Source organism: Pseudophaeobacter sp. 1A09344 (genome assembly GCF_041008745.1).
GTDB classification, from domain to species: domain Bacteria; phylum Pseudomonadota; class Alphaproteobacteria; order Rhodobacterales; family Rhodobacteraceae; genus Phycobacter; species Phycobacter gallaeciensis_A.
On sequence record NZ_JAXGFS010000015.1, the window covers coordinates 55,390 to 98,811 of the forward strand.

Here is a 43,422-nt window from a genome sequence, read left to right on the forward strand (position 1 = left end):
TCTCAAGCCATTTTTGGTAACAATGGCAAAACCATCATCACTTCCCTCATCCAATAGCTCCATCGCCATCCCAGTCATAACAGATTTAACATTTACATCTTTCCAGTCAGAACCAGGACGAAGGACGAAACGCCCAGAAATTTTCGTCGCTGCTTCGAGCTCAGCCTCGCTCGGCACCTTCTTCCACAGTGACGAGATAACATCCATCAATCCATCTTGCTGAACCGCTCCACCGTTGACTGCATGCTCCAAAGTCTGACGAAAACCACTGATCCCGAGATCTATTTCGCCGATCCCCTCATCCATAACCTCCCTATACCGATCTTCATCCAATGCCGCCTCTAAAAGGAACTGCGGCTCATTTTGTGCACCCGAGAAGGACTTGATCATGGAGTTCAGCAGAAGACTTATTCTACTATCGCGCAGAGGAGAGTTGTGCGTGGAAAAGATAACGTCATTTCCGGAACAAATCAAGAACACCTGTGAGCGGATAAATTCTTTCGCTTCCGGCGCAGGCTCTTCGTCAACGCGTACCTGGCCAAGGGTTTCGACTACAGCAGCGCCAGCACCCTCTTCAAAAACGGCCAGGTGAATTTGCTGTCGGCCATGGATCTGACTATGTGAGGCCACCACACAGTCCAGCCCTCCAACATAAGGAAAGACTGGGTGAGCGCCCGCCGGATATCCATCCACACACAAGCCGACGGCCTGCTCCAACGACATGCTATCGCCATGTACGAGACCAGCGCGACGGTAATGACTGGTTTTAATCATTCAAAAAATTCCAATTTCTTCCTACTGAGGAAATACCCTTAAAGATGATTCCTTTTCCGTCAACACATGCCTGACGTTCTTTTCAATTGACGAGATCGACACCAATCAACGAAAAAGACCCCCGCTTTCGCGAGGGCCTTCGATCTTTTCAAAGGAACAGATCTCAGAGTCCGGTGGACACGTCGATGGTGTTGCCTTCTTCCAGGGTTACATAGGCTTTCTTGACGTCCTTGCGACGGCCGATCTGGCCGCGGAAACGCTTGACCTTACCCTTGGTGATGGTGGTGTTGACCGCTTTGACCTTCACACCAAAGAGGGTTTCAACCGCCTCTTTGATCTGGGGTTTGTTGCTGTCGATCGCCACTTCGAACACCACTGCGCCGTTTTCGGACGCCATGGTGGATTTCTCGGTGATGATCGGCTTGCGGATCACGTCGTAGTGTTCTGCCTTCGCGCTCATTTCAGTCGAGCCTCCAGTGCTTCGACACCCGCCTTGGTGATCACCAGGGTGTCACGCTTCAGGATGTCATAGACGTTTGCACCCATCGTCGGCAGGATATCCAGACCGTCGATGTTACGCGATGCTTTGAGGAACCCTTCGTTCACGGCTGCACCGTCGATGACCAGCGCGCGTTTCCAGCCCAGGTTTTTCACCTGTTTGGCCAGAGCAGCGGTCTTGCCCTCTGCGGTTGCGTCCTCGATCACGACCAGTTCACCGGCTTTCGCCTTGGCGGACAGCGCGTGGCGCAGGCCCAGCTTGCGGAACTTCTTGGTCAGCTCGTGGCCGTGGCTACGCGGGGTCGGGCCCTTGTAGATACCACCCTTGCGGAAGATCGGCGCGTTACGGTCACCGTGGCGTGCGCCGCCGGTGCCCTTCTGGCGATAGATCTTCTTGGTCGAGTAGGACGTTTCCGAGCGGGTCTTGACCTTGTGGGTACCGGCCTGCGCGTTGTTGCGCTGCCAGCGGACCACACGGTGCAGGATGTCCGCACGCGGCTCCAGACCGAACAGGTCTTCGGACAGTTCGATGTCGCCTGCCTTGCCGCCGTCGAGTTTGATCACATCAAGTTTCATGCTTCACCACCTTCCGCGGGAGCTTCCGCCGGTGCTTCGGTTGCTGCTGTCTTCAGAGCCGCCGGGAAGGGCAGACCTTCGGGCGCTTTCTTCTTGACGGCATCCTTGACGGTTACCCAACCGGATTTCGGACCAGGTACGGCACCTTTGATGAACACCAGGCCACGGTCGGCGTCGGTCTTGACGACTTCCAGGTTCTGGGTGGTCACGCGGGCAGCGCCCATGTGGCCGGCCATCTTCTTGCCTTTGAAAACCTTGCCGGGATCCTGACACTGACCGGTCGAACCGTGCGAACGGTGCGAGATCGACACACCGTGCGAGGCACGCAGACCGCCAAAGTTCCAGCGCTTCATGGCGCCTGCGAAACCTTTACCGATCGAGGTGCCGGTCACGTCCACTTTCTGACCTGTCAGGAAGTGTTCGGCCGAGATTTCGGCGCCAACTTCGATCAGGGCATCGGCGGGTACGCGGAATTCAACCAGCTTACGCTTGGGTTCAACCTTTGCAGCGGCAAAGTGGCCACGCATCGCCTTGGAGACGCGCTTCACTTTGGCCGAGCCTGCGCCCAGCTGAACGGCGGTGTAGCCGTCTTTGTCTTCGGTGCGTTGCGACACGACCTGCAGACCATCCAGGTGAAGAACGGTCACAGGGATCTGCTTGCCGTCTTCCATGAACAGCCGGGTCATGCCGACTTTCTTTGCGATAATACCAGAGCGCATATTCATTACCCTCCGATCTTACGACTGCAGCTTGATCTCGACGTCCACGCCAGCGGCGAGGTCGAGCTTCATCAGCGCGTCCACGGTCTGGGGAGTCGGATCAACGATGTCGAGCATGCGCTTGTGGGTGCGGATCTCGAACTGGTCACGGGATTTCTTGTCGACGTGGGGGCCACGCAGAACGGTGAATTTCTCGATCTTGTTCGGAAGCGGGATCGGGCCACGAACCTGCGCGCCGGTGCGCTTTGCAGTGTTCACGATTTCCTGGGTGCTGGCGTCCAGCACGCGGTAATCGAAAGCCTTCAGCCGAATGCGAATGTTTTGACTTTGCATTTCGTCAGCCTTTTATAGGCGTTGGAGTTGAGAGGAGGGCCCACGACCACCGCACACCCTCATCGAACCCAAAAGGCGGGAATCACCCCGCCTTGATATTCTCATTGAGAACTCGCGCGTCTTAAGCCTGCGGCGGCGGTATTGCAAGGGTAAATGAGGCCCGTGCGAATGCTCCCACGCTTTGGGCCCACCTCAGAAGCCGTTACCGCGATCGGGAAAGGTCACGCCCAAGAAATCTTGCCGTCCCGTGTTAAAAACTGACGCAGGGCGGCCAGTGGCCCTAGTGGCGCCCTCCAAGTCCGGTTATTCTTGCGCAAAGCCTCACAACGGACAACCCAATAGTGCCGCCTCACAGCCCCGAAACCGAGCAAGTTCTGCTGATTGCGCGCAGTATCGCTGGTGAAACCGGTCATGCGCTCCTGGCGCGCCTGGTTGAGGCCCTGAGCGAGCATCTGGATGCAGCCTTCGTCGCAGTCACCTATGGAGAAGGCGCGCCCCCCACCCACGCGCGGGCGCTCTACGCTCTGCAGGACCACAAGGTTGCCCGCGGAATACGCTACGAGCTGCAGGGCACCCCCTGCGCCCGGGTATATGCCGGGGAGGTGGTGATCATCCCCTGCGGGATTGCCGACCTTTATCCCCGCGAAGCGAGGTTTGAAGGCTACATAGGTATTCCACTTCGCGACACCACTGGCGAGGTCACCGGTCATCTGGCTGTATTTTCCAACCAGGAGATCAAGGAATCCGAGATCGCCACCGCGATATCGACAATTTTTGCCCTGCGCGCCGAGGCCGAATTGCGCCGTCTCTCCGTCGAAAAGGAACGAAAGAAGCTAATCGCGGATCTCGCGCGGATGAACCGGCGCCTGCAGCAGGGCTATTCCGAGGTGCGGCGCGAAAACGCGGAAAAGATCGCGCTCATGGGTTTGATTGCCCACGATCTGCGCAGCCCGCTGGCCGCAGTCTTGTCGCAGGCGGAACTCGGGCTCGCCAGAACCCGCAGCAACGCGCCGGATCAGGCCCGGATCGGGGCTGCATTTCAGAAGGTCATCGACAATGCGGACCGGATCGCGCAGTTGATCGACGCGACGCTGGACCGGGCCAGGGTCGAAGGCGAAGCGCTGCGCCTGGATCGCAAGCCGGTCGATCTGACCGGGTTGCTGCACATTGCTGCCGAAGCCAACCGGGAAGAGGCTGCACGCAAATCTATCTCCTTGTCCGTCGACCCACCGCAGCGGACCATCGCAGAGGTTGATGAAACACTGGTCATCTCTGCCATCGACAATCTAATTAGCAACGCCGTGAAATATACCTATCCCGGAGGCGAGGTGCGGATTTCGGTCGCGCAGGAAGGTGAAAGCGTCACCGTTGCCGTCTCCGATACCGGTCAGGGCCTAACGCCAGACGACCTGACGCGCGCCTTCGGCCGTTTTCAAAGGCTTTCCGCGCAGCCAACGGATGGTGAAAAGTCCACTGGCCTGGGACTCGCGAATGTACGCGAAATTGCCTGTGCGCATGGCGGCAGCGCTCATGCCGAAAGCGAAGGCCCGGGAAAGGGAAGTCGTTTCGTTCTGACGCTGCCCTGCCATCCGGACATTCAGCCCGCGCCCTGAACCCAAGGCGGTCTGCCGTCTCAACCAAGAATACACCGGTCCGAAAAACCGCACGGACGTCCCGCGTTTGTGCTGCGTCTGGGCCGCGCCGGACCAGACCGCCGGGCTGGGGCCTGATCCGATCAAATCCGTCTGAGGCCAAACGGTTTCATTGCCGAAGCGGCCCCTGCCCTGCTCAGCTTTGTGCACATAGCAAAAGGGCCTCCCAAAGGAGGCCCTTTCCATTAGCAATCAGGAGACCTGGTTGCTCGATGATCTTCGACACAGTCTTTTTGGTGCGTCTCGGGATCATCGCGTTCAAACAAAAAGGGCGCCACTGGGGCGCCCTTTCCGTTTGATCATTCGCGAGTGCGAATTACTCGATGATTTTGGAAACGACGCCAGCGCCGACGGTGCGGCCGCCTTCGCGGATGGCGAAACGCAGACCGTCTTCCATCGCGATCGGGGCGATCAGTTCAACTTCGAACTTCAGGTTGTCGCCCGGCATCACCATCTCGGTGCCTTCCGGCAGGGTCACGGTGCCGGTCACGTCGGTGGTCCGGAAGTAGAACTGCGGACGGTAGTTCGCAAAGAACGGGGTGTGACGGCCACCTTCTTCTTTGGTCAGAATATATGCTTCTGCCTCGAATTTGGTGTGCGGGGTCACGGAGCCCGGCTTACACAGAACCTGACCACGCTCAACGCCGTCACGGTCAACGCCGCGCAGCAGCGCGCCGATGTTGTCGCCGGCTTCGCCGCGGTCCAGCAGCTTGCGGAACATCTCAACACCGGTGCAGGTGGTTTTCTTGGTGTCGTGGATGCCGACGATTTCGATTTCGTCGCCAACGTTGATCACGCCACGCTCAACACGGCCGGTCACAACGGTACCACGACCGGAGATCGAGAACACGTCTTCGATCGGCATCAGGAACGGCAAGTCAACGGCACGCTCGGGGGTCGGGATGTACTCATCCACAGCCGCCATCAGTTCCTTGATTTTGTTTTCGCCGATTTCCGGGTCACGGCCTTCCATCGCCGCCAGAGCGGAACCTGCGATGATCGGGATATCGTCGCCCGGGAAGTCGTAGGAAGACAGCAGTTCGCGGATTTCCATTTCGACGAGCTCGAGCAGCTCTTCGTCGTCGACCTGGTCAACCTTGTTCATGAACACGACCAGCGCCGGAACGCCAACCTGACGCGCCAGCAGGATGTGCTCGCGGGTCTGCGGCATCGGGCCGTCAGCTGCGTTCACAACCAGGATCGCGCCGTCCATCTGCGCCGCACCGGTGATCATGTTTTTCACATAGTCAGCGTGGCCGGGGCAGTCGACGTGGGCGTAGTGGCGGTTCTCGGTCTCGTATTCCACGTGGGCGGTCGAGATGGTGATGCCGCGGGCTTTTTCTTCCGGTGCGCCGTCGATCTGGTCGTAGGCTTTGAAGTCACCGAAGTATTTGGTGATCGCTGCGGTCAGCGTGGTTTTGCCGTGGTCAACGTGGCCAACGGTGCCGATGTTGACGTGCGGTTTATTACGCTCAAACTTTTCCTTAGCCATGGTGGCCTCCTTTTGATTGGAAGAAGGTCCGCGCGGGCCGCGAACCTTCCAATGTCATGACGCTTACGCGTATTTCGCCTGGATCTCGTCCGAGATGTTCTGCGGAACCGGATCGTAGTGACCGAACTGCATGGTGAACTGGGCGCGGCCCGAGCTCATCGAACGCAGGGTGTTGATGTAGCCGAACATGTTCGCCAGCGGCACGTTTGCGTCGATCGCAATCGCGTTGCCGCGGGGCTCCTGGCCGGACACCTGACCACGACGGGAGGTCAGGTCGCCGATGATACCGCCGGTGTATTCTTCCGGGGTGATCACTTCGACCTTCATGATCGGTTCCAGCAGCTTGGCGCCAGCTTTGCGCATGCCTTCACGCATGCACATACGTGCTGCGATTTCGAAGGCCAGAACGCTGGAGTCAACGTCGTGGAACTTACCGTCGATCAGGGCAACCTTGAAGTCGATCACGGGGAAGCCAGCCAGCGGGCCGCTATCCATGACCGAGTTGATGCCTTTTTCAACACCGGGGATGTATTCCTTCGGAACAGCACCACCAACGATGCGGGATTCGAAGGAGTAGCCCTCGCCGGCTTCTGTCGGCGAGATGATCATCTTCACCTCGGCGAACTGACCCGAACCACCCGACTGTTTCTTGTGGGTGTAGGTGTGCTCGACCTCGTGACCGATGGTCTCACGGTAGGCAACCTGCGGGGCACCGATGTTGGCTTCAACCTTGAATTCGCGCTTCAGGCGATCAACCAGGATGTCCAGGTGAAGTTCGCCCATGCCCTTCATGATGGTCTGACCGGATTCCAGGTCAGTTTCCACGCGGAAGGACGGGTCTTCGGCGGCCAGACGGGCCAGACCCTGGGACATTTTTTCCTGGTCAGCCTTGGTTTTCGGCTCAACCGCGATCTCGATCACCGGATCGGGGAAGGTCATGGTTTCCAGAACCACCGGGTCGTTGACGGCGCAGAGCGTGTCACCAGTGGTGGTGTCTTTCAGGCCAGCCAACGCAATGATGTCGCCCGCGAACGCTTCCGTGATTTCCTCACGGTCGTTCGAGTGCATCATCATCATCCGGCCAACGCGCTCTTTCTTACCCTTGGTGGAGTTCAGAAGGGTATCACCCTTGTTCAGAACACCGGAGTAGATGCGGGTAAAGGTCAGCGAACCGACGAAGGGGTCGTTCATGATTTTGAACGCCAGGCCCGAGAACGCCATATCATCATCCGCGCGGCGCGGGATGTTACGGGTTTCGGTTTCGTCACCGGGTTTGAAGCCCATGTAATCAACAACGTCCAGCGGGCTGGGCAGGTAGTCGATCACGGCGTTGAGCAGCGGCTGAACGCCTTTGTTCTTGAACGCGGAACCGCCCAGAACCGGAACGAAGTCCAGCGCCAGAGTGCCCTTGCGCAGCAGAGCGCGCAGTGTTGCAACGTCGGGCTCTTCACCTTCCAGGTAGGCTTCCATGGCGTCGTCGTCTTGCTCGACGGCCGCTTCGACCATCTTGCCACGCCATTCGTCGGCCATGTCCTTCAGGCTGTCACGGATCTCGACCTGCACCCAGGAGGCGCCAAGGTCTTCACCCTGCCACAGCCATTCCTTCATGGTGACCAGATCGATCAGGCCTTCCAGCTCGTTCTCGGCGCCGATCGGAATACCAACCGGAACCGCGCGGGCGCCGGTACGGTCTTCGATCATGTTGACGCAGTTGAAGAAGTCAGCGCCGATCTTGTCCATCTTGTTGACGAAGACGATGCGCGGAACCTTGTAGCGGTCAGCCTGACGCCACACGGTTTCGGTCTGCGGTTCAACGCCAGCGTTGGCGTCCAGAACACAGACTGCACCGTCGAGAACCGCCAGCGAACGCTCAACTTCAATGGTGAAGTCAACGTGGCCGGGGGTGTCGATGATGTTCAGGCGGTGCTTCGGCGTGTCAGCAGTTTCGCCATCTTCGGTGCGTTCCCAGAAAGTGGTGGTCGCAGCCGAGGTGATGGTGATGCCGCGTTCCTGCTCCTGCTCCATCCAGTCCATGGTGGCTGCACCATCGTGCACCTCACCGATGTTGTGGGATTTGCCGGTGTAGTACAGGATACGCTCCGAGCAGGTGGTCTTACCTGCATCGATGTGCGCCATGATACCGAAGTTACGGTAATGGTTGAGTGTATAGTCGCGTGCCATAGGTCTAAGCCCCTTGGGTTACCAGCGGTAATGCGAGAAGGCCTTGTTGGCCTCTGCCATCTTGTGGGTGTCTTCGCGCTTTTTCACCGCGGTACCACGGGACTGGACAGCGTCCAGCAGCTCGCCTGCAAGGCGCTCTTCCATGGTGTTTTCGTTGCGGCTACGGGCGGCTTTGATCAACCAGCGGATTGCGAGTGCTTCGCGGCGCTCCGGGCGAACTTCGACCGGCACCTGGTAGGTTGCACCACCCACGCGGCGCGAACGAACTTCGACGGCGGGTTTCACATTGTCCAGAGCTTCGTGGAAGACTTCCACGGGAGCGCGTTTGATCTTGGCTTCAACGCGATCGAACGCGTTGTAGACGATTTTTTCTGCGACCGATTTCTTACCATCGATCATCAGGTTGTTCATGAATTTGGTCAGAACGCGGTCGCCATATTTGGCGTCGGGCAGAACTTCGCGTTTTTCAGCAGCGTGACGGCGTGACATCTGTGCTTATCCTTCTTCTTACTTAGGACGCTTCGCGCCGTACTTGGAGCGACGCTGCTTACGGTCTTTGACGCCCTGGGTATCCAGAACACCGCGAAGGATGTGGTAACGCACACCGGGAAGGTCTTTTACACGACCGCCGCGGATCAGAACCACAGAGTGTTCCTGAAGGTTGTGGCTTTCACCCGGGATGTAGGAGATGACCTCGAAACCGTTGGTCAGGCGGACCTTCGCAACTTTCCGCATAGCGGAGTTCGGTTTCTTCGGCGTGGTGGTGTAAACGCGCGTGCAAACGCCACGCTTCTGGGGGCACTGCTCCAGATGCATGGATTTGGAGCGTTTAACTTTCGGCTGCCGCGGCTTGCGGATCAGCTGTTGGATCGTTGGCATTCCGGTCTATTCCCCGTTTCGCAACTTTCATGTCATGCACGCGCAAGGGCGTGCGGCTCATATTTCCGGCACTTACGCGTCCGCAAGCGCAAAAACCGCAATCGTTCCCATTCCGAGGTGAACGACGCGGTGGGTCTACAGAGGATCCGGACGATAAAACTGTCCGAACCTTGATCCACTACAATAGTGATATCGGCTTTAGGGGCGGCCCCCGGATGCCGGATAGGCGCGCGTATATGGGGAGTCGCGGGGCTTGTCAACTGTCAGGCAGCCGGAGGCGCCCAAGGTCGGCGAATGGCTGCACGGGAACGGTCGGCTCGCAATAGTGTCCCGACAGCGCCGCGTGTCTTGTCGCGTCGGCGGGGGCGATGCATAGTTTTGCAGGCCGCAGCGTCGATTTGGCCACACGCATAATCAGGACATACCATTCATGCAAGTCATCGGTCTTTGCCGCTTTTCCTATCCCGCGATTGGCGGCTTTCAGGTCGAACACGACAGCCTGGAAGAGCGTATCGCCTATCTCTACGCCGAAGAACGCCTCGAAGAACGGTTCCAGCTGATGGAGACCGTCGCCCTGCCCTGCCTGCGCGAACAGACAGATCAGGATTTCGAGGTGATTATCGTCATTGGCGACAGCCTGCCAAAGCGCCACCGCGACCGGTTGCAGGACATCACCGCCGACATACCGCAGGTCCGTATACTCAGCGAACCGCCCCGCAAACAGCGGCAGGTGATGAAGGAAATCCTCAACAACGCGCGCCGGGACCCAGGCGCACCCTGCCTGCAATTCCGGCACGACGATGACGATGCCGTTTCGGTGGATTTCGTCGAACGTCTCCGGCAGACGGTAGAGGACTGTTCTGGCCTGATCGAAAAGAGCAAAACGGTCGCCGTTGATTTCAACCGTGGTTACGTGGCCGAGGTTGGGGCGTTCGGGATCGCCGCGACCGAGATACACCGGCCCTACTATGTGGCTTCGCTTGGCATGTATGTGCGCGGGGGCTGTAACCTGACGATCATGAACTTCGCGCATGAGAAAATCCTTCGCTTCATGCCGACGGTCACCATCAGCGATCAGCCGATGTTCGTTCGCACCCACAATGGCTATAACGACTCGCGCCAGAAACGGGTCAAACCGGTGCCCGTCACCCCGCTGACGCCGGATCAGGTGGGTGAGTTTGAAGCGCGATTTGCCATCCGGCAGGATGATCTCAAACGGGTCTTCGCGGCTGACTAGCCCCCACGCTTTTGTTTTTATCAGGGATCGCATGTTATGCAGGTTATCGGATTGTGCCGCTTCTCTTATGTAGGGCACGGCGGCTACAAGCAGGAGCACGCCAGCCTAGAGGAACGCCGTGCCTATCTTTATGCGCCCGAACGGCTTGAGGAGCGGTTCCGCCTGTTCGAAACTGTCTGCCTGCCCTCGGTCATCGGTCAGACCGACGCGGATTTCCAGCTGCTGGTCGTGGTCGGTGAGTGCTTTCCCCTCCCCTATCTCGACCGGCTGCTGACCCTCACCGAACCTTTGCCGAATGTGGTCATTTCCGTGCAGCCGCCGGGCCGTCACCGGCGGGTGATGATCCAGATGCTAAACGACGCGCGCGAAAACCCGGATGCGCCCTGCCTGCAGTTTCGTCTAGACGATGACGATGCGATGGCGGTGTCATTCGTGGAACGGCTGAAACAGGCGGCGCAGGACCTAGAACCGGTCTGGCCGCGCTATCCGATGACCACCATCGATTTCAACCGCGGCTATGTCTATCGCGCCAGTGCCGATGGGCTGGCGATCAAACCGGACCGCTACCCCTACACTGCGCTTTCTATGGGAGTCGTAGTGGCGGGCGGGTCCAACCAGACGATCATGCATCACGGCCATCATACCCTTTGGCGGGTCACACCAACGCTGACCATTCCGGATGGCGACATGTATCTGCGTGGTTACAACAGCTTCAACGATTCCCGCTCCAAGGGGCGCGGCAAGGAGATCAGCGTCACCCCTGTCACACCAGAGGAAGCGCACCATCTGAAACAGACCTTCAACGTCGATAGCGCCGCAGTCGCGCGGGCGTTCTCATCCCCCGGTCTGCTGCCGCTCCCGGTAGAAGGTGAATAGGCCGGCCGCCACAACGACGGCCGCGCCGGTCAGAGTAAGCACACCCGGCCAATCACCAAACACTGCCCAGCCGAGGAACAGCGCCCACAACAACCCGCTGTAGCGGAAGGGCGAGACCACGGCGACGTCTCCGACCCGCATGGTCATGACCGAAAACAGGTAGCCGGCAAAGATGAAGCAGGCCGCCCCCATAAGCAGACCCAGATGCCAGCCCTGCATCGGTTGCCAGTCCTGCTGGGTGCTGTAGATCAGGCCAAAAGTCAGCACTGTCAAAGAGGCCATTAGGGTCACAGTCATCGACGGCACCGCCGCCGACATCCGCCGGGTGAACAGATCCCGGGCCGTGACGCAGCCAACCGCACCCAGTGCATACAAAGAGGCGCCATCGAACCCCTCTGGCCCCGGCTGCACGATCAGCAGCATACCGCAGAACCCCGCAAGGATCGCGGCCATGCGCCGCCAGCCGATGCTTTCGCCAAAGAACAGCGCCGCCCCCAGCGTCACGGTCAGCGGCAGCATTTGCAATACGGCAGTCACATTGGCGAGCGGCATTAGCATCAGCGCGCTGAGGAAGAGGTAAGTCGCCCCCGCTTCGGACAGGCAGCGGCCCAGAACCAGCATCCAGTCGCCCCGTGGCAGGTTCATCCGCAAGCTGCCCAGATAGCGCGCCAGCAGGAAAATCAGCAGTGACGCAACCCCGCCGCGGACCACAAGAATCTGCGACAGCGGCAGATCCGCCCCCACAGATTTCACCAGCGTATCATTGAAGGTAAAGGCCGCCATGCTGCCCATCATCAACAGGGCACCGGTCTGATTGGGTTTCATGCGCTAAACCGCCTTCAGCTGCGACAGCGTGAGATCGAAATGGCGTTGCAGCGCGCTGTCGATCTCTTCTTCGGCCATCTGATGAGTGATCCCTTTTTGGGTGGGATCGGATTTATTGTCACCATGGATAGTGCGCAGGAAGGATGGCACCGAAATATCAGAATAAAGGCTGTAGTGCCGCGCCAGTTTGCGGTGGTTGAACTTGTAGGGGTTCGCGGCGCTGCCAACCGGGGTCACCAGCGCGGTGCCTGCCGACAGGGGCGCCTGTTCGACCGCGTCGAAGACCTCCGGCCCATCCAGCGTCGCCCGCATGTAAAAGCCCCGGTTATAGGCAATGACAAAAGCACCGCCTTCGGGTTGCAGCGGCAGGATCCCAGCCGCCAGACGTTTTGTGCGTGCCACAAAATCAATATCAACCGCGTCATCATCATCCAGACGGAACAGGATGCGGTGACTGCCCTCCCCTGCCGGAATGGAATCGTACCCCCGGCGTAACAGCCGGTAATGATTGCGGGTTCCGACCGGACGACAATGCAGATTGCGATGCGGCGCGAGCAGCGCCTTCAGCCTTTGCATATAGCGATCAGGCATCGACGCCGCAGTCAGCACCACGACGTCAAATTCGGGATCGCTTTGCCGAAGCAGCGAAGGCAGGCACAGCTCTTCGAAAACGCGAAAGCGGAGCTCCATCCGGTCCTCGGAAAACAGATGTGCCGCCGTTTCCTCCAGTGTACTGAAGCGTTCGGAATAATAGGTAGGCGTAAGAACCGAGAACCGGACCAGTCCAACCATCTTCAACTGCTCTGACATTTCCCCTCCCCCGGCTGCGCGCACAGAAAACACCGGGGCGCAGCACTTGGGAAGAGGCATTCGCCGGTTGGGGGACGTCAGACAAAAGAAAACCCCCGCGCCATCGGCGCGGGGGCATTCATTTTCAAAAAGTCAGTCGACGGATCAGTCGCGGCTTTCCGGTGTTTCCACCAGATTGTCAAAGTCGCCACCGGACACGTCGTCCTCCATCACCGGAGCGGCCAGAGCAGCTGCGGCCTCGGCTTCTTCGCGGCGCGCTTCCAGAACCACATTGTCGCGGGACTGAGCGATATGGCGCATCTGCTGGGTTGCACCACCGGTACCGGCCGGGATCAGGCGACCAACGATGACGTTTTCCTTCAGGCCAACCAGCTTGTCCTTCTTGCCCTGAACCGAAGCCTCGGTCAGCACGCGGGTGGTCTCCTGGAAGGAGGCCGCCGAGATGAACGAACGGGTCTGCAGCGACGCCTTGGTGATACCAAGCAGGATCGGTGCGCCCTGTGCCGGACGTTTGCCGCGCGACAGTGCCTTCTCGTTGGCAGCGTCGAACTCCTGCTTGTCCACGTGTTCGCCTTTCAGCAGCGTGGTTTCGCCGGAGTCGGAGATCTCCCACTTCTGCAGCATCTGGCGAACGATCACCTCGATGTGCTTGTCGTTGATCTTCACGCCCTGCAGACGATAAACGTCCTGAACTTCGTCGATCATGTAGTTGGCCAGAGCCTCGACACCCATAATTGCAAGGATGTCGTGCGGCGCCGGGTTGCCGTCCATGATGTAGTCGCCCTTCTGCACGAAGTCACCTTCCTGCACCGGGATGTGCTTGCCCTTGGGCACCATGTATTCGACGGTTTCCAGGCTCTCATCCGCGGGTTCGATCGAGATGCGGCGCTTGTTCTTGTAGTCGCGGCCAAAGCGCACGTAACCATCGATTTCGGCGATGATTGCGTGGTCTTTCGGACGACGGGCTTCGAACAGTTCGGCCACACGCGGCAGACCACCGGTAATGTCCTTGGTCTTGGCGCCTTCACGCGGGATACGCGCAACAACGTCACCGGCCTCGATCTGCTGACCGTCTTCACAGGACAGGATCGCATCAACGGACATCGGGTAGGTAACCGGGTTGCCCAGATCGTTGCGGACCGGCTCGCCGTCAGCATCCACAAGGATGATTTCCGGCTTCAGGTCGTTGCCTTTTGGTGCCGCACGCCAGTCGACCACGATCTTCTGGGTCATACCGGTGGCTTCGTCGGTCTCGTCGCGGACGGCAAGGCCCGAAACCAGATCGACGTATTTGGCAGTACCCGGCTTTTCCGCGATGATCGGCAGGGTGTAGGGGTCCCATTCGAACAGCTTGTCGCCACGGGCAACGGATTGACCGTCGGTGACGAACAGCTTGGAGCCATAGCCCAGCTTGTGGCTGGCGCGCTCTTCGCCGTGCTCGTCCTGAATGATCAGCTTCATGTTACGGCCAACCACCAGCGTTTCGCCGTTGGCGTTCTGCAGGATCTGAGCGTTCTCGAAGACGATCTTGCCTTCTTGACTCGCCTCGAGGAAGGACTGCTGACCACCCTGGGCAACACCGCCGATGTGGAAGGTCCGCATCGTCAGCTGTGTACCAGGTTCACCGATCGACTGCGCGGCGATGATGCCGACAGCCTCACCCGAGTTGACCATGGTACCGCGCGCAAGGTCACGGCCATAGCACATGGCACAGACGCCCTCTTCGCTTTCGCAGGTCAGAGGCGAACGGATCCGCGTGGAGGCAACACCGGCTTCCTGCACGGCATCCGCCATGCGTTCGTCAATGAGCTGCCCCTGTGCGACGATTACCTCTTCGGTGCCCGGACGTTTGATGTCCTCGGCCGCAACACGGCCCAGCAGACGTTCACCGATGCTGGCAACCACTTCACCGTCGTTGACCGCAGCCTCTGCTGTGATCGCACGCTCGGTACCGCAGTCGCGCTCGCGCACGATGCAGTCCTGCGCCACGTCCACCAGACGACGGGTCAGGTAACCGGAGTTCGCGGTCTTCAGAGCGGTATCCGACAGACCCTTACGGGCACCGTGGGTGGAGTTGAAGTACTCCAGAACCGTCAGGCCTTCTTTAAAGTTCGAGATGATCGGTGTCTCGATGATGTCGCCGTTCGGCTTGGCCATCAGGCCGCGCATACCGCCCAGCTGCTTCATCTGCGTAACCGAGCCACGCGCACCGGAGTGGGCCATCATGTAAACCGAGTTCGGCTCCATCACGGCACCGTTCTCGTCCCGCTTGTCGGCGGAGATGGTGCTCATCATCGCTTCGGTGACCTTGTCGTTACACTTCGACCAAGCATCGACAACTTTGTTGTACTTTTCGCCCTGAGTGATCAGGCCGTCCATGTACTGCTGTTCGAAGTCCTTCACCTGCTCGCGTGTCTCGTCGACGATGGTCCACTTGCCGTCCGGGATCACCATGTCGTCCTTGCCGAACGAAATGCCTGCCTTGAACGCTTCGCGGAAACCCATGGTCATAATCTGGTCACAGAAGATCACGGACTCTTTCTGACCGCAGTAACGGTAGACGGTGTCGATGACCTGCTGCACCTCTTTCTTCCGCAGAAGACGGTTGACCAGTTCAAACGGCGCCTTGGCGTTCTTCGGCAGCAGCGCGCCCAGACGAACACGGCCCGGGGTGGTCTCAAAACGCTTGAGAACCTCGTTGCCTTCTTCGTCGATCTGGGTGATCCGCGCGGTGATCTTGGTGTGCAGGTGCACTTCGCCGGCGTCCAGAGCGTGCTGAACTTCGTCGATGGTCCCAAAGACCTTGCCTTCGCCCACCATGCCTTCGCGTTCCAGGGTCACATAGTAGAGACCCAGGATCATATCCTGCGAGGGAACGATGATCGGCGCGCCGTTTGCGGGCGACAGAACGTTGTTGGTGGACATCATCAGGACGCGCGCTTCCAGCTGGGCCTCAAGGCTCAGCGGCACGTGCACGGCCATCTGGTCACCGTCGAAGTCCGCGTTGAACGCCGAGCAGACCAGCGGGTGCAGCTGGATAGCCTTACCTTCGATCAGCGTGGGTTCGAAGGCCTGAATACCAAGACGGTGCAGCGTCGGTGCGCGGTTCAGCATCACCGGGTGCTCGCGGATCACCTCGTCGAGGATATCCCAGACTTCGGGGCGTTCTTTTTCCACCAGCTTCTTCGCCTGCTTCACGGTGGAGGACAGACCTTTGGCCTCCAGACGCGAGTAGATGAAGGGCTTGAAGAGTTCGAGCGCCATCTTCTTGGGTAGGCCACACTGATGCAGCTTCAGCTCGGGACCTGTCACAATGACCGAACGGCCGGAGAAGTCGACGCGCTTACCCAGAAGGTTCTGACGGAAGCGACCCTGCTTACCTTTCAGCATGTCGCTGAGCGACTTCAGCGGGCGCTTGTTGGCGCCTGTGATAACGCGGCCACGGCGGCCGTTGTCAAACAGCGCGTCAACGGATTCCTGCAGCATCCGCTTTTCGTTGCGGACGATGATGTCAGGCGCGCGCAGTTCGATCAGACGCTTCAGACGGTTATTCCGGTTGATCACACGACGATAAAGGTCGTTAAGGTCGGAGGTCGCGAAACGACCGCCATCCAGCGGAACCAGCGGACGCAGTTCCGGCGGGATGACCGGGATCACGGTCATGATCATCCACTCGGGACGGTTACCCGACTCGAGGAAGGACTCGACCACTTTCAGACGCTTGATGATCTTCTTGGGCTTCAGTTCGCCGGTGGCTTCGGCCAGTTCGGCGCGCAGCTGCTCGGCTTCGGCTTCCAGATCGATCGCGGCCAGCATTTCACGGATCGCTTCGGCACCGATATTGGCGGTGAAGGCGTCCATGCCGTACTGGTCCTGGGCATCCATGTACTCTTCTTCGGTCATCATCTGGCCGTAGGTGAGGTCGGTCAGACCCGGCTCGATGACAACGTAATTTTCAAAGTACAGCACGCGTTCCAGATCGCGCAGGGTCATGTCCAGCATCAGGCCGATGCGCGACGGCAGCGACTTCAGGAACCAGATATGCGCAACCGGCGAGGCCAGTTCGATGTGGCCCATGCGCTCGCGGCGGACCTTTTGCAGGGTGACTTCCACACCGCATTTTTCGCAGACAACGCCGCGATATTTCATCCGCTTATATTTGCCGCAAAGGCATTCGTAGTCTTTGATCGGGCCAAAGATACGGGCGCAGAACAGACCGTCACGCTCGGGCTTGAAGGTCCGGTAGTTGATGGTCTCGGGCTTTTTGATTTCGCCATAGGACCACGAAAGGATCCGCTCCGGCGATGCCAGCGATACCTTGATCTCGTCGAAAACCTTCGGCGGGGTCAGCGGGTTGAACGGGTTATTGGTGATTTCCTGGTTCATTTTGATACCTCAAATCTTGCGGAAGGGGGGACGGGAGAAGGGCAAGCGCCCTTACTCCTCAACCTCCGCATCCAGGAGTTCCATATTCAGGCCGAGACCGCGGACTTCTTTGACCAGAACGTTGAACGATTCCGGTACGCCCGCCTCGAAGTTGTCTTCGCCCTTGACGATGCTTTCATAGACCTTGGTCCGGCCTGCGACGTCATCCGACTTCACGGTGAGCATCTCCTGCAGGGTGTAGGCGGCGCCGTAAGCTTCCAGAGCCCAGACCTCCATCTCCCCGAAACGCTGACCACCGAACTGCGCCTTACCACCCAGCGGCTGCTGTGTGACGAGCGAGTACGGACCGGTCGAACGCGCGTGGATCTTGTCGTCGACCAGGTGGTGCAGTTTCAGCAGATACTTGATGCCGACGGTGACCGGGCGGGCAAACTGCTCACCGGTGCGGCCGTCAAACAGGATCGACTGACCGGATTTGTCAAAGCCCGCGCGGACCAGCGCGTCATTGACGTCATCCTCTTTGGCACCGTCGAAGACCGGCGTCGCGATCGGCACACCACGGGCAACATTGTTGGCCGCGTCGATCAGGTCGGCTTCGGACATATCCGCAATGCCTTCGTCATAGACGTCCTGACCATATGCGTGATGCATCGCATCGCGCACCGGAGTCAGATCGCCCGAACGACGGTATTCCTGCAGCGCCTCGTCCACCTTGATGCCGAGACCGCGCGCGGCCCAACCCATGTGGGTTTCAAGGATCTGACCGACGTTCATACGCGACGGAACACCCAGCGGGTTCAGACAGAAATCGACCGGGGTACCATCCGCGAGGAACGGCATGTCCTCCATCGGAACCACTTTCGAGATCACACCTTTGTTGCCGTGACGGCCGGCCATCTTGTCGCCCGGCTGCAGCTTACGCTTCACAGCGATGAAGACCTTGACCATCTTCATCACACCCGGCGGCAGGTCGTCGCCGCGGCGGACTTTCTCGACCTTGTCTTCGAAACGGGCATCCAGAGCGCGTTTTTGCACTTCGTACTGCTCGTTCAGGGCCTCGACGATCTGGGCGTCTTTCTCGTCCTCAAGGGCGAGCATCCACCACTGACCGCGGCTGAGGGAGGCCAACAGATCCTCGGTGATTTCCGAGCCTGCCTTGATGCCTTTCGGGCCTTTGACAGCGGTTTTGCCGACCAGCATGTCCTTTAGACGGGCATAGATGTTGCGATCCAAGATCGCCATCTCGTCGTCGCGGTCACGGGCCAGACGTTCGACTTCCTCACGCTCGATCTGCAGCGCACGTTCGTCTTTTTCGACACCGTGACGGTTGAAGACGCGGACTTCGACCACGGTACCGTAGTCGCCCGGCTTCACACGCAGCGAGGTATCGCGGACGTCCGAGGCTTTCTCACCGAAGATGGCGCGCAGAAGCTTTTCTTCCGGCGTCATCGGGCTTTCGCCCTTCGGCGTGATCTTACCGACCAGAATGTCGCCCGGCTCAACATCCGCACCAATGTAAACGATGCCAGCCTCGTCGAGGTTGCGCAGCGCTTCTTCACCGACGTTCGGGATGTCGCGGGTGATCTCTTCCGGACCCAGCTTGGTGTCACGGGCGGCGACTTCGAATTCCTCGATGTGGATCGAGGTGAAGACGTCGTCACGCGCAATACGCTCGGAGATCAGGATGGAGTCTTCGTAGTTGTAGCCGTTCCAAGGCATGAAGGCGACGACGACGTTCTTACCGAGGGCCAGTTCGCCCATATCGGTGGACGGACCGTCGGCAATCACTTCACCCTTGCGCACTTCCTGACCCACCTTCACCAGCGGACGCTGGTTGATGCAGGTGTTCTGGTTGGAACGCTGGAACTTGCGCATGCGGTAGATGTCAACGCCCGCATCGCCCAGCTCCAGATCGGAGGTGGCACGGATTACGATACGCTGGGCATCGATCTGGTCGATGATACCGCCACGTTTCGCCATGATCGCAGCGCCCGAGTCGCGGGCCACGATTTCCTCGATACCGGTACCGACCAGCGGCGCCTCGGCGCGCAGCAGCGGAACCGCCTGACGTTGCATGTTCGAGCCCATCAGAGCGCGGTTGGCGTCGTCGTTTTCAAGGAACGGGATTAGCGAGGCCGCAACCGAGACCAGCTGCTTGGGCGAAACGTCGATCAGGTCAACGTTTTCGCGCGGCGCCAGCGTGTAGTCGCCGGACTGACGGGTCGAAACCAGATCGTTCTGGAATTTGCCTTCATCATCCAGGGTCGCGTTGGCCTGCGCCACGGTGTGACGCATTTCCTCGGTCGCGGACATGTAGTGCACTTCGTCGGTGACCTTGGCGTCCTTGACGACACGGTAAGGTGTTTCGATGAAGCCATACTTGTTCACGCGGGCAAAGGTCGCCAGCGAGTTGATCAGACCGATGTTCGGGCCTTCCGGCGTTTCGATCGGGCACATCCGGCCATAATGGGTCGGGTGAACGTCGCGAACCTCAAAGCCAGCACGTTCGCGGGTCAGACCGCCCGGGCCAAGCGCCGAGAGGCGGCGTTTGTGGGTGACTTCCGACAGCGGGTTGGTCTGGTCCATGAACTGCGACAGCTGCGAGGAGCCGAAGAATTCGCGGACAGCCGCAGCCGCCGGTTTCGCGTTGATCAGGTCCTGCGGCATTACCGTGTCGATCTCGACCGAGGACATACGTTCCTTGATCGCGCGCTCCATGCGCAGCAGGCCGACGCGGTACTGGTTTTCCATCAGTTCGCCAACGGAACGGACACGACGGTTGCCAAGGTGGTCGATGTCGTCGATGTCGCCCTTGCCGTCGCGCAGCTCCACCAGAGCCTTGATGCAGGAGACGATGTCTTCCTTGCGCAGGGTCCGCTGGGTGTCTTCGGCGTCCAGTGCCAGGCGCATGTTCATCTTCACACGGCCAACCGCGGAGAGATCGTAACGCTCGGAGTCGAAGAACAGGGTGTCGAACAGAGCCGAAGCGGCTTCGACGGTGGGCGGCTCGCCCGGACGCATCACGCGATAGATATCCATGAGCGCGGTGTCGCGGCCCATGTTCTTGTCCATCGCCATGGTGTTGCGCATGTAGGGGCCGACGTTGACGTTATCGATGTCCAGAACCGGAATCTCGGTGACGCCCGCGTCCAGCAGTTCCTTGACGGTACCGCCGATGATCTCGCCGTCCTTGTCGTATTCCAGCGTCAGCTCGTCACCGGCTTCCACATAGATGGCGCCGTTTTCTTCGTTGATCAGATCCTTGGCAACGAATTTGCCGACGATCTGATCGAAGGGCACCAGAAGTTCGGTGATCGAACCCTCGTCGATCATCTTCTTCACGGCGCGCGGTGTGACTTTCTTGCCCGCTTCGCAGATGATTTCGCCGGTCGCAGCGTCGACAAGGTCATAGGTCGGACGGGTGCCACGGACGCGCTCGGGGAAGAACGGCGTGACCCAGCCGCGGCTTTTGTCCAGCTTGAAGGTGACGGTGTCGTAATAGGCATCCATGATGCCTTCCTGGTCCAGCCCCAGAGCGTACAGCAGGGTTGTCACAGGCAGCTTGCGGCGACGGTCGATCCGGGCAAAGACGATGTCTTTGGCGTCGAATTCGAAATCGAGCCAGGAGCCGCGATACGGGATGATGCGGCAGGCGAACAGCAGTTTACCCGACGAGTGCGTCTTGCCCTTGTCGTGGTCAAAGAACACGCCCGGCGAACGGTGCATCTGGCTGACGATCACACGTTCGGTGCCGTTGACGACAAAGGTACCGTTCGGGGTCATCAGAGGCATATCACCCATAAAGACGTCTTGCTCTTTGATGTCCTTGACCGAACGGGCGCCGGTGTCTTCGTCGACATCGAACACGATCAGACGCAGGGTGACCTTCAGCGGCGCCGAGTAGGTCATGTCGCGTTGCATGCACTCTTCGACGTCGTATTTCGGTTTTTCCAGCGCGTATTTCACGAACTCGAGAACGGAGTTTTCATTGAAATCCTTGATCGGGAAGACAGATTGAAAAACACCGTTGATACCTTCGCCGTCCAGCGGTGCTTCGGCGTCACCCGAGCGAAGGAAAAGATCGTAGGAAGATTTTTGAACCTCAATGAGGTTCGGCATATCCAGCACTTCGCGGATCTTGCCATAATATTTGCGAAGACGTTTCTGGCCAAGGAACGTTTGAGCCATGTCAGATGTCACCTTTCGAATTTCTCACCGGACAAGGATGCCGCCGGGCTTCGGCATCTTGCCCATACGAGATAGAGCGTTCGGATCAATTCATGGCCGCCGTCCCGAATGGCTGCCTCCCGATCCTGTGAACCGCGCCTAAGAAAGAGACCCAATCAAAAGGTCCCTTTCTGAGACAGGTTCGGCTGGACCCGGGTTTCCCCGGATCCAGCCAAATTCTAAGGGAGCGCAGAGCAAGATTTCGCAGGGAAACCGCTGCCCTTATGTCCCGCCAAAGGTGGCTTAGGCCACTTCGACTTCGGCGCCAGCTGCTTCCAGCTTGCCTTTGATGTCTTCGGCTTCGGCTTTGTCGATGCCTTCTTTGATCTTGCCGCCGGCTTCAACCAGTTCCTTGGCTTCTTTCAGGCCCAGGCCGGTGATCGCGCGAACTTCTTTGATCACGTTGATTTTCGAAGCGCCGGCGTTCTTCAGAACGACGTCGAATTCGGTTTTCTCTTCTTCAGCTGCGCCACCGGCGTCGCCACCAGCTGCAACCATCACAGCGCCGCCAGCTGCGGGCTCGATGCCATACTCGTCTTTGAGGATGGTTTTCAGTTCTTGTGCTTCAAGCAGGGTCAGACCAACGATCTCTTCTGCCAGTTTCTTCAGATCAGCCATTTTATCAGCTCTTTCCGTTTGTAAGTATGTGTTTCCAGCGTATGAACATTTGCTCCACGCCAGTCATTCAGTGCCAACCGCTTACGCAGCTTCCGCCTTCTCTTCGATGGTCGAAAGGATGCTTGCGATGTTGCTTGCAGGTGCGCCAACTGCGCCAGCGATGTTGGAAGCGGGTGCGCCAAGCATGCCTGCGATGGTAGCAATAAGCTCCTCGCGGGACGGCATTTTCGACACGGCTTCGACACCGGCACGGTCCAGAGCGTTCTCACCCATTGCGCCGCCGAGGATCTCAAACTTCTTGTTATCCTTGGCGAAGTCCTCGGCCACCTTGGCTGCTGCCACGGGGTCCTCGGAATAGGTCAGTACGGTCATCCCTGTCAGCAGGTCAGACATGCTTTCACACGGCTTACCCTCGAGGGCGATTTTGGCGAGCCTGTTTTTGGCAACACGCACGGCACCGCCCGCGTCACGAGCACGTGCGCGAAGGTCCTGCATCTCGGCAACTGTCAGACCGGTGTAGTGGGCTACGACCACCACGCCAGAGCTTTCGAAGATCTGGCCGAGTTCCTCGACCAATTTCTCTTTCTGGGCTCTATCCACAGTTCTCTCCAGGTTTTGGGGGGCTTGCGCTCCCCGGCTCTTTGATGTGCCGAACCAGATGGCCCGGCGTTCAAGTCCGCAATACGGGGTTAGCCAAAGTCGCCCGAGGGTATAGAAACCCTCGATCTATTGGTCTTTCCCGTCTCAGGAGGGAAATTAAGGCCCGATCGAGAGGCCACCCACCATCTTGGACGAAATGAAATAAAGCGCACGACGAATCGCACGCTTTACCTCACGGCTGTAGTTAAAGCGTTGAGACGTGATTTCCAAGCGGAAATTTGACCTGCAGAGCAGTTCGCACTCAGGCCGCCGACCGCCCTGGCAGGGTCAGCACGGAGAGATCCAGCATTCGCGCCAGCGGCGCGGCCGTGTCCACCTCTACTTCCAGACATACACCATGAGTCCGCATGCGCGCCAGCACTTCGGGACGAACACGGTGCAACCGGTTGTAAAGCTCAAGCAGCGCAGCCTCCCGTACCGGCTCCGCATGCCCAGCAGCCTCAATCTCCCGGATACAGTCTCCGACGTGCTTGGTGAACCCGCTGGACGCCAGACGCCAGGCCATCTTGCGACGCCAACCTTCAAACTCCAGGGACAGATAGTGCAGCAGGTAAAGCCCGCTAGCGGCCCCCAATACGACTTCAGACAAACGCTGACCCTCGGCGTCATGCGCCCAATGCTGGCGCAGATAGATACCCTGCAGCCCAGCCCGGATAAAGGATTTCCCCTGCGGGTGACCGACAAGCCCCATCCGGCGCGGCCCAAACAGCGGCACATCCTCGCCATAGACATCACGCCGGACCGCCCGGGGCATCGGGGTGCGGAACACGGTTTTCTCAGACCGCTCAAGCGCCGGAACCACTTCGGCGGTTTCAATCCGTAGCGCCTGTGCCTCTGCCCCCTGCCCGGCCAGCGCTGCGCGGATATCACCAGCCCCGCCGTTCGCGAATAGAAACTCATCCGCATCGACGGACAGCACCCAACCAGAGGCAAGTTGGTGATAAGCCCAGGTCAGCGCCCGGATCTGTCGCTTAGGAAACCGGGCGCGCGCGGCAATGCCGATGCTGCGCCAGAACCCGGTTGTGCAGGGAATGCAGGTGATGGCTGGATGTGGGGAAAGTACAGGGATGGCCGGATCATCGGGATTGTCGAACAGCAGGATCAGACTGCGCGCGCCAAGGTCAAGATACCAGCTGGCAAAACGCAAAGTTTCCTCCAGCGGCTCATTGACCACTGCGATCAGATGCCAGGCATTGCTCCCCTCTGCCATCCGCTGCTCCTCTAAGAAACGGCCCACCAAACAAAAAAAGGGCGGCGCCAACGGCACCGCCCTTCGACATTTATCATGCCAGCTTATTCGCTGACAGCTTTTTCCACGTCGACGGTGACGCCCGGACCCATGGTCGAAGACAGCGCGATCTTCTTCATGTAAGCGCCCTTGGCACCCGACGGCTTTGCCTTGGCAACAGCCGAAACAAAGGCGCGGACGTTTTCGGCCAGCTTGGCTTCGTCGAAGGAAGCTTTGCCGACACCTGCGTGCACAACGCCGCCTTTTTCCGCCTTGAACTGAACTTCACCGCCTTTGGCAGCTTCCACGGCCGCTTTCACGTCCATGGTCACGGTGCCAACCTTGGGGTTCGGCATCAGGTTGCGCGGGCCGAGGATCTTACCCAGACGGCCAACAACAGGCATCATGTCCGGGGTTGCGATGCAGCGATCAAATTCGATGGTGCCGCCCTGGATGGTTTCCATCAGGTCTTCGGCGCCAACGATGTCCGCACCGGCCTCCTTGGCTTCGTCCGCCTTGGCGCCACGTGCAAAAACAGCAACGCGCATGGATTTGCCGGTGCCGTTGGGCAGACCGATCACACCACGAACCATCTGGTCGGCGTGACGGGTGTCGACACCCAGGTTCACGGCGATCTCGATGGTTTCGTCGAATTTCGAAGTGGCGTTGGCCTTCACCAGGGCAACAGCTTCTTCGATGGTCAGGTTCTCTTTGCCAGCGAAGGCTTCGCGCGCTGCGCGGGTACGTTTACCGAGCTTTGCCATCTTACTTCACCTCGATGCCCATGGAGCGGGCGGAGCCCAGGATGATCTGCATCGCCGCTTCGATATCGTTGGCGCTCAGATCTTTCATTTTCGCTTCGGCGATTTCCTTCACCTGAGCAGCGGTCACCGTACCAACGGTTTCACGGCTCGGGGTCTTGGCACCGGATTTCACCTTGGCAGCCTTCTTCAGGTAGTAAGACGCGGGCGGCGTCTTGATGTCCATGGTGAAGGACTTGTCCTGATAGTAGGTGATCACGGTCGGGCACGGCGCGCCGGGCTCCATGTCTGCGGTCTTGGCGTTGAACGCCTTGCAGAATTCCATGATGTTGATGCCGCGCTGACCCAGAGCCGGACCAACCGGCGGGGAGGGGTTCGCTTGACCTGCAGGAACCTGCAGTTTCATTGTACCAGCAAGCTTCTTGGCCATCTGGTTTCTCCTTTTCCAACACCCTCGGGACGCGTCCTTCGGGCCTTACTGTTGTGTGGTCTGGTCCGGGTGCCGCGGCCCCCTCGCCTCCCACGATGTACGCGCACCGCACAAACGGCGCGCCAAAATCACATCAGGCCTGTTTGGTGACCTGTGTGAAATCCAGTTCGACCGGGGTTTCCCGGCCAAAGATCGATACGGTGACCTTGAGCTTCTGATGCTCGTCGTCGACCCCTTCGACGGTGCCGTCGAAATCCTCGAACGGGCCGTCGTTGACCTTGACCCGCTCACCGATCTCAAAGGAGATCAGGGTACGCGGTGCTTCTTCGCCTTCCTGAACGCGGTTCAGGATGCCGTTCACCTCGGCGTCGCGCATGGGCATCGGACGACCCTGCGGACCAAGGAAACCGGTCACGCGGTTGATCGAGTTGATCAGGTGATAGCCCTGATCGGACATTTCCATGTGCACCAGCACATAGCCCGGCATGAAACGGCGCTCGGTCGAGACTTTCTTGCCTCGACGAACCTCGATCACCTCTTCTGTGGGGACCAGAACTTCGTCGATTTCGTCCTCAAGACCATTTTCGGCAACCGAGGCGCGGATCTGCTCTGCGATTTTCTTTTCGAAGTTCGAAAGAACGCTGACCGAATACCACCGTTTCGCCATGAGCCTGATCGTCCTTGTTTTGCCGGGCGCGCTGCGCCGCCTTCACTTAAATTCGCTATCAGCCTCGGGACTGACCCTTTGGCTGTGCCCTAACAAAAATCGGCGCGCAACACGATTCGCCGCACGCCCATGCCAGAGTTACCGGCTCACCTACCGTCCAAAGGGATCAAGATCAAGAGGTAGGGAGGTATTTCCATGCAAGGAAACCCCTGCTCCGGAATCACCCTGCGGCTGTCAGCCGAACATGCCCAGGATGCCGGTCAGACCGGTGCGGATCAGCAGGTCGACCAGAGCAAAGAACACAGCCGTCAAAGCCGCCATGACAAAGACCATCACGGTGGTCAGCAGCACTTCGCGGCGGGTCGGCCATACGACTTTGCCAACTTCAGCGCGAACTTGCTGGATGAACTGAACGGGATTTGTGGTGGCCATGTGGCTTGGTCTCTCTGCTAGCAGGTTCGCCGGGATTTAGCCGTTGCGAGCGCTGAATTCAAGCCCGGAAGCACGGAACGCCTTCAGTCAACGCCGCAAGCAGGAGCCAAAACGGACCAAATCGGCTGCGTCTCTTTTACCTGCTGCGGTCGCGAACAAGATCAATCCGATATTAATGCTCTTCCTTCATGGTCGGGACCAACGCCCCGTAAGCCACCAGAAGGTGCAGAGGCTGACCATAGCGTGCAATTGAGACAGGATGCCATGACCATCGCAACTTCTATGAACGAGGCTCAGCGCCTTGAACGCGACGCAAAGCTGGATGACGCAGCGCTCGTCTACACCGATATTCTGAACCGGTTTCCCAAAAATGCGCGGGCACGCAAGGCTCTGGAAGCCCTGCAGCAGCGGATGCAGCATGAACAGGAACTCCCGACCGACGCAAAAGAAAAACTGTCGGCCAGTTTCGCAGCAGGTCACTACCCACAAACGGCCTCTGTCTGCGCCACCCTCCTGAATACTTACCGCAAGTCTCACTTTCTTTGGGATACACTGGGTCAATGCCACCTCCACTCCGGCAATCTGGATGAAGCCGCAACCTGCCTCAACAAGGCGTGCGAGTTGAATCCGCGTGCGCCGGGCACCTATTCAGCAATGGGCGACGTCTGCGCCAGTATGGGCCGCACGAGTGATGCGATTGCCCTCTATAAAAAAGCCCTGTCGCTCGATTCCGATCACATTGTCGCCTTGAACAATCTGGCCAATCTGCTGGCAGGCCAGGGACAGCAAGGCGAAGCCGCGCAACTGCTTGAACGTGCTTCCTCACTGGCCCCGAATAATCCGAGCCTGATCTACAACCACGCCAACACTCTGCGCCGCCTCGGGGATCTGGCCAAGGCCAAGACCCTGTTCGAAAAAGCCGCCACGCTGAACCCCGATTTGACCGAAGCACGCTTCAATCTGGGTCAAATGGAATTGGCTGTCGGCAATCAGCATGAGGCCATCCGCAATTTCGAGGCCGTGTTGCAAACAAACCCCGGGAACGACCGTGCCCGCGTCCAGAAACTGCACATGATGGCACAACTGAACGACTGGAACTGGGTCACTGAATACAACGAACACCGGCGTCATCTGGGATTGCAGGGAACCTCTTGCGCACCCTTCATCATGATGACCCTTGAGGACAATCCGGATTTGTTGCGCCTGCGCACCCAGGCCTATGCTAACGAGCGGTTTGGTAGTCGGCCTGCAGCGACACCGGCGCGAGTTGCACAACGCCCCCAAAAGCTGCGTATTGGCTATTTCTCCTCCGATTTTCACAGTCACGCAACCATGCACCTCATGGGCGGCTTGTTCTCACGTCATGACAGCACCCAGTTCCATATCAGCGTCTATTCCTATGGCGCCGCCCCTGCCGACAGTGAACAGGAGCGCGTGGCCCGCAATGTTGCGCAATTCCGCAATGTCGCTGGCCTACCGGACAACCAGCTCCTGGATATTGTCCAGTCAGATGGACTGGATATTGCGGTTGACCTGAAAGGCTTCACCGGAGACACCCGAACCGAGCTGTTCGGCAACCGCCTCGCACCGCTTCATGTGTCCTATCTCGGCTATCCCGGCACCATGGGGACCACCGCTTTTGACTACCTGATTGGCGATGCAATGACCTGCCCCCCCGGCAGCGAGCGTTTCTTCGAAGAGCATCTGATCCGGATGCCGAACAGCTATCAGGTGAACGATCAGGATCGCGAGATTTCCGGCAAACAGTACACCCGGCGTGAGTGCGGACTTCCTGACACTGGCACCGTCTTCTGCTGTTTCAACAACAGCTACAAAATCACACCCCGGGAATTCGAGATCTGGATGCGGCTGCTAAATCAGTCAGAAGGCAGCGTCCTGTGGCTGCTGGACAGTGGGGAAACCTCGAAGCAAAACCTGCGCCGCGAAGCACAGGCACGCGGGGTCGATCCGGACCGGTTGATCTTTGCCCCCCGCATGCCGCACGCCGAACACTTGGCCCGACATCGCGCCGCAGACCTGTTCCTCGACACATTTGCCGTCAACGCCCACACCACCGCGAGCGATGCGCTCTGGGCTGGGTTGCCGGTGCTGACCATGCCCGGACGCCAATTCGCCGCCCGCGTCGGGGCCAGCTTGGTCAATGCAGTCGGATTGCCGGAGCTCATCGCCAAGGACGAAGCCGAGTACGAAGAAAAAGCTCTGACCCTGGCCAATGATACGGAAGCCCTGGTCGCGCTGCGCGGTAAGCTGATGAGCAAGCGTCTGAAATCGCCTCTCTTTGACACGGACAGCTTTGCCCGTGATCTGGAGCAAGGTTTCAACATGATCTTTGACCGTCACTTGCAGGGACTGCCCCCGGCACATGTCGACATCCCAAGCCACCGGCAACACAAAACCTTGTCGAGCGAAGCCCGGGCCAGTGCAGCGGCCTGATAAGACACCCGGAACCTGCTAGACATGCAATAGGCCGCAGAGGTTACCCACTGCGGCCTTTGTTGTGCTGCCGATCCACGCTGCGCTGCAGCCCTGCACCTGCGATGTTGCGCGCAACCGCAACGAACTCTCATGTGTCCGCACGTCTATGCTTTCAGCACTGCATGTTGCGGTCTTACTACTCCCAACGGGGCAGAAGGGCGCTATGCATACGCACATGGCGAGCCATCCGGGCAGGCATTTCTACAGGCACACACCATCCGCCATCCATACCCCCAACGACTTGAGAAACGGCCTCGGGAGACACCGCGCTTGATCCACGCTTCCCGTTCTCCTGTCATGCCGTTTTACTACCGTCCTACGACCACGGCGCGACGGTCGAAACGATCAAAATGGGCTGAGGCCTGACGATCCCTCCCATGGAAAATCCCATCACTCCCCCAACAATCCGGAGCGCCCGCCGAACGCCTGACCACTTCTTAAGAACGCGCCAAACCGCCCTGCAGGCCTTCCTTGACATGATGGGCGCGCTTTCTTGCTTTCTCCTGTGTGGGGTAGCCCTGACGGGTGACATGCCGGAATGACCGACCCGGAAATACTCGGGGTGCTGTGGCAGACGCCAGTGGGTAATGCACTGATCTACCAGATCTCTGGCGGCATCGCCCCCTGCTAGCAGGTGCCCTCATACCCCGCATTGAGCCCTGGGTTTAACTGGGCGGCGGCACGATGACATTGTGGTCCCCGGCCCAAATTGGCCATGTGCCGGAGATTGGGTAGATCTGGTTACGTCCGCTGTTGGTCCTGCGACTGACCCGCGCCGCATTCTGGGTCGGCATTCTTGCGTCGCTGTGGCACCCGACGCGGTCTCTGGATCTTTCGAAACCTCAGCAGAGCTTAGTCACCGGTTCGGGCAGACTGCGAGGCTCGTTGTGCCCGGCCTGATCCTGGCAGGCCACATCATGGCCTGGCTCCTGCTGGGAGGTCTGGCCGCCCTTTTCTCCACCTCCTATGGCTTGGCGCTGGTTTGCAAGCAGGCCCTGGCCGCAGGTCGTTCGGCCCCCCGCAGCAGCAAACAAATTGCATTTCATTCCGGCCATGCAGCGCGGCGACCGCAACGCGGTGCACCATCTGCCCTGCTCAAGCATCGTAGAGGCTTTTGTGATCCTCCTCATTCTGATTGCATCAGCCTATCTGACCAATAGCCTCAGCCCGCCGGGATAAGGTCATGCAGGGAAGCAACTGATTCTGTTTCCCCGTAACCTCAGCCCCGTGCAGGATCTCTTTTGCGCTGAAACCTATCGAAAGCCCCCGATGTTTTGCCTCGCGACGTAGGAGCTCTCAAAAACGTGATCCAAAATCTGTAGGTAGGAATCGGCCTTCAAAAAAGCATTACACAAGATTGTGAATTCACGTTATTGAGCCTGCCCTATTTGCCCCCACTTGGTTCGGAAAAGATTTAGAAACGGCCAGTAAGTGTACTCAAAGATCCAAATAAAAGTGGAAAGTTGCCTGCTCGCCCGCGAAACACTTTTTGCTTTACACGAACAGAAGGCTTTGCCGAATAGATCAGGCAGGCGATCGAATACGGTGAGCCCAAAATCAATCGCGCTCTGATCTACTGGGAAACAAACACTAGTTCGCCCCACGACGCCAAAGAACCCTAGTAGACGTTTTCCCCTTAAATTCAGTGCCTTAAAAAACACTCTCAGCACACTTCAAACGGGATACCTGCGCGAATACCCACCTCAAAGGTGATTAAAGTTGTAATATAATTTTTCCACCTCAAACTTCACACCTTTGCGAAAGCATTAAGAGTCCCGAGCGCATTAATTATCGGGAACCCTCACCAGAAATAACGGAGTTCCCAAATGTTACTCAGAAAAACAATGTTTGCAGCCGCCACTTTTGCAGCCTTTCCATTTATTGCGCAGGCAGATCAGGGGGTAACCGCGAACAATGTCTCTTTTGCCCAGGTCGCGGCCTTTGAAGGTCCGGCGGCGGCTCTTGGCCAAGGTATGCGCCTGGGGATTAGCGCCGCGTTCGAAGAGGCAAACGCCGCAGGAGGCGTGCATGGCCGGACCCTGACATTGGACAGTATGGATGACGGCTATGAACCTGATCGCTCCGCGGCGCTGGTCAAATCGGTGGTGGATGCAAACGACCACATCGGGCTGATCGGCGCTGTCGGCACCCCGACGGCCTCTGCGACCCAACCGATCGCGACCGCGGCAAATGTACCATTTATTGGTCCTTTCACCGGCGCCGGCTTCCTGCGCGATGCAAGCCACGGCAACATCTTCAACGTGCGCGCGACCTATGCCACCGAAACCGAAGCATGGATTGAATACCTCGTCGACCAGCAGGGAATGAAATCCATCGCACTGCTCTATCAGGACGATGGCTTTGGCCGGGTTGGCCTCGCGGGCGTGACCGCCGCCCTTGAAAAGCGTGGCATGACGCTTGCTGCGGAAGGCACCTATACGCGCAACACCACCGCCGTCAAAAAGGCCCTGCTGACCATCCGCAAGGCAAAGCCGGACGCGGTCGTCATGGTTGGCGCTTACAAACCCGTGGCGGAATTCATCAAGCTCTCGCGCAAACTGAAGCTCGACGCGACCTTCGTGAACATCTCCTTTGTGGGCTCCGAAGCCCTGGCACAGGAGCTGGGCGATGAAGGCGAAGGCGTCATCGTCAGCCAGGTCGTCCCCTTCCCGTGGGACAGCTCCATTCCGGTCGTGGCACAATACACCGAAGCCTTGAAAGCCTATGACGCCGCAGCCAAACCGGGCTTCGTATCGCTCGAAGGTTACATCGTCGGTCGTCTCGCCATCAAGGCGCTGGAGGATGCGGGCAAGGACCTGACCCGCGAAAGCTTCCTGGCGGCGCTGTCTGGCCTGTCCACGGTGGATCTTGGCGGCGCCAAGATGGTCTTTGGCGCCGACGACAACCAAGGCATGGATGACGTCTTTCTGACCCGGATCACCGCAGATGGTGGTTTTGCCCCTGTCGTGCCGGGTGGCGGATCCTGATCTCCAAACGCGCGACCTCTGACCGCGCAAGATAGGCGCCTGCCCGATACGCGGGCAGGCGCAGACCAAAGTTTCATCGCAAAGGTGTCATCATGATCCGGGAACTGGGATCCACCCTCTTACGCCGTCTGAACGTGCTGTCGAGTATTCGGGGCAAAATCACGTTCATCCTGCTGACCTTCACAGTCGTAACCGGGGGCGCAGGATATCTTATCTATCAGTCGTTCGACCGTGTTTCGGCCAGCGTCGCGGAAATGACCTCCGACGATTTGCCGACGCTGGCGCAAAGCAACGGGCTGATTGCGGCCGCGTCCAAAACCAAAGACGCCATGGTCGGTGTGATGATCGCTCAAAACACCGCTGCCCTCTCGTCGGCGGCCTCCGAGGTCGAGACATCTCTGACCGGCCTGCAGACCTCGATCGCAGCCCTGCCGCCCGAGGCTCAGGAAGAATTCGAGGCCGCCCGCAGCCAGGTCGAAGGCACCCTGCTGACTTCCATCGAGGCCCGCGAGAATGTTTTTGAATACTCCGAACGCTTTGCCGCTATGACCAAGGAATTGCAAAACATCGCCGCCGAGCTGCAGGTGGTTTTGCTTGAGACGGCAGACAATGCCTATTTCGATATTTCGATCAATGGCGAAGACACGATCTCCTCGATCGAGGAGACCATGTTCGATCTGGTCGAGAACAAGTTTGCCACGCTTCAGTCCCTGTTGGAAATTCGTGCCGAAATCAACCTGATGTCCGGCGCAGCCCTGGCCCTAACCACGACCCGGGACAGCGCCATGGTATCGATCATCCGGGATATCGCGGTGTCCTCAAACGACCGGCTCACCGGATCGATAGAGGTTCTCAAGGGATCGGAAAATGGCCTCTCCGTCGTGGAAGAGCTCGATAGCGTCCTCAGTACGCTGAACACAGCAATCGCTGCCGCAGGCACCTTTCGGCAGGTCGAACGCGACGCAGTGCTAGAAGCGCGCCAGTCCGCTGACGTCGCCCTGGCCTCTGCTGTGGATGACATGGTCTTTGAGCTGACCATCGCCGCCGAAGATGCCAGCACCAACAACCGCGACACCATCCAGAGCCTTCTGGACAACGAGGTCGCCTTCATGAACACGCTGCTGGAAATCAACGCCAAACTGGGCGCCTTCCAGATCGAAGCCCTGAAGATCGCGACCTCTGCCACCGTCGAGCAGGCGAAGGCCAGCCAGAAGGCGTTGTCCGGAGCCGCCACGGCTCTGGCCGGATACCGGGACTTCGGCGACGGCATCCTTGCTGCTGGGCTGGACGGTCTTGCCGCGATGGCAGCGCCCGACACTGGCCTCGCCCATTTCCGCATTCAGTCACTGCTTGCCGATGGCACTGCGGTTCAGGCGGCAGATGACACTGCCAAGGCGGTGCTGGAAATTGCCGGTCTCGCCTCGCTGAGGGGCCGCGCCAGCCAAGACGCGATCACGGATCGTGCGGTCAATATCGCCGAGGATTCGACTGAGGTGAAAAGCAACCTGGTGACTCTCGCCTGGATGGGCGCGGCCTTCGTGTCCTGCGTGCTGGTACTCAATCACCTGCTGATCGTGCGTCCCCTCAACCGGATCAGCCTGACAACCGAACGGCTGTCGCAGGGCGATATGAGCCCGGTCACAGGTTTCGACCGCGCCAGCGACGAAATCGCCCGCATCGCCGGGGCGCTGAAAGTGTTCCGGGATGGATTGGTCGAGAAAGAGGAAATCGAACGCGTTGCAGCAGAAGAGCGCGCGGCGAACCAGGCCCAACAGACCGCAGCCGTGAACGCGGTGGGCACCGGGCTTGCGAATCTGTCGCGTGGTGATCTGACTTACCGGATCGAAGAGGAACTGACCGATGGCTATGCCCAGCTTAAGGAAGATTTCAACAGAACCGCCGAGACGCTCAACCTAACGGTGGTGGATGTGGTCGCCGTAGCGGAATCGATCCGCAATGGGTCCAGCGAAATCAGCCAGGCCTCGGACGATCTCTCGCACCGTACCGAAAGCCAGGCTGCAACTCTGGAAGAAACCGCAGCCGCGCTTGAGGAATTGACGGCCAGCGTCCGCTCTGCCGCCGATGGCGCACGGGATGCAGCCACGACAACGCAGGATGCCCGGAGAGAGGCAACCGACAGCGGTGAAGTCGTGGAAAACACAGTCAAGGCGATGAAAGATATCGCGGATAGCTCCGACCAGATTGCCCAGATCATCGGCGTGATCGACGATATCGCCTTCCAAACCAACCTGCTGGCGCTGAACGCGGGGGTCGAAGCTGCACGCGCGGGTGATGCCGGCAAGGGCTTCGCGGTGGTTGCATCTGAGGTTCGCAGCCTGTCCCAGCGGACCGCCGATGCGGCCCATGAGATCAAGGTTTTGATTACCAAAAGCACCGAACAGGTCGGGCTTGGAGTCAAACTGGTTGACCAGGCCGGGCAAGCTCTCAGGAGCATTGTAGACCGGGTCTCGTATATCTCCAGCCTCGTTGGCAATATTGCGGACGGCACCAGCGAACAGGCGACCGGACTGTCCGAAGCCAACATCGCGGTGTCCCAACTGGATCAGGTCACCCAGCAGAACGCGGCCATGGTCGAGCAAACCAACGCAGCGGGCCACTTGCTCAGCAGCGATGCCGAAAAACTGGCAACGCTGATGGGCGGGTTCACGGTGTCTTCTTCAGCGCATGTGGCCGGTGATATCCTGGAACTCCGAGAGGTTCCTCCGGACGAATGGCCCATGGCCCAGTCCGCCTGAGACACGCTTCTCCCGAGCAGCCCCGGATCCCTCCGGGGCTGTTTCCATTTCGCGGGAAGAAATCCCTTATGAGTAAGAACCGAGGGGAGAAGCGTAGGTGGCTGAAACCACACCGATGGGAAACGCCTCTAAGAGCAAAATTCTTAAACGAGCGACCAAGCGTCCACTCTTCGTCATGCCCAGAATTTTTTTGAAAGATTGGAATGGCAGGGGCAGCAGGGTTCGAACCCGCGACCTACGGTTTTGGAGACCGTCGCTCTACCAACTGAGCTATACCCCTACGGTGCGGCAGTTCCTAAGCCACCACCGCGCAGGAGGCAAGAGGGAAATGGCCGGAAATGCGGGGAAAGTCCCTCTCCTCTTCCTCTCCATTTGCTGTCACGCCACCCCACAGGCCTTGTCCTGCCCTGTGGGGTGGCAGCGGGCCATCCGCTGCTTTATGACAGAGCCAAAAGGACCCTGCCGTGAGCCTGAGAAAACGCATCGCAGACAGCCCGCGCTTCAACCGCACCATTGAGGGGCTGTTCGCCGCCTACGTCCGATTCGCCTATCGCACCTCACGCTGGCAACGCAGCGGCTTCGAGGAGATGGACGCCTGCGTCAAACGCGGCGAGCCGGTCATATTTGTTCTGTGGCATCAGCGGCTGATCATGGCGCCCTACCTGTTCGATACCTCTCTGGGGCGCATCTGCGCCCTGACCTCGGCGGCGCGGGCCGGGCGGCTGGCCGGGCAAATCCTGGTGCGTCTTGGTTTCGAGACAATCCCGATGTCCAGCCACAAGCGCCACGTTGCCCTGTCGCGGGAGGTGCTGCGCCGCACCAAGGAAGGCTGTTCCATCGGGATCGCGGCCGACGGGCCGCGCGGCCCTGCCAGGATTTCCTCGGGCGTGCCGATCACCTGGGCCCGCATGACCGGCTGCCGGGTCTTCACCGTGGCCTTTGCGGAAAAGAAGGTCCTGAAGCTGCCCACCTGGGACAAGCAGATGCTGCCGCTACCGTTTTCCCGCGGTGTGCTGACCTGTCAGGAATGGCAGGAAACCGTTCCTAAAAAACCCACAGACGACGAAGCAGAGGCCCTGAGGCAAAGCCTTGAGAAGGCTCTGGACCAGATCACCGACAAGGCGGACCAGGCCGCCGGGCGTGCACCCGATCCGATCAAGTCCGCCTGAGGCCAAACGGTTCCATTGGCGAAGCGGCCCCCGTCCTGCTCAGCTTTGTACACATAGAAAAAGGGCCTCCCGAAGGAGGCCCTTTCCATCCGCAATCAGGAGACCTGATTACTCGATGATCTTCGACACAGTCTTTTTGGTGCGTCTCGGGATCATCGCGTTCAAACAAAAAGGGCGCCACTGGGGCGCCCTTTCCGTTTGATCATTCGCGAGTGCGAATTACTCGATGATCTTCGACACAACGCCAGCGCCGACGGTGCGGCCGCCTTCGCGGATGGCGAAACGCAGACCGTCTTCCATCGCGATCGGGGCGATCAGTTCAACTTCGAACTTCAGGTTGTCGCCCGGCATCACCATCTCGGTGCCTTCCGGCAGGGTTACGGTGCCGGTCACGTCGGTGGTCCGGAAGTAGAACTGCGGACGGTAGTTCGCAAAGAACGGGGTGTGACGGCCACCTTCTTCTTTGGTCAGAATATATGCTTCTGCCTCGAATTTGGTGTGCGGGGTCACGGAGCCCGGCTTACACAGAACCTGACCACGCTCAACGCCGTCACGGTCAACGCCGCGCAGCAGCGCGCCGATGTTGTCGCCGGCTTCGCCGCGGTCCAGCAGCTTGCGGAACATTTCAACACCGGTGCAGGTGGTTTTCTTGGTGTCGTGGATGCCGACGATTTCGATTTCGTCGCCAACGTTGATCACGCCACGCTCAACACGGCCGGTCACAACGGTACCACGACCGGAGATCGAGAACACGTCTTCGATCGGCATCAGGAACGGCAAGTCAACGGCACGCTCGGGGGTCGGGATGTACTCATCCACAGCCGCCATCAGTTCCTTGATTTTGTTTTCGCCGATTTCCGGGTCACGGCCTTCCATCGCCGCCAGAGCGGAACCTGCGATGATCGGGATATCGTCGCCCGGGAAGTCGTAGGACGACAGCAGTTCGCGGATTTCCATCTCGACGAGCTCGAGCAGCTCTTCGTCGTCGACCTGGTCAACCTTGTTCATGAACACGACCAGCGCCGGAACGCCAACCTGACGCGCCAGCAGGATGTGCTCGCGGGTCTGGGGCATCGGGCCGTCAGCTGCGTTCACAACCAGGATCGCGCCGTCCATCTGCGCCGCACCGGTGATCATGTTTTTCACATAGTCAGCGTGGCCGGGGCAGTCGACGTGTGCGTAGTGGCGGTTCTCAGTCTCGTATTCCACGTGGGCGGTCGAGATGGTGATGCCGCGGGCTTTTTCTTCCGGTGCGCCGTCGATCTGGTCGTAGGCTTTGAAGTCACCGAAGTATTTGGTGATCGCTGCGGTCAGCGTGGTCTTGCCGTGGTCAACGTGGCCAACGGTGCCGATGTTGACGTGCGGTTTATTACGCTCAAACTTTTCCTTAGCCATTCTATTGGCGCCCTTTTGAAATGTGGGGTCCCTATGCGACCCGGTTTCCTCTGCGCGCGCCGATTATTTGGTTTACGCGCAAAAATCAACCCGTTCCTGCTTGACAGTCGTGGATTTGGCAAACTTCGTCCGGATTGATGTGGTTTCGCACCCCGGAGCGGGGCAATGCCCTACTCGGCGACCTCGGCCCGCAGATCGAACCAGCCGTTTTCCTTGTGCTGTTCGGCCATCCATTCTTCCACCGCATCGGCGATATTCAGCGACAATCCGGCGATCTGTTCTTCCTTGGTCCGGCTGTGGCCCGAACCGACAATCGCGCTTTCGCCTGTGGTGTCCTCGAAGATCTCCATCTGATGCTTGTCGGCAAGGAACTCTTCCTTTTCCACGTCGTAGACAAAGACGTTCACCACCGCGACGCTCTTGGGATTGAACAGCACCGGCACCCCCGGCGGCGCCAGCATGAAGCCCTCAAGGGTCACGGCAACGTCGTACTCCTGCGGCCCGTCATAGCGGCGCAGGCGGGCTTCCAGCGCTGCTTTCATCGGCTCGATCCACTCCGATTGCTCCGCAGCGCGGGACATCGGCCATTTCAGCGCTTTTTCGGTATAAACATGGGCAACCCGCACCCGGAAGGCACCCAGATCCTCGGGAGGTTCGTCCAGCAGCGTTTCAGTGCAGGCCGAAAGCAGCGCAAGAAGGCCCAGAAAGGCAAGAAGTCGGGTCATTCCATTTCCCTTGTATGAAGCTGGTGTATGAGGCCGGTCGCGCACAGATAGGCAGAGCCGCGCGCGCCGGTAAAGACGCGCGTCAGCAACACCGACGGCAGGTGGCAAAGGGGGCACAGATTTTCCGCGCCCCGCACCATCACTTGAATTTATAATTCCGTGGGAAGCCATAGGGCGGACGCTTGCCGACACCGGCGCGTTTACCCAGCCATTGGCTGAGATCCGTTTCATGGCGGGTCTTGCCGCCGCCCATTTCCCAGGTCAGGCCATCATCCCAGTTGAAGGTGGTCACATCGCTGAGCCCACCGTCCAGTTCCAGCGAGCCCTGCTTGCCGCGCGCCATATTGTACTTTTGCAGACGCACGCCCTTGCCACGGGACAGTTCCGGCATTTCCTCGACCGAGAAGACCAGGAACTTGCCGTTTTCCGAAACCACAGCCACGTGATCGCCAGTCACCGGCACACAGATTCGCGCCTGTTCGTCGTCCTTGACGTTCAGCACCTGCTTGCCGCCACGCGTCTGCGCCACGATGTCCTTTTCGGCGCAGATGAACCCGTTGCCCGCAGAAGAGGCGACCAGCAGCCGTCCTTCGGGGTTGTGGATCAGGATATCGACGATCTCGACCTCGTTGGGCAGGTCCACCATCAGGCGCACCGGTTCCCCCATGCCACGGCCACCGGGCAGGGTCGCAGCGCTGACCGTATAGAACCGTCCGTTGCTGCCAAAGACCAAAAGCCGGTCGGTGGTTTCCGCATGGAAGATAAAACGTGGCCCGTCGCCGTCCTTGAACTTCAATTCACGGTTCAGGTCGATATGGCCAGTCATGGCCCGGATCCAGCCCATCTGCGAACAGACAACGGTGATCGGTTCGCGGTCGATCATTGCCTCCAGCGGCACTTCCTCAACTTCTCCCGCCTCGGCAAACCGGGTGCGGCGGGCGCCGCCTTCGTAGTTCTTGCCGAACTGTTTTTTGGTTTCCCGCAGCTGTTCGGTAATCCGGGTCCACTGCAGTTCTTCCGACCCCAGGAGTTCCACCAGCCCGGCACGTTCCTCGCGCAGGGCATCGCGTTCGCGGGTCAATTCGATCTCTTCCAGCTTCCGCAAAGAGCGCAGCCGCATGTTGAGAATCGCCTCGGCCTGAACCTCGGACAGCTCTCCGGTGCCAGCACCGGGTGTTTTGTAGTCCGCCTCATCATAGGCGCGGGGGTGATCCTTCGACCAATCCTCCCGCATCAGAGCGGCCTTGGGGTCCTCATCATAGCGGATGATGTCGATCACCCGATCGAGGTTGAGGAAGGCGATGATGAAACCGTCCAGAACCTCCAGCCGGTGGTCGATCTTGGCCATCCGGTGGCGCGAGCGGCGCTGCAGCACGTCGCGGCGATGATCAAGGAAGGCACGCAGCACCTCTTTCATCGAGCATACCTTGGGCGTGACCCCGTCGATCAGCACGTTCATGTTGAGCGAGAAGCGCAGCTCCAGATCGGAGTTGCGATAGAGCATACCCATCAGCACATCGGGGTCGACGTTCTTGGAGCGCGGCTCCAGCACGATGCGGATGTCATCGGCGCTCTCATCGCGCACATCGCCGAGAATCGGTACCTTCTTGGTCTGGATCAGCTCGGCGATCTTTTCGATCAGCTTGGATTTCTGAACCTGATAGGGGATTTCCGTGACCACGATCTGCCACTGCCCCCGGCCAAGGTCCTCGACCTCATGGGTGGCGCGCAGCCGGAAGGAGCCACGCCCGGTGCGGTAAGCCTTGGCGATGTTTTCCTGCGGTTCAACGATCACCCCGCCAGTCGGGAAATCCGGCCCCGGCACGTATTTCAACAGGGTATCATCATCGGCGCCAGGCGCCTTGATCAGGTGGATACAGGCGTCGATCAGCTCGGCAATGTTATGCGGTGGAATATTGGTCGCCATGCCCACGGCAATACCGCTGGCGCCATTGGCCAGAATGTTCGGAAAGGTTGCCGGCAAAACCGCCGGTTCGGTCAGGCGGCCATCGTAGTTGTCGCGAAAATCGACGGCATCCTCGTTCAGACCGTCCAGCATCGCCTCGGCGACAAAGGTCATGCGCGCCTCGGTGTAGCGCGAGGCCGCCGGGTTATCGCCATCGATATTGCCGAAGTTGCCCTGACCGTCGACAAGCGGGTAGCGAACGTTGAAATCCTGCGCCAGACGCGCCATCGCATCATAGATCGCCGCGTCGCCGTGGGGGTGGAAATCCCCCATGGTGTCGCCGGAAATCTTCGCCGATTTCAGAAAGCCTCCGGTCGAATTCAACCGCAACCGGTTCATCGCATAAAGAATGCGCCGATGCACCGGCTTCAGCCCGTCACGCGCATCGGGCAGCGCCCGGTGCATGATCGTGCTCAGCGCATAGGTCAGGTAACGCTCGCCAATGGCGCGGCGCAGCGGTTCCAGCACTTCGCCGTTCTGCGGCGCGGAGGGGAGGTCGGGGTCTTCTACCAAGTCACTCATTCCGTGGTAATACTGCCCCCATGTGCCGCGGTAAAGCGGCGCGTTGTCCTCCCCCGGCCCGGATTTTCCTCCTTGGCACCACTTGGGGGAGAAGAAATCGGACTCTCCCCTGTGTTTACGATCCTTTTTCACCTAGGCTTAAACACGCGCAGCTTAATGTTCTGGCGTCAGTGCCACAGGGTCGAACAGCAGGATTCGGCCGCCACCGCCCACGAACGATGCCGCAGGGGCATCTGCCTCGGGCTGTCGTTAAATATTGCTATTTTCCGGGGGACCACGCCATGTCGCGCTTTGTTCTGGCGTCTTTTGCCTTCCTTGGCTGGGGGTTCTATGAGCTCAGCGGCGGGGCGGATTTTACGCCGCCGCAACGGCCTGTGGTGGAAAAGAGCGCGGCCACGGCCCCCGCAGACAGCCCGGCCAAACCCGCAACAACCCGCAATGAGATAACCGTCACCGCAAGCTCTCTGGTGACCCGGACCTCTCTTGATCAGCGACACAAGGCCCTGGCGCAGGCACGTGCCGCTGGCCAGCAGGGCCTATCCCCCAATCAGGGCGCCCAAGAGACCGAGACCGCCGCTGCCAAGGATGGCACAGCCGCGTCCAGCGCCACCTCCCCCCGCGAGACCGCCAGCCCCCCGGGCACCACACCATCCGTTACATCCCGGACCTCTGCGGCGCGGGTGATCTCCGCCGGGCTGGACACCGGAGGAATGCAACTTGCCTCGCTTGAAGAGGGCCTTGGCGGCGGGATGCAACTCGGCTTGCAAGGTCTGGGCACAACTCAGGCACCTTTGGCGACCGCCACCAACCAACCCCCGGCGACAGGCACGGCTTTGCTTGCCCCTGGGCTGACGGAAGACCCCGAAACGGACAAACGCAGCATCCGGGCCGCGCGGGTCAATATGCGGCAGGGGCCGGGCACCGCCTATCCGATCATCACCCGCCTGCTGGCCGGGGACGAAGTGATCGTGATCGGGGACAGCGGCACCGGCTGGCTGCATCTGCGCACCTCGGACAATGAACATTTTGGCTGGATCGCCGCTTCACTGGTCAGTCAAAAGGCCCCATAACTGCGCTGGCGCGGGTATCCCCCGCGCAGATGCAATGGGGGCAATATGCAAAAAACCATCCTGATTACGGGCTGTTCTTCGGGCATCGGACTGGATGCGGCGCGCGGCATGTGGGATCGCGGCTGGCGGGTCTTTGCCTCCTGCCGCCAGCAGCAAGACTGCGACCGGATGCGCGATGAAGGTTTTGACAGCCCGCTGATCGACTACACCCGGCCAGACACCATCACGGACGGGCTGAAACAGGTGCTGACCGCAACCGGCGGGGGCCTTGATGTGCTGTTCAACAACGGCGCGCACGGGCTGCCCGGCGCAGTCGAGGATCTGCCGACCGAGGCGCTGCGTGACATCTTCGAAAGCAATTTCTTCGGCTGGCACGAGCTGACACGCCAGGTGCTGCCGGTGATGCGGGCGCAGGGCCATGGGCGCATCGTGCAGAACTCGTCCATTCTGGGTCTGGTGACCTTCCCGTGGCGCGGCGCCTATGTGGCAACCAAATACGCCGTCGAAGGGCTAACGGACACCCTGCGGATCGAACTGACGGACACCAACATCCATGTGATCCTGATCGAGCCCGGCCCGGTGACATCGAAGATTCGCGAAAACTCTATCCCGCATTTCGAACGCTACGTGGATTGGCGCGCCTCACCCCTGCGCGCCCGTTATGAGGAGAGCCTGCTGAAGCGGCTTTACGAAAGCAAAGGCCCCGACCGGTTCGAACTCCCGGCCTCGGCGGTGACGGCGAAACTGATCCATGCCTGCGAGTCGCCTCGCCCCCGCCCGCGCTATTACGTAACCACGCCGACCCATATCGCGGGCTTCCTGCGCCGGGTTTTGCCAACCCGGTCAATTGACCGCATCCTGGCGCGGCTTAGATAGCGGATTCGCGGTCGCCATCCGCCCATGCAGGCGATAGACCGGGGCAACGCAAATGCGAAGGAGCAAGAGCAATGGGTGATCCGCTCTATATTCTGGCCATCCTGGCCATGGCGGCCGTGGTGATCGTTCTGGTGATCGGCCTTGGTGGCTTTGGTAAAGGCGGCGCCTTCAACCACAAGTATGGCAACAAGATGATGCGCCTCCGGCTACTGTTCCAGTTCATTGCCGTTGTACTGGTGGCCGCCTATGTCTACCTGCGCAATCAGGGAGGATAAGAAATCATGGTTGTTCTGAACAAGATTTACACCCGCACCGGTGACAAGGGCGATACGGCTCTGGGCAATGGTGACCGGGTTGCCAAACATTCGGCCCGGGTCACCGCCTATGGCACGTCGGACGAGTTGAACGCTTTTGTCGGCGTTGCCCGTCTTGAGGCCTCAGGTGAAATGGATGCCGCCCTTACCCGCATCCAGAATGACCTTTTCGATCTGGGGGCCGACCTTTGCCGCCCGGACATGGATAAGGACGGCGAATCGGAATACCCGCCGCTGCGCATGGTGCCCAGTCAGGTCGACCGGCTCGAAGCCGAGATCGATGTGATGAACAAAGAGCTGGCGCCGCTGCGCAGTTTTGTTTTGCCTGGCGGGTCGAAACTGGCTGCCCATCTGCACGTCTGCCGCACCGTGGCGCGCCGCGCTGAACGCCTGGCCACCGAGCTTGCCACCGAAGAAGACGTGAATCCGGCAGCGGTCAAATATCTCAACCGCCTGTCCGACTGGTTTTTCGTCGCCTCCCGCGCCGCCAATGACAATGGCGATCTGGATGTACTCTGGGTTCCGGGCGCCAACCGCTGACCCCCGGATCATCGCCTCTGCGAATCGCAGGGGCCCAAGACATACCCCGGCGACAACGCCGGGGTGGAAATCTGCCGTGGCGGCAGGCAGGGGCGCTTGCGAAACATTCTTGCAAAAATGATGCGCCAAACACGCGGACGCGACGTCCGGGGCCGCTAACATGACGATTTTTCACTGTTGCCCGCACCACTGACCCGGTATCAACGGCGCGAGAGCATGGAGGCCCGCCGTCCCCACGGCAGGCCGTTTGTTAAGGAGAGAACGCAAAATGAAGGTACTCGTGCCTGTCAAACGCGTGATTGACTATAACGTGAAGGTCCGCGTCAAAGCGGACGGAAGCGGTGT

The 43,422-nt window shown here is 59.4% G+C and carries 35 protein-coding genes, 1 tRNA gene and 1 pseudogene (1 of these 37 only partly in view); 13 read left to right on the forward strand and 24 right to left on the reverse strand.

Translation table 11 applies throughout. The features are described 5' to 3' along the window. From SM765_RS20360 to rpsJ, 5 genes are all read right to left on the reverse strand, one after another. A protein-coding gene (locus tag SM765_RS20360) for a hypothetical protein (protein ID WP_274838662.1) crosses the window boundary here: on the reverse strand, nucleotides 1–774 show its 5' portion. It extends 153 nt beyond the left edge of the window; 774 of the gene's 927 nt are visible here — the first part of the coding sequence; it begins with the start codon at nucleotides 772–774; the stop codon falls past the left edge of the window. Between the two features lie 163 nt (nucleotides 775–937). Next, complete coding sequence (locus tag SM765_RS20365; protein WP_065271474.1) at nucleotides 938–1,234, reverse strand: 50S ribosomal protein L23; 297 nt, start codon at nucleotides 1,232–1,234, stop codon at nucleotides 938–940. Next, nucleotides 1,231–1,848: a 50S ribosomal protein L4 gene (gene rplD / locus SM765_RS20370; protein ID WP_065271475.1), complete on the reverse strand. Its 618-nt coding sequence runs from the start codon at nucleotides 1,846–1,848 to the stop codon at nucleotides 1,231–1,233. The genes SM765_RS20365 and rplD overlap by 4 nt, the downstream gene beginning before the upstream one ends. Then, on the reverse strand, nucleotides 1,845–2,567 hold the full coding sequence (gene rplC, locus SM765_RS20375) for a 50S ribosomal protein L3 (protein WP_065271476.1): 723 nt from the start codon (nucleotides 2,565–2,567) through the stop codon (nucleotides 1,845–1,847). The genes rplD and rplC overlap by 4 nt, the downstream gene beginning before the upstream one ends. A gap of 18 nt (nucleotides 2,568–2,585) precedes the next feature. Beyond that, complete coding sequence (rpsJ, locus tag SM765_RS20380) at nucleotides 2,586–2,900, reverse strand: 30S ribosomal protein S10 (RefSeq protein ID WP_058289455.1); 315 nt, start codon at nucleotides 2,898–2,900, stop codon at nucleotides 2,586–2,588. Nucleotides 2,901–3,241: 341 nt separating this feature from the next. Here rpsJ and SM765_RS20385 point away from each other — a divergent pair, with 341 nt between their 5' ends. Further along, entirely contained in the window at nucleotides 3,242–4,513 is a 1,272-nt protein-coding gene (locus SM765_RS20385; RefSeq protein WP_274838661.1) for a sensor histidine kinase, read from the forward strand. A gap of 355 nt (nucleotides 4,514–4,868) precedes the next feature. Here the strand turns inward: SM765_RS20385 and tuf (SM765_RS20390) are convergent, their stop codons facing one another. The 4 genes from tuf (SM765_RS20390) to rpsL all read right to left on the reverse strand — a co-directional run bounded on the left by tuf (SM765_RS20390) (nucleotide 4,869) and on the right by rpsL (nucleotide 9,104). After that, on the reverse strand, nucleotides 4,869–6,044 hold the full coding sequence (gene tuf / locus SM765_RS20390; protein ID WP_065271478.1) for an elongation factor Tu: 1,176 nt from the start codon (nucleotides 6,042–6,044) through the stop codon (nucleotides 4,869–4,871). Between the two features lie 63 nt (nucleotides 6,045–6,107). Then, nucleotides 6,108–8,225: an elongation factor G gene (gene fusA / locus SM765_RS20395; RefSeq protein WP_274830259.1), complete on the reverse strand. Its 2,118-nt coding sequence runs from the start codon at nucleotides 8,223–8,225 to the stop codon at nucleotides 6,108–6,110. An 18-nt stretch (nucleotides 8,226–8,243) separates the two neighbouring features. Continuing rightward, nucleotides 8,244–8,714, reverse strand: coding sequence for a 30S ribosomal protein S7 (rpsG, locus tag SM765_RS20400; protein WP_065271480.1), 471 nt, complete (start codon nucleotides 8,712–8,714; stop codon nucleotides 8,244–8,246). An 18-nt stretch (nucleotides 8,715–8,732) separates the two neighbouring features. Continuing rightward, complete coding sequence (gene rpsL / locus SM765_RS20405) at nucleotides 8,733–9,104, reverse strand: 30S ribosomal protein S12 (RefSeq protein WP_005621086.1); 372 nt, start codon at nucleotides 9,102–9,104, stop codon at nucleotides 8,733–8,735. A 430-nt stretch (nucleotides 9,105–9,534) separates the two neighbouring features. Here rpsL and SM765_RS20410 point away from each other — a divergent pair, with 430 nt between their 5' ends. Next, entirely contained in the window at nucleotides 9,535–10,341 is an 807-nt protein-coding gene (locus SM765_RS20410; RefSeq protein WP_274836210.1) for a putative rhamnosyl transferase, read from the forward strand. Between the two features lie 36 nt (nucleotides 10,342–10,377). Next, nucleotides 10,378–11,217, forward strand: a complete 840-nt coding sequence (locus SM765_RS20415; protein ID WP_274830261.1) for a putative rhamnosyl transferase — start codon at nucleotides 10,378–10,380, stop codon at nucleotides 11,215–11,217. Here the strand turns inward: SM765_RS20415 and SM765_RS20420 are convergent. The 11 genes from SM765_RS20420 to secE form a co-directional block, all read right to left on the reverse strand. Beyond that, nucleotides 11,176–12,042 carry a DMT family transporter gene (locus tag SM765_RS20420; RefSeq protein WP_274836209.1) on the reverse strand — a complete coding sequence of 289 codons (867 nt, stop codon included), beginning with the start codon at nucleotides 12,040–12,042 and terminating at the stop codon, nucleotides 11,176–11,178. The two genes, SM765_RS20415 and SM765_RS20420, sit on opposite strands and share 42 nt — an antisense overlap. 3 nt (nucleotides 12,043–12,045) lie before the next feature. Continuing rightward, nucleotides 12,046–12,852, reverse strand: a complete 807-nt coding sequence (locus SM765_RS20425; RefSeq protein WP_274836208.1) for a glycosyltransferase — start codon at nucleotides 12,850–12,852, stop codon at nucleotides 12,046–12,048. A gap of 144 nt (nucleotides 12,853–12,996) precedes the next feature. Continuing rightward, entirely contained in the window at nucleotides 12,997–17,238 is a 4,242-nt protein-coding gene (gene rpoC / locus SM765_RS20430) for a DNA-directed RNA polymerase subunit beta' (RefSeq protein ID WP_065271485.1), read from the reverse strand. Between the two features lie 51 nt (nucleotides 17,239–17,289). Continuing rightward, nucleotides 17,290–21,426, reverse strand: a complete 4,137-nt coding sequence (rpoB, locus tag SM765_RS20435; RefSeq protein WP_274830265.1) for a DNA-directed RNA polymerase subunit beta — start codon at nucleotides 21,424–21,426, stop codon at nucleotides 17,290–17,292. A 282-nt stretch (nucleotides 21,427–21,708) separates the two neighbouring features. Beyond that, the gene (gene rplL / locus SM765_RS20440; RefSeq protein WP_065271487.1) at nucleotides 21,709–22,083 is read right to left on the reverse strand and encodes a 50S ribosomal protein L7/L12; all 375 of its coding nucleotides are present in this window, start codon (nucleotides 22,081–22,083) and stop codon (nucleotides 21,709–21,711) included. Nucleotides 22,084–22,164: 81 nt separating this feature from the next. After that, a complete protein-coding gene (gene rplJ / locus SM765_RS20445; protein WP_065271488.1) occupies nucleotides 22,165–22,683 on the reverse strand; it encodes a 50S ribosomal protein L10 in 519 nt (172 codons plus the stop codon). 301 nt (nucleotides 22,684–22,984) lie between these two features. Beyond that, entirely contained in the window at nucleotides 22,985–23,953 is a 969-nt protein-coding gene (locus SM765_RS20450; RefSeq protein ID WP_274838659.1) for a glycosyltransferase family 2 protein, read from the reverse strand. Nucleotides 23,954–24,036: 83 nt separating this feature from the next. After that, a complete protein-coding gene (gene rplA / locus SM765_RS20455; RefSeq protein WP_065271490.1) occupies nucleotides 24,037–24,735 on the reverse strand; it encodes a 50S ribosomal protein L1 in 699 nt (232 codons plus the stop codon). 1 nt (nucleotide 24,736) lies between these two features. Further along, nucleotides 24,737–25,162 (reverse strand): 50S ribosomal protein L11, encoded by a 426-nt coding sequence (gene rplK / locus SM765_RS20460; protein ID WP_065271491.1) that lies wholly within the window; start codon nucleotides 25,160–25,162, stop codon nucleotides 24,737–24,739. A gap of 133 nt (nucleotides 25,163–25,295) precedes the next feature. Further along, nucleotides 25,296–25,829 carry a transcription termination/antitermination protein NusG gene (nusG, locus tag SM765_RS20465; RefSeq protein WP_065271492.1) on the reverse strand — a complete coding sequence of 178 codons (534 nt, stop codon included), beginning with the start codon at nucleotides 25,827–25,829 and terminating at the stop codon, nucleotides 25,296–25,298. Between the two features lie 234 nt (nucleotides 25,830–26,063). Then, nucleotides 26,064–26,261: a preprotein translocase subunit SecE gene (gene secE, locus SM765_RS20470; protein WP_065271493.1), complete on the reverse strand. Its 198-nt coding sequence runs from the start codon at nucleotides 26,259–26,261 to the stop codon at nucleotides 26,064–26,066. Nucleotides 26,262–26,525: 264 nt separating this feature from the next. On the opposite strand from secE, the gene SM765_RS20475 reads away from it, so the two are divergent. The 4 genes from SM765_RS20475 to SM765_RS20490 all read left to right on the forward strand — a co-directional run bounded on the left by SM765_RS20475 (nucleotide 26,526) and on the right by SM765_RS20490 (nucleotide 34,500). After that, nucleotides 26,526–28,715, forward strand: coding sequence for an O-linked N-acetylglucosamine transferase, SPINDLY family protein (locus SM765_RS20475; RefSeq protein WP_274838658.1), 2,190 nt, complete (start codon nucleotides 26,526–26,528; stop codon nucleotides 28,713–28,715). Between the two features lie 848 nt (nucleotides 28,716–29,563). Then, the gene (locus SM765_RS20480) at nucleotides 29,564–29,917 is read left to right on the forward strand and encodes a CopD family protein (RefSeq protein WP_368981778.1); all 354 of its coding nucleotides are present in this window, start codon (nucleotides 29,564–29,566) and stop codon (nucleotides 29,915–29,917) included. 666 nt (nucleotides 29,918–30,583) lie between these two features. Further along, nucleotides 30,584–31,744, forward strand: a complete 1,161-nt coding sequence (locus SM765_RS20485; RefSeq protein ID WP_274838656.1) for an ABC transporter substrate-binding protein — start codon at nucleotides 30,584–30,586, stop codon at nucleotides 31,742–31,744. A 92-nt stretch (nucleotides 31,745–31,836) separates the two neighbouring features. After that, a complete protein-coding gene (locus SM765_RS20490) occupies nucleotides 31,837–34,500 on the forward strand; it encodes a methyl-accepting chemotaxis protein (RefSeq protein ID WP_274836204.1) in 2,664 nt (887 codons plus the stop codon). Between the two features lie 204 nt (nucleotides 34,501–34,704). Here the strand turns inward: SM765_RS20490 and SM765_RS20495 are convergent. Then, nucleotides 34,705–34,780: transfer RNA gene (locus SM765_RS20495), tRNA-Trp, on the reverse strand. Nucleotides 34,781–34,964: 184 nt separating this feature from the next. Between SM765_RS20495 and SM765_RS20500 the strand changes: the two genes are divergently transcribed. Next, nucleotides 34,965–35,669, forward strand: a complete 705-nt coding sequence (locus SM765_RS20500; RefSeq protein ID WP_274836203.1) for a lysophospholipid acyltransferase family protein — start codon at nucleotides 34,965–34,967, stop codon at nucleotides 35,667–35,669. Nucleotides 35,670–35,888: 219 nt separating this feature from the next. On the opposite strand, the gene tuf (SM765_RS20505) is transcribed toward SM765_RS20500, so the two are convergent. The 3 genes from tuf (SM765_RS20505) to SM765_RS20515 all read right to left on the reverse strand — a co-directional run bounded on the left by tuf (SM765_RS20505) (nucleotide 35,889) and on the right by SM765_RS20515 (nucleotide 40,277). Next, nucleotides 35,889–37,064: an elongation factor Tu gene (gene tuf, locus SM765_RS20505; RefSeq protein WP_065271478.1), complete on the reverse strand. Its 1,176-nt coding sequence runs from the start codon at nucleotides 37,062–37,064 to the stop codon at nucleotides 35,889–35,891. Between the two features lie 170 nt (nucleotides 37,065–37,234). Then, on the reverse strand, nucleotides 37,235–37,789 hold the full coding sequence (locus SM765_RS20510; protein ID WP_274836202.1) for a hypothetical protein: 555 nt from the start codon (nucleotides 37,787–37,789) through the stop codon (nucleotides 37,235–37,237). 139 nt (nucleotides 37,790–37,928) lie between these two features. After that, complete coding sequence (locus SM765_RS20515) at nucleotides 37,929–40,277, reverse strand: DNA topoisomerase IV subunit A (RefSeq protein ID WP_274836201.1); 2,349 nt, start codon at nucleotides 40,275–40,277, stop codon at nucleotides 37,929–37,931. A 281-nt stretch (nucleotides 40,278–40,558) separates the two neighbouring features. Here SM765_RS20515 and SM765_RS20520 point away from each other — a divergent pair, with 281 nt between their 5' ends. The 5 genes and pseudogenes from SM765_RS20520 to SM765_RS20540 all read left to right on the forward strand — a co-directional run. Next, complete coding sequence (locus SM765_RS20520) at nucleotides 40,559–41,347, forward strand: SH3 domain-containing protein (protein WP_274836200.1); 789 nt, start codon at nucleotides 40,559–40,561, stop codon at nucleotides 41,345–41,347. 45 nt (nucleotides 41,348–41,392) lie between these two features. Further along, nucleotides 41,393–42,223, forward strand: coding sequence for an SDR family NAD(P)-dependent oxidoreductase (locus tag SM765_RS20525; RefSeq protein WP_274836199.1), 831 nt, complete (start codon nucleotides 41,393–41,395; stop codon nucleotides 42,221–42,223). Between the two features lie 71 nt (nucleotides 42,224–42,294). Further along, nucleotides 42,295–42,498, forward strand: coding sequence for a twin transmembrane helix small protein (locus SM765_RS20530; RefSeq protein ID WP_065271503.1), 204 nt, complete (start codon nucleotides 42,295–42,297; stop codon nucleotides 42,496–42,498). Nucleotides 42,499–42,504: 6 nt separating this feature from the next. Continuing rightward, nucleotides 42,505–43,077 carry a cob(I)yrinic acid a,c-diamide adenosyltransferase gene (locus SM765_RS20535; RefSeq protein ID WP_274836198.1) on the forward strand — a complete coding sequence of 191 codons (573 nt, stop codon included), beginning with the start codon at nucleotides 42,505–42,507 and terminating at the stop codon, nucleotides 43,075–43,077. 268 nt (nucleotides 43,078–43,345) lie between these two features. After that, nucleotides 43,346–43,422, forward strand: a pseudogene (locus SM765_RS20540) (electron transfer flavoprotein subunit beta/FixA family protein); the annotation flags it as partial.

Coding starts and splice junctions, on each gene's coding strand:
- SM765_RS20365 (WP_065271474.1), bottom strand. CDS start 1,234: ATGAGCGCGAAGGCAGAACACTACGACGTGATCCGCAAGCCGATCATC.
- rplD (WP_065271475.1), bottom strand. CDS start 1,848: ATGAAACTTGATGTGATCAAACTCGACGGCGGCAAGGCAGGCGACATC.
- rplC (WP_065271476.1), bottom strand. CDS start 2,567: ATGCGCTCTGGTATTATCGCAAAGAAAGTCGGCATGACCCGGCTGTTC.
- rpsJ (WP_058289455.1), bottom strand. CDS start 2,900: ATGCAAAGTCAAAACATTCGCATTCGGCTGAAGGCTTTCGATTACCGC.
- tuf (WP_065271478.1), bottom strand. CDS start 6,044: ATGGCTAAGGAAAAGTTTGAGCGTAATAAACCGCACGTCAACATCGGC.
- fusA (WP_274830259.1), bottom strand. CDS start 8,225: ATGGCACGCGACTATACACTCAACCATTACCGTAACTTCGGTATCATG.
- rpsG (WP_065271480.1), bottom strand. CDS start 8,714: ATGTCACGCCGTCACGCTGCTGAAAAACGCGAAGTTCTGCCCGACGCC.
- rpsL (WP_005621086.1), bottom strand. CDS start 9,104: ATGCCAACGATCCAACAGCTGATCCGCAAGCCGCGGCAGCCGAAAGTT.
- SM765_RS20410 (WP_274836210.1), top strand. CDS start 9,535: ATGCAAGTCATCGGTCTTTGCCGCTTTTCCTATCCCGCGATTGGCGGC.
- SM765_RS20415 (WP_274830261.1), top strand. CDS start 10,378: ATGCAGGTTATCGGATTGTGCCGCTTCTCTTATGTAGGGCACGGCGGC.
- SM765_RS20420 (WP_274836209.1), bottom strand. CDS start 12,042: ATGAAACCCAATCAGACCGGTGCCCTGTTGATGATGGGCAGCATGGCG.
- SM765_RS20425 (WP_274836208.1), bottom strand. CDS start 12,852: ATGTCAGAGCAGTTGAAGATGGTTGGACTGGTCCGGTTCTCGGTTCTT.
- rpoC (WP_065271485.1), bottom strand. CDS start 17,238: ATGAACCAGGAAATCACCAATAACCCGTTCAACCCGCTGACCCCGCCG.
- rpoB (WP_274830265.1), bottom strand. CDS start 21,426: ATGGCTCAAACGTTCCTTGGCCAGAAACGTCTTCGCAAATATTATGGC.
- rplL (WP_065271487.1), bottom strand. CDS start 22,083: ATGGCTGATCTGAAGAAACTGGCAGAAGAGATCGTTGGTCTGACCCTG.
- SM765_RS20450 (WP_274838659.1), bottom strand. CDS start 23,953: ATGGCAGAGGGGAGCAATGCCTGGCATCTGATCGCAGTGGTCAATGAG.
- rplA (WP_065271490.1), bottom strand. CDS start 24,735: ATGGCAAAGCTCGGTAAACGTACCCGCGCAGCGCGCGAAGCCTTCGCT.
- rplK (WP_065271491.1), bottom strand. CDS start 25,162: ATGGCCAAGAAGCTTGCTGGTACAATGAAACTGCAGGTTCCTGCAGGT.
- nusG (WP_065271492.1), bottom strand. CDS start 25,829: ATGGCGAAACGGTGGTATTCGGTCAGCGTTCTTTCGAACTTCGAAAAG.
- secE (WP_065271493.1), bottom strand. CDS start 26,261: ATGGCCACCACAAATCCCGTTCAGTTCATCCAGCAAGTTCGCGCTGAA.
- SM765_RS20475 (WP_274838658.1), top strand. CDS start 26,526: ATGACCATCGCAACTTCTATGAACGAGGCTCAGCGCCTTGAACGCGAC.
- SM765_RS20485 (WP_274838656.1), top strand. CDS start 30,584: ATGTTACTCAGAAAAACAATGTTTGCAGCCGCCACTTTTGCAGCCTTT.
- SM765_RS20490 (WP_274836204.1), top strand. CDS start 31,837: ATGATCCGGGAACTGGGATCCACCCTCTTACGCCGTCTGAACGTGCTG.
- tuf (WP_065271478.1), bottom strand. CDS start 37,064: ATGGCTAAGGAAAAGTTTGAGCGTAATAAACCGCACGTCAACATCGGC.
- SM765_RS20510 (WP_274836202.1), bottom strand. CDS start 37,789: ATGACCCGACTTCTTGCCTTTCTGGGCCTTCTTGCGCTGCTTTCGGCC.
- SM765_RS20515 (WP_274836201.1), bottom strand. CDS start 40,277: ATGAGTGACTTGGTAGAAGACCCCGACCTCCCCTCCGCGCCGCAGAAC.
- SM765_RS20520 (WP_274836200.1), top strand. CDS start 40,559: ATGTCGCGCTTTGTTCTGGCGTCTTTTGCCTTCCTTGGCTGGGGGTTC.
- SM765_RS20525 (WP_274836199.1), top strand. CDS start 41,393: ATGCAAAAAACCATCCTGATTACGGGCTGTTCTTCGGGCATCGGACTG.
- SM765_RS20530 (WP_065271503.1), top strand. CDS start 42,295: ATGGGTGATCCGCTCTATATTCTGGCCATCCTGGCCATGGCGGCCGTG.
- SM765_RS20535 (WP_274836198.1), top strand. CDS start 42,505: ATGGTTGTTCTGAACAAGATTTACACCCGCACCGGTGACAAGGGCGAT.